The 57671-nt window shown below is 72.6% G+C and carries 41 protein-coding genes and 2 pseudogenes; 15 read left to right on the top strand and 28 right to left on the bottom strand.

Features of this window, described 5'->3' with window-relative positions; translation table 11 throughout:
* Positions 1–13: 13 nt before the first annotated feature.
* The 10 genes from ACIA8Q_RS30780 to ACIA8Q_RS30735 all read right to left on the bottom strand — a co-directional run bounded on the left by ACIA8Q_RS30780 (position 14) and on the right by ACIA8Q_RS30735 (position 13196).
* On the bottom strand, positions 14–2359 hold the full coding sequence (locus tag ACIA8Q_RS30780) for a Helicase associated domain protein (RefSeq protein WP_396318048.1): 2346 nt from the start codon (positions 2357–2359) through the stop codon (positions 14–16).
* A gap of 106 nt (positions 2360–2465) precedes the next feature.
* The gene (locus ACIA8Q_RS30775; protein WP_396318047.1) at positions 2466–3092 is read right to left on the bottom strand and encodes a hypothetical protein; all 627 of its coding nucleotides are present in this window, start codon (positions 3090–3092) and stop codon (positions 2466–2468) included.
* Positions 3089–5644: a tyrosine-type recombinase/integrase gene (locus tag ACIA8Q_RS30770; protein ID WP_396318046.1), complete on the bottom strand. Its 2556-nt coding sequence runs from the start codon at positions 5642–5644 to the stop codon at positions 3089–3091. Before ACIA8Q_RS30770 ends, ACIA8Q_RS30775 begins: the two co-directional genes overlap by 4 nt.
* Entirely contained in the window at positions 5641–6795 is a 1155-nt protein-coding gene (locus ACIA8Q_RS30765) for a tyrosine-type recombinase/integrase (protein ID WP_396318045.1), read from the bottom strand. Before ACIA8Q_RS30765 ends, ACIA8Q_RS30770 begins: the two co-directional genes overlap by 4 nt.
* Before the next feature lie 171 nt (positions 6796–6966).
* Positions 6967–8214, bottom strand: coding sequence for a DEAD/DEAH box helicase family protein (locus ACIA8Q_RS30760; RefSeq protein WP_396318044.1), 1248 nt, complete (start codon positions 8212–8214; stop codon positions 6967–6969).
* Positions 8215–8308: 94 nt separating this feature from the next.
* Positions 8309–8860: a hypothetical protein gene (locus ACIA8Q_RS30755; protein ID WP_396318043.1), complete on the bottom strand. Its 552-nt coding sequence runs from the start codon at positions 8858–8860 to the stop codon at positions 8309–8311.
* Between the two features lie 38 nt (positions 8861–8898).
* On the bottom strand, positions 8899–9600 hold the full coding sequence (locus ACIA8Q_RS30750; protein ID WP_387903180.1) for a helix-turn-helix domain containing protein: 702 nt from the start codon (positions 9598–9600) through the stop codon (positions 8899–8901).
* Entirely contained in the window at positions 9597–11846 is a 2250-nt protein-coding gene (locus tag ACIA8Q_RS30745) for a hypothetical protein (protein ID WP_396318042.1), read from the bottom strand. Before ACIA8Q_RS30745 ends, ACIA8Q_RS30750 begins: the two co-directional genes overlap by 4 nt.
* A gap of 7 nt (positions 11847–11853) precedes the next feature.
* Positions 11854–12183 (bottom strand): helix-turn-helix transcriptional regulator, encoded by a 330-nt coding sequence (locus ACIA8Q_RS30740; RefSeq protein ID WP_360213413.1) that lies wholly within the window; start codon positions 12181–12183, stop codon positions 11854–11856.
* 284 nt (positions 12184–12467) lie between these two features.
* Positions 12468–13196 carry a DUF6215 domain-containing protein gene (locus ACIA8Q_RS30735; RefSeq protein WP_396318041.1) on the bottom strand — a complete coding sequence of 243 codons (729 nt, stop codon included), beginning with the start codon at positions 13194–13196 and terminating at the stop codon, positions 12468–12470.
* A gap of 828 nt (positions 13197–14024) precedes the next feature.
* On the opposite strand from ACIA8Q_RS30735, the gene ACIA8Q_RS30730 reads away from it, so the two are divergent.
* Positions 14025–14558 (top strand): hypothetical protein, encoded by a 534-nt coding sequence (locus ACIA8Q_RS30730; protein WP_360213415.1) that lies wholly within the window; start codon positions 14025–14027, stop codon positions 14556–14558.
* Between the two features lie 17 nt (positions 14559–14575).
* On the opposite strand, the gene ACIA8Q_RS30725 is transcribed toward ACIA8Q_RS30730, so the two are convergent.
* Positions 14576–14803, bottom strand: a complete 228-nt coding sequence (locus ACIA8Q_RS30725; protein ID WP_396318040.1) for a hypothetical protein — start codon at positions 14801–14803, stop codon at positions 14576–14578.
* A gap of 1098 nt (positions 14804–15901) precedes the next feature.
* Here ACIA8Q_RS30725 and ACIA8Q_RS30720 point away from each other — a divergent pair.
* From ACIA8Q_RS30720 to ACIA8Q_RS30710, 3 genes are all read left to right on the top strand, one after another.
* Positions 15902–20572, top strand: coding sequence for a hypothetical protein (locus ACIA8Q_RS30720; protein WP_396318039.1), 4671 nt, complete (start codon positions 15902–15904; stop codon positions 20570–20572).
* A 64-nt stretch (positions 20573–20636) separates the two neighbouring features.
* Positions 20637–24323, top strand: a complete 3687-nt coding sequence (locus ACIA8Q_RS30715; RefSeq protein WP_396318038.1) for a hypothetical protein — start codon at positions 20637–20639, stop codon at positions 24321–24323.
* 277 nt (positions 24324–24600) lie between these two features.
* Complete coding sequence (locus ACIA8Q_RS30710) at positions 24601–25044, top strand: GNAT family N-acetyltransferase (RefSeq protein WP_360213423.1); 444 nt, start codon at positions 24601–24603, stop codon at positions 25042–25044.
* Positions 25045–25694: 650 nt separating this feature from the next.
* On the opposite strand, the gene ACIA8Q_RS30705 is transcribed toward ACIA8Q_RS30710, so the two are convergent.
* Positions 25695–26969, bottom strand: a complete 1275-nt coding sequence (locus ACIA8Q_RS30705; RefSeq protein ID WP_360213425.1) for a M23 family metallopeptidase — start codon at positions 26967–26969, stop codon at positions 25695–25697.
* Positions 26970–27267: 298 nt separating this feature from the next.
* Positions 27268–28224 carry a proline dehydrogenase family protein gene (locus tag ACIA8Q_RS30700; protein ID WP_360213427.1) on the bottom strand — a complete coding sequence of 319 codons (957 nt, stop codon included), beginning with the start codon at positions 28222–28224 and terminating at the stop codon, positions 27268–27270.
* A gap of 135 nt (positions 28225–28359) precedes the next feature.
* On the opposite strand from ACIA8Q_RS30700, the gene ACIA8Q_RS30695 reads away from it, so the two are divergent.
* Both ACIA8Q_RS30695 and ACIA8Q_RS30690 read left to right on the top strand, forming a co-directional pair.
* Positions 28360–29319: a helix-turn-helix domain-containing protein gene (locus ACIA8Q_RS30695; protein WP_360213429.1), complete on the top strand. Its 960-nt coding sequence runs from the start codon at positions 28360–28362 to the stop codon at positions 29317–29319.
* Positions 29320–29571: 252 nt separating this feature from the next.
* The gene (locus ACIA8Q_RS30690; RefSeq protein WP_396318037.1) at positions 29572–32688 is read left to right on the top strand and encodes a tetratricopeptide repeat protein; all 3117 of its coding nucleotides are present in this window, start codon (positions 29572–29574) and stop codon (positions 32686–32688) included.
* Between the two features lie 270 nt (positions 32689–32958).
* On the opposite strand, the gene ACIA8Q_RS30685 is transcribed toward ACIA8Q_RS30690, so the two are convergent.
* The 3 genes from ACIA8Q_RS30685 to ACIA8Q_RS30675 are packed head-to-tail and all read right to left on the bottom strand — an operon-like array spanning position 32959 to position 36649.
* Complete coding sequence (locus ACIA8Q_RS30685; RefSeq protein WP_396318036.1) at positions 32959–33933, bottom strand: hypothetical protein; 975 nt, start codon at positions 33931–33933, stop codon at positions 32959–32961.
* Positions 33930–35270, bottom strand: a complete 1341-nt coding sequence (locus ACIA8Q_RS30680) for an MFS transporter (protein WP_396318055.1) — start codon at positions 35268–35270, stop codon at positions 33930–33932. Before ACIA8Q_RS30680 ends, ACIA8Q_RS30685 begins: the two co-directional genes overlap by 4 nt.
* Before the next feature lie 2 nt (positions 35271–35272).
* Entirely contained in the window at positions 35273–36649 is a 1377-nt protein-coding gene (locus ACIA8Q_RS30675) for a discoidin domain-containing protein (RefSeq protein WP_396318035.1), read from the bottom strand.
* A gap of 375 nt (positions 36650–37024) precedes the next feature.
* On the opposite strand from ACIA8Q_RS30675, the gene ACIA8Q_RS30670 reads away from it, so the two are divergent.
* Positions 37025–37846, top strand: coding sequence for a sterol carrier family protein (locus ACIA8Q_RS30670; RefSeq protein WP_360213435.1), 822 nt, complete (start codon positions 37025–37027; stop codon positions 37844–37846).
* Positions 37847–38071: 225 nt separating this feature from the next.
* Here the strand turns inward: ACIA8Q_RS30670 and ACIA8Q_RS30665 are convergent, their stop codons facing one another.
* A complete protein-coding gene (locus ACIA8Q_RS30665) occupies positions 38072–38779 on the bottom strand; it encodes a peptidoglycan-binding protein (RefSeq protein ID WP_396318034.1) in 708 nt (235 codons plus the stop codon).
* A 62-nt stretch (positions 38780–38841) separates the two neighbouring features.
* On the opposite strand from ACIA8Q_RS30665, the gene ACIA8Q_RS30660 reads away from it, so the two are divergent.
* On the top strand, positions 38842–39423 hold the full coding sequence (locus ACIA8Q_RS30660; protein ID WP_396318033.1) for a TetR/AcrR family transcriptional regulator: 582 nt from the start codon (positions 38842–38844) through the stop codon (positions 39421–39423).
* A gap of 277 nt (positions 39424–39700) precedes the next feature.
* Here ACIA8Q_RS30660 and ACIA8Q_RS30655 read toward each other — a convergent pair whose 3' ends face one another.
* Complete coding sequence (locus tag ACIA8Q_RS30655; RefSeq protein ID WP_396318032.1) at positions 39701–40900, bottom strand: macrolide family glycosyltransferase; 1200 nt, start codon at positions 40898–40900, stop codon at positions 39701–39703.
* Between the two features lie 535 nt (positions 40901–41435).
* On the opposite strand from ACIA8Q_RS30655, the gene ACIA8Q_RS30650 reads away from it, so the two are divergent.
* Positions 41436–41813 (top strand): nuclear transport factor 2 family protein, encoded by a 378-nt coding sequence (locus ACIA8Q_RS30650; protein WP_396318031.1) that lies wholly within the window; start codon positions 41436–41438, stop codon positions 41811–41813.
* Between the two features lie 220 nt (positions 41814–42033).
* Complete coding sequence (locus ACIA8Q_RS30645) at positions 42034–43599, top strand: alpha/beta hydrolase (protein ID WP_396318030.1); 1566 nt, start codon at positions 42034–42036, stop codon at positions 43597–43599.
* A 151-nt stretch (positions 43600–43750) separates the two neighbouring features.
* Here ACIA8Q_RS30645 and ACIA8Q_RS30640 read toward each other — a convergent pair whose 3' ends face one another.
* The 3 genes from ACIA8Q_RS30640 to ACIA8Q_RS30630 form a co-directional block, all read right to left on the bottom strand.
* A complete protein-coding gene (locus tag ACIA8Q_RS30640) occupies positions 43751–45082 on the bottom strand; it encodes an RNA polymerase sigma factor (protein ID WP_396318029.1) in 1332 nt (443 codons plus the stop codon).
* Entirely contained in the window at positions 45055–45474 is a 420-nt protein-coding gene (locus ACIA8Q_RS30635) for a YciI family protein (RefSeq protein WP_360213449.1), read from the bottom strand. Before ACIA8Q_RS30635 ends, ACIA8Q_RS30640 begins: the two co-directional genes overlap by 28 nt.
* A 161-nt stretch (positions 45475–45635) precedes the next feature.
* On the bottom strand, positions 45636–46514 hold the full coding sequence (locus ACIA8Q_RS30630; RefSeq protein ID WP_360213451.1) for a helix-turn-helix transcriptional regulator: 879 nt from the start codon (positions 46512–46514) through the stop codon (positions 45636–45638).
* A gap of 102 nt (positions 46515–46616) precedes the next feature.
* Between ACIA8Q_RS30630 and ACIA8Q_RS30625 the strand changes: the two genes are divergently transcribed.
* Positions 46617–47312 carry an SDR family NAD(P)-dependent oxidoreductase gene (locus ACIA8Q_RS30625; protein ID WP_360213453.1) on the top strand — a complete coding sequence of 232 codons (696 nt, stop codon included), beginning with the start codon at positions 46617–46619 and terminating at the stop codon, positions 47310–47312.
* A 150-nt stretch (positions 47313–47462) separates the two neighbouring features.
* Here ACIA8Q_RS30625 and ACIA8Q_RS30620 read toward each other — a convergent pair whose 3' ends face one another.
* Positions 47463–48032 carry a ricin-type beta-trefoil lectin domain protein gene (locus tag ACIA8Q_RS30620; protein ID WP_387903243.1) on the bottom strand — a complete coding sequence of 190 codons (570 nt, stop codon included), beginning with the start codon at positions 48030–48032 and terminating at the stop codon, positions 47463–47465.
* A 209-nt stretch (positions 48033–48241) separates the two neighbouring features.
* Here ACIA8Q_RS30620 and ACIA8Q_RS30615 point away from each other — a divergent pair.
* The 3 genes and pseudogenes from ACIA8Q_RS30615 to ACIA8Q_RS30605 form a co-directional block, all read left to right on the top strand.
* A pseudogene (locus tag ACIA8Q_RS30615) lies at positions 48242–48460 on the top strand (helix-turn-helix domain-containing protein); the annotation flags it as partial.
* A 330-nt stretch (positions 48461–48790) separates the two neighbouring features.
* Complete coding sequence (locus tag ACIA8Q_RS30610) at positions 48791–49225, top strand: hypothetical protein (RefSeq protein WP_396318056.1); 435 nt, start codon at positions 48791–48793, stop codon at positions 49223–49225.
* A gap of 93 nt (positions 49226–49318) precedes the next feature.
* A pseudogene (locus ACIA8Q_RS30605) lies at positions 49319–49438 on the top strand (AraC family transcriptional regulator); the annotation flags it as partial.
* An 82-nt stretch (positions 49439–49520) separates the two neighbouring features.
* Here ACIA8Q_RS30605 and ACIA8Q_RS30600 read toward each other — a convergent pair.
* From ACIA8Q_RS30600 to ACIA8Q_RS30590, 3 genes are all read right to left on the bottom strand, one after another.
* On the bottom strand, positions 49521–50900 hold the full coding sequence (locus tag ACIA8Q_RS30600; protein WP_396318028.1) for an erythromycin esterase family protein: 1380 nt from the start codon (positions 50898–50900) through the stop codon (positions 49521–49523).
* 227 nt (positions 50901–51127) lie between these two features.
* The gene (locus tag ACIA8Q_RS30595; RefSeq protein ID WP_396318027.1) at positions 51128–52171 is read right to left on the bottom strand and encodes an FAD-dependent monooxygenase; all 1044 of its coding nucleotides are present in this window, start codon (positions 52169–52171) and stop codon (positions 51128–51130) included.
* A 136-nt stretch (positions 52172–52307) separates the two neighbouring features.
* The gene (locus ACIA8Q_RS30590) at positions 52308–52502 is read right to left on the bottom strand and encodes a hypothetical protein (protein WP_396318026.1); all 195 of its coding nucleotides are present in this window, start codon (positions 52500–52502) and stop codon (positions 52308–52310) included.
* 1027 nt (positions 52503–53529) lie between these two features.
* Here ACIA8Q_RS30590 and ACIA8Q_RS30585 point away from each other — a divergent pair.
* Positions 53530–54180: a DUF6215 domain-containing protein gene (locus ACIA8Q_RS30585; protein ID WP_396318025.1), complete on the top strand. Its 651-nt coding sequence runs from the start codon at positions 53530–53532 to the stop codon at positions 54178–54180.
* Between the two features lie 571 nt (positions 54181–54751).
* Here the strand turns inward: ACIA8Q_RS30585 and ACIA8Q_RS30580 are convergent.
* From ACIA8Q_RS30580 to ACIA8Q_RS30570, 3 genes are all read right to left on the bottom strand, one after another.
* Positions 54752–55504 (bottom strand): NAD-dependent epimerase/dehydratase family protein, encoded by a 753-nt coding sequence (locus ACIA8Q_RS30580; RefSeq protein WP_396318024.1) that lies wholly within the window; start codon positions 55502–55504, stop codon positions 54752–54754.
* A 217-nt stretch (positions 55505–55721) separates the two neighbouring features.
* Positions 55722–55898 carry a hypothetical protein gene (locus tag ACIA8Q_RS30575; protein WP_396318023.1) on the bottom strand — a complete coding sequence of 59 codons (177 nt, stop codon included), beginning with the start codon at positions 55896–55898 and terminating at the stop codon, positions 55722–55724.
* A 598-nt stretch (positions 55899–56496) separates the two neighbouring features.
* The gene (locus ACIA8Q_RS30570; protein WP_396318022.1) at positions 56497–57492 is read right to left on the bottom strand and encodes a hypothetical protein; all 996 of its coding nucleotides are present in this window, start codon (positions 57490–57492) and stop codon (positions 56497–56499) included.
* Positions 57493–57671 lie beyond the last annotated feature (179 nt).

Here is a 57671-nt window from a genome sequence, read left to right as displayed (position 1 = left end):
CGTACGGGGCGGGTCAGCCGGTGACGGTCTCGGCGTGCCGGTGGAGGGCGTCCAGGAGCGCGGTCTGCTGGTCGGTCAGCTTGCCCTCGATGCGGGCCTTGTCCCGCTTGCGCAGCCAGGTGCCAGGGCGGAAGGCCGGGTCGGCTTCGCCGCCGGTGCGGTTCGCCGGGCCGTCCAGGGTGCCGCCGGCGGCGAGGTAGGCGAGCAGGCGGCGGTAGGAGCGGTTCCAGTCCGGCTCCAGGCGCCACAGCTCGTCCAGCGCGTCGAGCTTGGCCACCTGGTCGGCGGTGAGGTTGTCGGCCTTGCGCTGGCGGCGCATCCACGCGCCCACCGCGTAGTCATCCAGCTTCGCGGTCGCCGGGATCGCCAGGTGGCCGTGCTGGTGGTGGAACGCGGCGGCGTAGGCGTAGCCGCGTTCCCAGGCGTTGGCGTTCTTCGACCAGATCATGCCGAGCGCGTCCAGCTCGCTGACTCGGGCAGGGTCGAGCAGGCCCTGGCCGTTGAGGTGGCGCTGGCGGGTGAGCCAGGAGATCAGGTCGGCGTGCTTGGTCTTGTCGGTGGGGTCGAGGTGGCCGTGCTGGAGGTGGAAGACCGCCGCGACCGCGTGCATCCGCTGCCACTCGACCGCGCGCGGGTTGAACGCCCGCAGCTTGACGGTCTGGAGGATCCGGCCGGCGTGCTGGCGGGCGTTGATCCGCAACCACTCGATCGGCGACTCCGCCGGGGCTAGCTGCTGTTCGCCCTCCGCGGCCTCGGCGGCCTCGCCCTCGGCGGGCCTGGCTGCGGTGGTGTGCGCGGTGCCCTGCGAACGGTGGGCTCGCAGTTCGGTGATCCGGCCGACCACCCGGGCGTCGTGCGCGGCCAGGGCACGCAGGACCCGCCAGATCGTGCGGAAGGAGGACGCTTCGATCTCGGCGTCGGCCTCGGCCTTCACTGCCTCGCCGGCGTCGTGGACCTCGGACGGGTCCGCGGCCGCCGTGTCGTCGCCCACCTCAGGGGTGGGGAGGTAGACCGGAATGATGATCCAGGAGACCTTGCCCTGGCGGTAGGACTGGCGTAGCGCCCGGCCGACGGCCTGGACGATGTCAATGACCGACGACTTCGGATCCGAAAAGACGATCGAGTCCACGCTTCTGACGTCGATGCCCTCAGACAGGAGGCGAGCGTTGGCGAGGATGCCGCACTCCTCCCCGTCCTCGCCGGTGTGGGCCTTGAACTCCGTGAACGCGGCCCGGCGGTCCTTGAGCCGGTCGGTACCGGCCACCGCCCTCGCCCAGATCCGCTCCGGCCGCTCCGCATCGGGCAGCAGCTCGGAGGCGTCCAGCAGGGTGCCCGCGAACTCCCGCGCTCCAGCCACCCGCGAGTGGAACGTGATGACCCGGCGCAGGCCGAGGTCCGCGATCGCGCGCAGCACTGCGACCTGCAGGGCGAGGCGCAGCAGTTCCTCGTTGCTTCGCTGGGAGCGCAGGTCGGCGACGGCGGGGAGGTTGAGCAGCTCGCGCAGGTCCTCGTCCGTCACCACCGGCACGAGCACCCGGTAGTCGGCGAGGTAGCCATGCTCGATCCCCTGCCCGAGCGTCCAGGTGAAACAGACCTTGCCGTAGATGCTCTCGTCCTCCATCGAGCAGAGGGCGGGCAGTTTCTCGGCGTTGTCGGCGTCGGCAAGGTCGGCCAGGCCCTCCTTCGCCCGCCGGTCGTCCGCGATCCGCGGGGTCGCGGTGAAGTACAGGCGGCGCGCGGCGGGGACCTGGTCGTCGGTGTGGATCGCGGCCCACGCCTTGCCCTCCGAACCGGCAGTGCGGTGCGCCTCGTCGATCACGACCAGGTCCCAAGTCGGCAGGCCGAAGTCGTGGTGGGCCTGGACGATCCGCTCCAGCGAGGCGTAGGTCGCGTACACGGTGACCGGCTTGCCCGCTTTCTCGGCGGCGACCAGGTCGGCGATCCGGGCTGCCTGCGTGGACACCTCGGCGTGGACGCGCCCGCCGGCCTCCGCACTCTCCAGCGCCTCCTCCCGCGAACAGGCCGCCACCGCCAGGCCACGGCGGCCGCCCCGCAGCGACCATGCCTCCGCGGTCTGCTCCAGCAGCTCAATCGTCGGCACCAGCACCAGCACCCGCCCCCGGGCGGCCAGGCGCCGGGCGCAGGCGGCCGCGATGAGGGTCTTGCCGGAGCCGGTCGCCGCGACGACGGTGGCGCGGCCGCCGTCCTTCACCTCCCGCACCGCGGCAGCGACGGCCTCCTTCTGGAACCCGTGCAGGGAAAGGACGCCATCGCGCGGCCGCGACGGGGCGGGCAGACCGGGCTCCGTCATGCGCGACGCCACCGCGACGGCGGCCAGCTCGGTGCTCGTGGTGTCCACGGTGGTGGGTTTCTCCTTGCTGAGGGCGAGGTCGGCGGCGAGAGCCCGTGGCGGAGGGGGGTCGGGTTGGTGGTGTTCTGTCGGAGCGCTCGCCTGGCCCGCCCTTTCAGACGTTATCGGACGGGGTGCGGCCGAGGTTTCGTCCGGTTGTGGTGGGAGGCGGGTTCGGGCTGAGGTTCTCGTTGCGGATCATGCGGCGCAGGCTGGTGCGGGCGGCGGCAAGGTCGTTTTCGAGGGTGGTGATCTGCTGCTGGAGGTCGTTGTTGTGGGTAGTGGCTTGCTGGAGTTGGTCGGCGAGTTGGTGGTTGTGGTGGGTGAGTTCGTCGATGCGGGTGGTGAGGTCGTGGGTGGTGAGGGCGTTGAGTTGGCGTCCGAGGTGGTGGCGGACGGCGGTTTGGGCCTGGTCGCGTTCGCGGCGTAGTTGCTTGATCTCTTGGCGGGCGAGTTCGAGTTCGGTGCGCAGGGTGGCTGCGGTGGTCGAGGAGTTGGTAGCCGGGGCGGCCGGGGTGGGGCGGGTGGTTTGGCGGTGCTGGGCGGCTTGGATGTGGGGGCGGATGGTGTCGGTGTAGGTGAGCCAGGTGGAGACGCCAGCGGTGCGGGCGACGGTGGTGTGGGTGACGGGGTGGCCGTCACGTTCCAGGGTGGCGATGGCGTCGAGGGCTCGCTGGCGTTTGTCGGCGCTGATGCGGGCGCGGGCGAGGGCGAGAGGGGCGGGGTTTCCGGTGCGGTTCACTGGCGGCCCGTGGGAGTGCGGTCGATGACGGTCAGGGGTAGGAGGGGGCGGGGGGCGCCTGCTCTGGCCCGGCGCAGAACGGTGCTGGCTTCCTCGAGTTCGGTGCGTTCGTGGGCGGGCATGTCGGCCAGGTATCGGTTCATGCGGGTGACGACCTGCTCGAACGCAGTGATTTGGGCGGTGAGGGCGGTGATGACGAAGTCGGCCGCGTCCATCGCGAGGGCGCTCTCGCGGTCGGCGCGCAGTTCATTGATGTGCTGTTCGATGGCGGGCAGGTAGGAGGGGTCGGGGCGGTAGAAGCCGCAGCCTGCGCACTGGAATCGGATCGGGCAGGAGGCGCCGCCAGCCTTCACGTTGGAGGGCTCGGTGCAGCCGCCGTAGGGGACGGCGACCTGGCGCAGCTCGTAGGCGGCGGTGGAGGTCGGGCTATGGCTGCTGTGTCGGTCGACGACGTGGGCGCTGAGGGTGGTGACGGCGGCCCGTTTCCGTTTGAGGGAAACCTGGTAGTAGCGCTGGGTCATGGCGATGGACTTGTGGTCCATGAGCTCGCGCAGAACGTCGACAGGGGTGCCGGCGTCTGCGTGGCGCTGGGCGTAGGAGTGGCGGAAGGCGTAGGGGTAGATGAGGGTGCGGTCGAAGGGCAGCGGGTTGCCGTGGACGTCGACGCCCTCACCGTGCAGTTGCGGGATGGCGGCGACCCAGGTGCGCAGGGTCTCGCTGATGTAGCCAGGGGACAGGTAGTCGGCGCTGCTCTGCTCGGTGAGGGCGGGGAAGAGGAACCGGTCACCCGACGGGGGCAGGACGAGGTGGTCGCGGCGTTGCTGCCACTCGCGGATGGCCTGGGCTGTCGAGGCGGTGATCGGCAGACGTCGGCGGTACCGGCGGCGTTTGTGGTTGTCCCAGATCAGGGAGGTCTGGCCGCGGTCGACCTCGAGGCAGTTGCGGGACAGTGAGGCGACCTCCAGCGGCCGGCGTCCGGTGTCACGCAGCACGGTGTAGACGGTGCGGTACAGCATGTGGAGGTCGGCGGCGGGGATGTCGCGCCGGCCCGCGACGTTGCCGTGGCCGATCGTGTCGAGGTGGGCGTCGAGCTGGCGGATGACCGACTCGGGGATGGCCTTTCCGATCTCGTCCTCGTTGTCGTCGTCGCGGCCGACGGTGTGGTGGACTGCGTCGCGGCTGAACGTGCCGGCGAGGTCGTCGAGTACGTCGCTGCGGCGGCCGTAGTCGATGAGCTGGAAGAAGCTGCCGGTAAGGGCGTTGCGGTAGCCAGAACTGTAGGGCGTGCCGTCGAGTTTGAGGGCGGTGCGGAAGCCGTCGATGACGGCGCTGACGTCGGCGAAGCGCAGCGCGGCCGGGTCATGGCCGGCTCCGGGTCGCTGCGCGAGAGCGCGGGAGGCGATGGTGGTGGCGCGCAGGGTGCGGTTGAACTCATCGGTGCGGGGCTGCTCGGTGCTGGCCCACAGGCGCAGGACACGGCGCAGCCAGGGCTGGTCGATGACCGGGGCGAGGTCGACAGTGGCGGGGAACTGGCGGCGGGTGCGGCCGTTGGTGGCGCGTAGGCCGATCGCGCGCAGGTCCAGGACGTCCTCGCCGCGGGTGGGGCGGCCGGTGAACTCCTCGAAGCCCGCCCGCAGGGCGGTATGGATTTCGTTGAGGGTGCGCCGGTAGGCGGCGTCCTTGGGTGCCGAGAGCTGGACGGGTTCGTCGGACAGCAGGGTGGCGGCGCCGGCGTGGTCACGGACGAGGGCGCGGATCCGCCCGGGCCCCAGGACCCGGGCCCATCGGTCGACCTGCTGCACCGCGTAGAGGACCTCCCGGCGCACCAGGTCGGCCAGGGGGCCGAGGCTGAACTGGTGGGCGGCGACGTACGGAACCTGGTCCGGCGCCCACGTGGCGATCGGAGTGGGGCGGGTGCGGTTGTCGCGGGTCCACGCCCGTGAATGGAAGCCGCACAGCCCGGAGGCGTTGAAGGACGGGTTGGGGCAGGCCGGCACCAGGCAGGGCACCTCGTCGGTGAACGGGACCGCGACGTGGCTCCACCACTGCTCCTCGTTGCCGCGGCGCCGATGGTAGTGCCAGGTTCCGTAGTGTGTGGAGCACAGGTCACGGCAATGCTTGGGCCGCACGCACCGCACCCCGTCGCGGGTGACGGCGCAGCGGGCGATCACCAGGCCGCGCGGTGCCCGGACGCGCTGGGGAACGTGGGTCGCGGCGAACTCCTGCGCGCCCAGGCCTGATGCCTTGAGGCGGTCCTCGCACATCGCGCAGAAGCTGTTGCGGGCATTGACCACCTGGTCGCAGGCTGCGGTGCGGCAGGTCGACGCGACGGTGCGGGGGTTGTCGAGGCGGCCGGTGAAGAGCCAGCGCTCCTGGTCCCACTCCCCCGCGCGCCACGTCGGGTCGGTGTGCTCGGCGAGCCACGCGGCCCAGGCAGCCGGGTCCGCTCCCTGGGGCAGGACGATCTCGCCCGGCTGCCGGCCAGGTTCCGGTGGCGTTGCGGTCCCTGGGGGCAGCAGGCGCAGGTTCCCGGCGCCGGGCGTCGGCGTCATCGGTTCTCCCGCAGGGCTTGGAGCCGTTCGACCGCGGCACGGGTTTCGGTGTCGTCCACGTGCCGGTAGCGCTCCATCGACAGCGGCGAGACGTGCCCGAGGAGGTACTGCACGACGTCGCGGTCCACGCCGTCGCGTAGCCAGGTGGTCGCGGCGGAGTGGCGCAGCATGTGCGGGCGGCAGGCGTGGCGGGCTGTCCGGGCGAGCCGGTCGAACATCTCCTTGGTGTTGGGGTAGGACATCGCCCGGCCCAGGGGCGGGCGGAGCAGGTTCACGAAGACCATGTCGCCGTCGGCGGCCGCGGCCACGGCGTCGCGTTCGTGTCGGTAGGCGGTGTAGAGCGCCACGAGGTCTGCGGTGACGGGGATGGTGCGGGGTTTGCGCGTCTTGGCCAGCGCGCGGTTGGGGTTGTCAGTACGCCGGTGGACGTGAATGTGGGGGCCTTCGGTGCTGCAGCCGAGCGCGCGGGAGGAGGCCAGCAGGTGCATGTCCTGGCGGCGCAGCCCGAGCGCCTCGCCAATCCGCACTCCCGTGCAGGCCAGCAGCGCGATCAGGAACCGGTCCCGCGCCCTGGGTGCAAGGCCCACCATGTGGGCGATCTGGTCGGGCGTCAGGTCCTCGTAACCGGGGTCGGTGAGCCGGAAGCGGAACGCGGCCGCGTCCACCGTGCGGAACTGGTTGTGCTCCCCCGCGTCGTAGCCGGCCGGGAGATGGACCAGGTACTTCGGCTGCGCGAGCAGAGCGGCGACGTTCGGGTCCGCCCAGCCGTTGGCCACGCAGAACCGCAAGAGTCCGGCAACGGCCGTCATCACCGCGTTCGCCGTGTTCCGCGAGCGCAGCACCGGCCCGTCCGGTCGGCGACGGCCGCGAGGCGGAAGCGGCTCGGTCACCAGCCACCGCTGGAAGCCCGACAGCGACAGGAAACTCGGCGCCCGCCAGTCCAGGCGCCGCTCGGTGCAGTGGTTCAGGTAGAGCGCGACACGGCCCGCATAGGCACGCTCGGTGTTCGGCGACAGCCCCCGCGAGCGCAACGACGCGATGAACGCCGTCGCCTCCACCTGCAGTTCCAGCGTGCCCGTGTCAGCGACCACCCACCTCACCGCCCTGGTGCCCGGATCGACCGCCCGCTCCGCCATGAACCCTGGATCCATGCGCCGCACCGTAGCCACAACAGCCCAACCAGAACGGATCGTTGACCCTGGCGTTCATCCCCGCAGGTGACACCCACAGCAAACGTGCCTCACACACCATCAGCACCCGCTACAGGAGCACATCACTGCAGGTCAGCACCACACCAAACGTCACCTACATCGACACCAGCCCTAGATAACGTCGATGCCTTCCGTCAGGAGTCGGGCGTTGGCGAGGATGCCGCACTCTTCGCCGTCCTCGCCGGTGTGGGCCTTGAACTCGGTGAAGGCGGCGCGGCGGTCGCGCAGGCGGTCGGTGCCGGCGACCGCCTTTGCCCAGATCCGCTCCGGGCGCTCCGCGTCCTCGAGCAGCTCCGCGGCCTCCAGCAGGGTGTTCGCGAACTCCCGCGCGGCGGACACCCGGGAGTGGAAGGTGATGACCCTTCGGAGGCCGAGGTCGGCGACGGCGCGCAGCACCGCGATCTGGAGGGCCAGGCGCAGCAGTTCCTCGTTGGTGCGCTGGGAGCGCAGGTCGGCGACGGCGGGGAGGTTGAGCAGTTCGCGCAGGTCCTCGTCGGTGACGACGGGGACCAGGACCCGGTAGTCGGCGAGGTAGCCGTGCTCGATGCCCTGGCCGAGGGTCCAGGTGAAGCAGGTCTTGCCGTAGATCTCCTCCGAGTCCATGGAGCAGAGCACGGGCAACTTCTCCGCGCCGTCGACGTCGGCGAGGTCGGCCAGGCCGTCCTTCGCGCGCCGGTCGTCCGCGATCCGCGGGGTGGCGGTGAAGTACAGCCGGCGCTTCGCCGGGACCTGGGCGTCGTCGTGGACCGCGGCCCACGCCTTCCCTTCGGCGCCGGCGGTGCGGTGGGCCTCGTCGATGACCACCAGATCCCACGGGGCCAGGCCGAAGTCGCGGTGGGCCTGGACGATGCGCTCCAGCGAGGCGTACGTGGCGTACACGGTGACCGGCTCGCCCGGCTCCCCCGGCTTCTCGGCGGCGACCAGGTCGGCGATCCGCAGGGCCTGCGTGGTGACCTGGGCGTGGACGCGGCCGCCGGCCTCCGCGCTCTCCAGCGCCTCCTCCCGCGAACACGCCGCGACCGCCAGCCCCCGGCGACCGCCCCGCAACGACCAGGCCTCGGCGGTCTGCTCCAGCAGCTCGATCGTCGGCACCAGCACCAGCACCCGGCCCTTCGCCGCCACGCGCCGGGCGCAGCCGGCCGCGATGAGCGTCTTGCCGGAGCCGGTCGCCGCGACCACCGTGGCACGGCCGCCGTCCTTCACCTCGCGCACCGCGGCCGCCACCGCGTCCTTCTGGAACCAGTGCAACGGCAGCGGGTTCACCGCGACGGTGCCGGACGGCTGCGTGGGGACCGGCTGCCCGGATGCGGCGCGGAACGCGGCCCGCGCGTCGGCCTCGGTGGCGGTGGTCGTCTCCACGGCGGTGCTTCTCCTGTTCTTCCTGGATTGGGTGCACGGGGTGGTGCGGGTTCCATCCGGCCGGGGCCGGGCGGTGGTGTGGCGGTCCGGGTCGTCAGGGGTTGTGGCCGTCCCGTACGACCTCTTCGGCTTCTTCCAACGCTTCGAGGACGGGCTTGCGGACACCGGGAGCCGGGTGGGTGGCGTGCCTGTGCAGGAAGTCGATGATCTGCGGTGCGGAGTCGGCGAGCTGGGGGACGAGGAAGCAGACGGCGTCGAACTGGTCGAGGTCGGCCGGGTCGGCGGTGCGCAGGATGTCGGGGACGACGCCCAGGATCCGATCCCGGCAGTACGCGGCGGTGTCGACCGTCCTCCCGTCGACCTCGACGGTCGAGCCGGAGTTCCTGGCGTTGAGGATCTCCTCCAGGATTCTCAGCGCGGCGCTGTTCAGTCGCCCGCCAGCGCGGACGTACCCGGTGATGAAGTCCACGCACGCCGCGGCCGCGGTGTAGAGGTGCCCCTGGTTGGCGACCTCGCAGTACAGGACCGACCGGGCACCGCGGCGTTCGTCGGGACCGCCGGACACCAGCCGCTCCAGATACCGGGGGAGCTCGGAGGCCGGCTGGCTCATGGTCTGCAGAGACGACCAGTCCCACGCCTGCGTCATCACGCGATCGACTCCTTCGTCGAGGCAGAGAGGTGTGCTCACGACTCGGGCACCCAGGCCCGGACTTCGAGGTACTGGATGTCGGCGTCCTCGATGGCGCGGCCGGTCTCCACCAGCCACTCGCGCATCGCGTGGGTGACGTCGCCGTGGTGCTCGGCGACCCGCCTCGACCACTCGGCGGCGTCGAAGCCCCCGGTGCTGGCGGAGCCGTAGGTGCGCTCCTCGGTGCCGTCCGAGCGGGGGATGAACCCGCGGCGGATGCCGCCGGAGTCCTGCTCCGAGCCCGCGCTGTAGACGTACTGGTCGGCCTTCATCCGCACCGTGAAGGCGAGGCGGCCGCCGGCCTGGCCGGTCTCGTGGACCACCGGCGCGAGGTGGGAGGCGCCGGAGCGGATGGCCTGCCTCCCGGCGCGGCCGGCCATCGACCCGCCCGCCTCGCCGACGGTGTCCTTGCCCCGCACCCGGGCCTTCTGGCCGGTCCTGGTCCGGCGGCGGCTGGTGTTCGCCTCGGCGATCCCGGCCAGCGCCTCCGGGTCCCGCTCGCCGCCCCGGACTGCCAGGACCAGCTGGCGCAGCGCGCCGACCATGCTCGCGCCCTTGCCCTTGGTGAAGAACTGCGACACCAGCGAGGTGTCACGGCCCAGCATCCTCGCGACCTTCCGCTTGCTGTAGCCCGCGTCCAGCAGTTCCTGGGTCAACCGGGCGGCCTCGTTCGGGTTCTGCGGATCGGCCGGGCTCACTGGTCAGCCCCCTTCTCGGCGGCGGCGAGCTCGACGCGGCCCAGACCGCGCAGCTTCAGGTACCGCTCCTGGTTGGTCGGGTGCTCCACCGGCCCTGCCAGGTGGCCCTTGAGGAGGTAGTCGCCGGGCTCGCCCCGGTAGGGCCAGGGCTGGCGCTCGGTCAGGGCGATGCCGTCCGTGCCGAAGTAGACGACCGTGCCGGGCTTCGCGTGGAGCGCCCCGGCGTGGCCGATGACGTCCTTGCCCTGGCGGTACTTCATGTCCAGCAGCGCCGCCCGCGCCCCCGACCACACGTAGGCCGCCCACTCCGGGTGGGCGTACGGGTCGCGGGAGAACCCGGCCTGCCGCTGCCAGGTCACCACCTCGTCGCCCTGGCCGAGGATCTCCACCCCGGCCGGGAGCGCCTCACCCAGCGGGGTGGTGCCGGAGACCAGGCGCGGGCGCTGCGCGAAACCGCCCAGGCCGAACAGCAGCACCGAGCGGACCGCGCGGGAGGCGAGGTAGGCCGCCTGCCGCTGGCGCTCGTCCCCGTGGACGCGGGAGAGGTTGGTCAGGTCCGCCCACGCGGCCTTGAGACGCTTGCCCCACTCGTCGAGCGGCTTGCCGTCCTCGAACAGCAGGCCGCCCAGGACCTCGATCCGCCACGGCATCAGGTGGTTGGACAGCGCCAGGTGGACCTCCGCGCCGCCCGCCCACGTCACGAAGGTGGCGCCGGGCGTCGAAGGGTAGACCCAGGCGCGGTCACCGGTGACGGGGGCCGGGAGCAAGCCGACGTGGTTCCACCCGGCCGGGACCGTGACCCGCACATTCCAGTGCGAGCAGGACATCATGGCCTTGACCTGCTCGGCCTCGGTCATCGCGGCGAACGCGGCGGCGGTGATCCGGCGCGGGGTGCCGACCGGGCTCTTCCACAGGTGCTTGGCGTAGGCGAACGTGCGGTCGTACTCCACCAAGGCGGGCAGCCGCTCGGGGACGCGGGGCGGCAGGATCAGCTCGGTACGGCCCTGCCCGCCGGTCGCGTGCAGCAGGCCCCGCAGCTCCTCGGACAGCACCGGGTAACCGCCCGCCCACTTGCCGGTGGTCGGGATGGTGCGCGACCACAGGTCCCGGCCCGTCTGCGACGGCGAACCCATCAGGACCGCGTCGTCCCAGTGCCGGCGCAGCGCCTGCCACAGCAGCGTGAACGCCTGGCGGCAGGTGACGACATCGGCGCCGTCCGGGTCGAACCACTCCCCCATGGAGCGGATCTCGGTGCTGCCGCTGTCCGGCGCGGTGGCGGGCGCGTAGCGGCCGACCGGCTGGCGCTGGTGGACGAAGTGCCCGGCGAGCTTGTCCCGACCCGAGCCCACGGCGGTGGTCCACCGCTCGCTCGGAGTGTTGAGCCAGGCCGCGACCGCGTCCTTGAGCGTGGAGTACCGCTCGGCGCCGTCGTGCCACGGGGCGCCGGCGGTGATGTAGACCCGCTCCGTGCCCGGCGCGGTCGCCAGCACCGCGTCCAGGATCTCCCCGGGCGTGCGGGCACCGAGGTCGAGCCGCACGGTACGGTCGCGCACCGCCAGGTCGCCGGTCGCGGCGTCCAGGAACACCGTGGCGCGGGCCTGCTGGACGAAGTTCGGGCGCTTGGAGACCAGGCCCGTGGTGACAGCCTCGAACCGGGCACCGGCCAGGCCCTCCGGGAGGGTGGGCAGCTCACGCGGCCCGGCCTCGACCACCGGACGCGCCGCGGCAGCAACCGGAGCGACCGAAGCGGCCGGGACGACCGGCGCAGCGGCGGCGGCGGGAGCAGCAGGGGCGGGCTGCTCGACGACGGCCTGGTCCTCGGCCTCGGTCGGCACCTCGGTCACCGGGGCAGCCGGGGCCGGCTGCTCGACGACGCCGGCCGGGCGGGTCAGCGCCGGAGCGACCGCAGCTGCGGGCTCGGCGACCGGCTCGGCCACGGACGCCGGGGCGGGCGCGGCGACGGCGGCGGCCTGGTCGGCGGCCTTGGCGGCGCGGACGGCGGCCGGGGTCGGGTCCAGCAGCGGGGCGATCCGCACGACGTCGCCGACCGACAGCCCGGAGGCCTTCGCGACCGCCGGCGCCTGGGCGCCCTCGTACCCCGCCAGCCCGGCCACCCGACGCGCACGCTGCTGGTTGAGCTTGTCCAGCTCCTTCTGCGCGGCAGCGACCGCCTTCTCCGCGGCCGTGATCTCGGTGCGCAGCTCACGCAGACCGGCGAGCTCGGCGGTGTACGTCTTGCGGTCCATCAGGGTGTCACTTCCCTTCCGTGGTCTCGGTGCCGGCCTCGAGGGGACGGGCCTGACGGGCGAGGGTGAGCCAGCCGTCCGGGCCCTGGACGCCGTGGATCTCGGCCAGGCCCGCGAGCAGGAAGGCGTACGCGCCCCGCCTCGGCGCCCGCGGCTGTGCCGTCCCGGCCTCCCACTTCGCGAACGTCTCCCGCCGGGTATCCAGGGCCGCGGCCACCTCGACCTGCGTCAGGCCCGCGGCCTTGCGCAGCCGCTCCCGCTCGACCGGCTCCGGCAGGTCACCGCCGTCCCGGGCCTTGGCCAGCAGCGCGTCCACCGCCGCGAAAATCTCAGACATCACATACCTCCCAGCAAAGAAGATATCGCAGAAGCACTCTCTAAATGCAACATTATTCATCACATAAACGTCGCATTTGTGACCACACAACGAGCTCACAGTGCCCGGCCGGGCAGGACCATGACCACTGGCTTCGGCGCCGTTGTCCTCTGACAGGTGACCTTGACCGATTGCCACATGATCTTGACCGCCGGTCGGTGACTGGGCGGCGGTGCGCCATGGTGGCGTGATGGCGCATCTGCAACGCGATGGTCACTGCCCGAAGGATGCCCGGGGGCTGGTGTTCACTGCGATGCGGCGGAGGCCGAACGTGACGGGTCCGAGGGTGTGGCGACCCAGCCCGGGAGGGTGGGCATCACGGCTTCGGCGACCTGGTGCAGGAGCGCGTCGTCGACGGGCTCGCCGTTGGTGCGGAAGATGGCGATCTCGAAGGCCCGGCCGCCCGGGCCCTTGGGGTCCTGCGCGACGACGAGGCGCCGGACCGGGGCGCCTGAGCCGGGGCTGGTCTTGTCGTCCTCGCTGGCCGGAGAGGGCGTGGCACCGGGGAGGTCATGCACGAAGAGGGTTTGCGGGCTGCCGCCTGCCCCGAGGGTCACGGTGCTGGTGGTGTAGGTCAGGGCGCCGTGGCCGAGCACGGTGGTGGGCCGGGGATGGAACTCCGGCATGCCCGCGATGTCCTCGACGGTGACGGAACTGTCCGTCAGGGCAACGACGCTCAGGCCTACGTGCACCTCTGCCACGGCGTCGGGGCCGAAGGCGAGCGGAGCCGGACCCGCGGCCGAAACCTGGCCCTGCGGCGTGCCGAGCAAGGCCGGCAGATCGGGGCGGTTGAGGGCGGCGCACAGTGCAGCGTAGCTGGGCGGGTCCGCGGGCCGGGCTGCGGCACATGCGGCCGACGGCTGGTCCTGCCCGGGTCGGTCGGCCATTGCCCATATGCCGATTCCGATGGCGGCCAGCAGCATTGCACCCGCCTTGGCGGCGTTGTTCCTGCTGGACTTGCGTGCTGCCGGCAACGGCACTCCTCTTCGATGCGGCTCGAACGCCGAGGCAGGAGCACGGCACGCCGAGAAGATCATAAGACTCCCCTCCGTGGGCGTCGCCTGCGTCCACACAGGCTCACCCCTCGCCCCCGCCCCGGGAAGCCAACACCACCAGTCAAGATCACCTGTCAACCGGTCAAGATCGCGTGGCACAGGACAGCCGTTCCCGTGTCCGGGCGGGGCGGCATTCGCAGGGCGTGACGACGACCGCCCCCACCTCCGCACCGGGCCCGACGGCCGCTATCCCGCGTACCGCGGGCGCACCTGCCAGCCCCCTAGACAAGGGCTGGGATGACCGCCGCTGGTCGCGCGACGGACCGGAGGACGAGCCCGAGTTCCGCCGGCCCCTTCAAGACCAACCCCTGCTGCTGGTCACCGAAGCTCGGGTTCCACCGCGCCCGCACCCCACACATCCCGGAGCGTCTGACCAGGCTGACCAACGGCACGTTCGACCACGCAGGCCCGCTCGGCGGCCGTCCCGGGCGCGGCAGCGCAGCACCAGGGCAGCCGACGCGGCAGAGCCGGATGACGGCAGGACGGACGGAGCGGGTGCAGGCCAGGATGCGGCCTGGGCGGGAGACCGGCCGACCTGGGCGGTACTCCCAGGTGGTCTCCTCCTTCGGGACCTGGCCGCAGTCGGCCCGGGCCAGGGTCCGCATCGGCTCCCGGTGTCCTGGCGCGCCTTCGTCTCGCGGGCCCTCCGGCACAGGTCGTAGGCGTCCCATCCGGGGCTGCCGCATCGCGTTTGTGCCGGGTTCGGTGTCCCCGCCATGATGTGCCCTCGCGAACAAAGGAACGAACGTGAACGTCCAGGTGGAGTACGACGCAGCACCTGAGGAGCTCGCCGCCGCGGTGAGAGCCAACTTCCCCGCACCGGCTGTGCGCTGGGCGGTCGCCGGCGCCTGGTTGCTGCTCTCGCTGCTCTGCCTCGCAGCGGGCGGTGTCCTCTTCGCGGTCGCCGCGCTCATCGCCTGCCTGATCCAGGTCCAGAACATCGCAGTGGTTGCCAAGAAGCTCGCTGCTCGTGCCGCCCAGCGCCAGGCGGGTCCCACATCGGTCGCGATGACCGATCAGGAGGCCGTCATCCGTACGGCGTCCGGGGAGCTGAGGTTCCCGTGGACGTCGGTCACCCGAGCCACGGACACTCCCCTGGCCTGGTCGGTCCTGGTGAAGAGGCCGAGCGGAGCCCCCGTGTCCGCGACCATCCTCAAGACGGCCTTCACCGACGCTCAGGCCGCCGACGTCACGGCCGCGCTCACGCGGCTGACCAAGACCAAGGTCAAGGTGCGCAGGTCGAGTGCCCCCGGCGTCGCCCCCGGAGTCCCGGCCCGGTAGCAGGAAGCCCTTCCCTGTCAGGTCACACCCGCCGCCCCTTCGCCGAGTAGAGCGTCGCGTGCAGCGTCCGGTCCCACGGCGGAGTGCCCTGGCAGCCGTGTGGTGACGGGCCGGGGGCGGCGTACCTCCTGGGTGTACTCCCCCAGCTTGCGCAGCCGCTCCCGCTCCGCCGGCACGGGCAGGTCGTCCACCGGACGCGGCCGCGCCGGCAACGCGTCGACCGACGCGAACAGGTCGTCAGTCACAACCTCACCCCCACGCTGCACACCACAGCTCGAAAGTCACCCTGGATCGCACATTGCAGCGCACATTCGGGGATCGGGGTGCGCGAGCTGCCGAGCGGCGCCGGCTGCGCGGCAGGCGACGCCGGGACGGGTTCTCCGTCGTGGGTGTCGCCTGCCGCGGGTCGCGTCAGTGGGCCGGTGCGCACTCCAGGGCCCTGATGGTCGAGCCGTTCTCGTGCTTGCGCACGTGCATCTGTGTGGGAATGCGGCGGCGCAGGTCCGCGACGTGGCTGACAACTCCGACAGCCCGGCTGTGGGAGCGCAGTTCCCTGCACGGTTGTTACGAGGCGCGGTTGTCGCGAGGCGCGGTTGTCGCGAGGTCGGTCGCAGCGACATTGCCGCAGGTGGCGAGCGGTCGTCCCCGCCGCGCGGTGAAGCCTTCGGTGTGGGTCAGTACGCCTGACCGATCGGACGGGGGTGCTGCGCGTCCCCGCTGTCCACGGTGTCATCGCGGTATCCGCCCGTACAGGTGGTGCAGGGGTTGCCGGTGGTGAGCACGGTGGCGCCCGGGGCGCGGGAAGCGAGACCATGCTCTTGCCCGGCGGACGGCCGAGAGGACGCGGTGCCGGGCTGCCGGGGAAAGGGCCTTCGCGCAGATCAGGGCCGTATGCGAGACCTCCGAGAGGAACCGCTGGGGGTGCGGCCCGGAGCGCACCACAGCCGGAGAAGATCATCTGTTCTATTTCTGCGGGCCTCGGACCCCGCGAAATGTCAGTGCCGGCGTGTAGGTACCGGCGCGACGTACCGGGTCCGGGGAGGGCCGACTGCTGCCATCGGCACCCCGGCCGCCCGCCTGACGCGTCCGTTGGCGGTCCGCGCGTCATCGCGGGACGCTGGAACTGCGGCCCTGTGCCGCGACGACTCCAGCCGGACCGGCGGCCGTTCAGGAGTCTGCGGGCTCCACCGTACGGTCGCGGCCCGACACGGCCCCGAAGGGGCAGCTGCCGCAGGAGGCCCGGCACCACCTGCGTAGCCGCGCGGAGACCGGCCCCGGAACTGCTGCGCGCGGACGCCACCACCTCCGACACGCACTGCAGCGCGCGTAGAGGGGCTACCGTCATGCCCGACACCGACCTGCTCAGCCTGCTGATCGCGCACACCGGGGATCTGCGGCCCGGCCCGGACACCACGCCCGCAGAACTGACGGACCTGCGGCGCGCCCTGCTCGACGGCGCGCCCGGCGGCCCGTCTCCGGCCTCCGGAACCGCTCCGACCGTGGACGGCGCCCTCCGCGCCGAACTGGACTACCTGATCGCCCGGCACGCCTCGGCGCCACGGCCGCCCGGCCCCGCGCCCCGCCTGATCCGCCGCGAGACGTTCGCCCCGGGCCTGGACCCGTCCGCCCCGGGCAGGGCGGTGGCCCAGCGGCCGGCCCGCACCTTCGGCCCCTTCCTCGACGGCGCGGACCGCCGGGTCTGGTTCGACCTGTTCCAGCCGCACTCCTGGCTGACCGTCCACCGGGGTGCGGCCGGCCCGCCGATCCTCGCGCTGCCGCCGGCGAGCGAGGGGGTGCCCGGCCTGGGGCAGTTCGACCTGCCGGGCGGCACGGTCTGGATCGCCGTCGACCAGCTCGTCGGCTCGGCCCCGGGCGACGGCTGGGCGGGCCTGCGGATCAAGAGCGGCACCCTCCACGTCGGCGCCGCGCCGCAGCTCTCCGACGGGCGGCTGACGGTGCCGCCCTCCGTGGACCTGCGGCTGACCCTCACGCCCGATCCCCCGGCCGGGTCCGGACCAGGCACCGGGCCGGGCGCCGAGGCCGCAGGCACCACGGCGGGCTTCCCCGTGGAGGTGGTCCTCCTGCTCCAGCCGTCCGCCGGGTCCGTCAGCAGCCCCGATGCCTCCCTCACCGTCTACGGCAGCTCCTTCGCCCTGCGGGCGAACGCGCAGCCACCCGCCTACGACCAGGGCTCCAGCCGGTTGCTGATCCCGTTCACCCCCACGCCCGACCGGCTCACCATCACCCGGACCCGGGCCGACCTGTTCACTCCGTCCGGCACGGCGGCGGTCGCCCGCGCGGCCTGGGCACTGCCCGTGGTCAGATCGGCCCCCGAGGGACTCGGCGAGGCGGCCGGCACCGGCGCGCTGCTGCTCTCCGTGAGCGACGGGCTGACCGCGAGGTGGCCCGGCCTCGACGGGGGGCCGGCCGTCCTGGGCCCCGTCGACGTCCTGGCCCACGGGCAGTCGCTGTCCGTGGTCTGCACACGGGCCGCCGCCTGCCGGGCCCGCCAGGAGTTCCGGCTGTGGCGGGAGTCCGAACCCGACGTCCGCTCCTCGGTCGAGATCCGCTTCCCCCACGAGTTCCCCCTGGACTACGAGAGCGTGCTCCCCGCCGGAGACCTGCTGATGACCGCGGGCACCGCCCGTACCCGGCTGGACCGGCCGCGTACTGCCGCGGGCGAGCCCATCGACACTCCGCTGAAGGCGGCGTGCATGCTGGGCCAACAGCCCGGCAGAGTCGGGCTCCTACTCACCGCGGTACCCGACCGACCCCGGCCTGCGGACCGGACGGCGCTGTCCCTGGCGAACGTGCTGCTGTCCACCACCCCGCCGTCCCGCCTGACCGTCGCCGGGCCGCTGGCCGCACCCGACCGGCTGGACTCCGGCACACTCACGCTGGACTTCGGGCTGCTCCACGTCCTGCCCATGCTCCCCGACCCCTACGCCGCGAACTTCACCGTCCTCACGGACCGTGAACCGCCCGCCGAAGCGGTGACGGTGCAGGCCAGGGTCGCCTGGTCCGACCCGGCGACCCCCGACCTGACGATCGGCCTCGGCACCGACGACGCCTTGCCGCCCGACCTGGTCCCGCCACCGGGACCGGTGTTCGGCTTCCGTCCCTCCGACCATCCCGCCCAGCCCCCCACGCCCGCGCAGCAGGCACTGGACTGGCTCCTCACCGTCTTCGACGAGCTCGGCCCGTCCACCGGCCTGACCCTGCTCGACCTCTCCTCGAACTCCGACCAACTGGGCGTCAGCATCCCGCTGAGCGCCGCCGCCCGGCTCCCGGTCACGGTCAAGGACCTGATGCTCAACACCGCCGCCGGCAACGCCCGGATCTTCCTGCTGCCCCAGTTCCACTGGGAGACGGTGCACAACCTGACCAACCCCATGACCGGCGACGTCGACGGGCCGCTGCGCTCCGGCGACGACGGCCTCCCCGCCCTGGTCCTGGCCGACTCCGTCGCGCTCGTCCCGTTCGTGCCGGTCCCGCTGGCCGAGGAGGTCGTCCGCGGCTACCGGCAGGACGCCGCCGGCGTGAGCGCGCTGTTCACACTGCCCTTCGGCCTGATCGCCCTGGCCATGCTCGATCCACACGACCGCCGGTACCGCAAGCCGCCCGAACTCGACCTGCGGAGCCCCGATTTCACCGCACCGAGCGGCCAGCCGGCCGACCGGATGACCGGCGCGCGCCAGCTGAGCCTGCGGGCCGGAGTGAGCGCCGGCACCGACGACGCTCCCGCGGTGGTCCCCCCGGTCCCCCTGCTGGGCGGCGCCACCAGGCAACTGGAGAACCTCACGCCCGGGTCGTCCGTCGGCTCCGTCCTCGGCCTGCTCGCCGGCGACTTCGACGCGCTCTTCCGGACCGAGGTACCGCTGAACCGGATCGAACTCGGCGGCTACGGCGCCAACGTGTTCAGCCGCTGGGTGAACGACTCCACGTCCGCCGTGACGATCACGCAGGTCGCCTTCGACGCCTTCCACGGCCGGACGGCCTTCGAGCGCGTGCAGTTCACCACGGTCCTCTGGCCCTGCCAGGCGACGCTGGTACGCACCATCACGCTCGAACGCCGCGGCAGCGCGGCCGTGGTCCGCTTCGACAGCGGCTGGCTGGCCAGCACACCCGGGCTCTTCCACCACCCCAAGGCTCCCGGCATCACCTTCCACCCGGGCGTCGTACGGGGCCTGTTCGACATCCGCGAGATCCGGGACACCTCGCTGTACGTGGACCTCGACGGCGCCGCCGGCGCGCCCGGTCCCCGCCTCCAGGCGGTCTACTTCGACGCCGACGTCGAGATCGACGGTCTCACGGCCGGGGGCGCGAACGGCCGGATCCCGGCCCACCGCCACCTGGGCTTCGTCCAGCGGATCCCGCTCTCCGAGCAGGTCTCCAGCAGTGGCGTCGGCGCACTGACGCCCGGCCAGCTCCAGCAGCTGTTCACCCTGCAGGGACCGCTCGGCGGCCCGGTGGACTGCACCATCCGGATCGGCGACTCGCTGCACCTGATGCGCGTCACCGGAGTCCACGCCGACAGCGCCGACCCCGCCTCCCGGCAGTTCGCCGTCGCCGTCCACGGCACGCCCGCGCTCCCCGCGCCCGGCCAGTGGAGCGTGGTGCGGGTCGAACCGGACCAGACCGTCGCCCCGGTGGACGCCCAGCGGGGTGTGCCGCTGATCCGCCGGGGCGAGGCCACGGCCACCGGAGCCGACCCGTACCCCTTCCGGTTCGCCGACCCCGCCCATCTCTTCAACGACCACCCGGACGACTACTACGCCCTGCTGTTCGCGAGCGAGACCCAGCGGATCCTCTACCCACGGCCGAAGATCGACACCGGAACGGCGGAGATCACCAGCGTCGACACACCCCGGCTGGCCGATCCGTACGCCCTGCTGCGCACCGGCGGGCTCTTCCCACCGCCGACGACGGACGCCGTCCCCTTCGACCCGAACGACCCTCCGCAGGCGTTCCCACTCACGCTGGACGCCGGACGGCTGCGGTTCACCGGGGGCACGGTCTCCTTCCCCGCCGCGGTGGACCAACTCCTGGTGAACGCCGACTCGTGGACGGCGCGCACGCAGTACGCCTCGTCCACGGTGCGGGTCGAGTCCGACAAGGACTGGCGGATCGTGCAGCAGCAGGTCGAACAGCACCTACGGTTCGAGCCGCTCGGCGAGATCCTCACCATCGTCCACGACATCGACTCGCCGACCGCCGGCTCGACGGACTTCCCCACGCCCGCAGTCGAGCTGGCCGGCCCGCTGCAGCCGGTGGCCGAAGTGATGAACCTGCTCAACAGCCTGGTGCCGAGCCACGGAACACCGGGACTGCCCGGCCCGCTGCAGGTCTCGCTCACCCGCGACGGCACCGCCGTACGCCTCACCGCCGTCGCGGACTTCGCGGTGGCCGACCCGGACGGACAGCCGGTCGAGTGCGGGTTCGGCAAGCTGCTCGGCCACCTCAAGGTCGGCGCCGACATCGCCGCCGACCTGGTGGCCGCGAAGAGCGGAGGATCGGTCTTCCTGGAGATCACCGGCAGCTACCAGCAACAGATCTTCCCCGCGGTCTACGGCGGCGGGCTGCTGCGCTTCAAGATCGGCGCGGATCAGACCGGCGCCACCACCGTCGAGTTGGACGCCTGCGCAGTCGGCTCGGTCGGCGGCACGCTCATCCCCGGCCTGATCGACCTCGAAGCCGGCGTCAAGTACGGCTACTTCATCGGACGGGCCGGCGACCGCTTCCAGCCGGGCATCGTGCTCGGCATGGACGGCCGCGCCACGCTGCTGTCCGGGCTGCTCGGGTTCAGCTTCTCCGTGGACGGCCACCTCGACGTCGACCGCGTCGACGTCCGGGAGATCTCGGTCAGGCTGCACGGCGACATCCTGGTCGCCGGCACCGTCACCGCGGCGTGGTTGGTGAAGGCCCGCAAGTCCTTCCACACCGCCTTCGACGTCACCGTCGACTGGCAACTCGTCGCGGGCGCCGCCAAGGCCGGGCTGATCCCCGTGCCCTGAGACCAGCTGCCCCTCGTGCGCCGGGACCGCCTGCCCCGTGCCGCCCGATCGTGGAGGTGCCCCGATGCCCATCAACAGCGCACCGCTGAACATCCTTCTGCTGCCCGGGCGTTGGCAGCCTCCCACGCTGACCCTGACCCTGCTCGTCCTGCCCCAGGGCGACCCGCGAGCGGCCCTGCCCGGCACCGGCACCGCGTTCGCCGACGCCGACCTCACCTTCGACGCGATGTTCGTGCCCACCCTCACCGACCTGCCGACCCCCGCGAGCGCCCGCCGCACCGCGCTCACCACCACCCGGCCCGCACGCCGTCGCGCCTTCTTCGACGAACTGGCCGCACTCTTCCGGATCCGCCCCTCGGGCCTGCCGCCCGAAGGCCCGCCCTCCGCCGTCCGCAAGTTCCTCCCGCCCAGCTTCCGCGCCGCGAACGGCTACACCACGCCGCGTTCGCGCTTCCTGGTCACCGACCGCTCCTACGACTGCGTACTCAAGGAGACCAAGCCCCACGTCCCGCCGCCCGACCGGCCCGACACACGGCTCGAATGGGAGGAGGTGCTCACCTTCGTCCTGCGCCAGCCCCGACTCGCCCGCGAACTGGGCCTGCTGTACGACACGACACTCACCCCGGGCACGACCGACCCGGTCGACCAGGGCGGCTACCTCTTCGCCGACCCGGCCGCGGGCAGCGCCTACCGGGCCGAGGCGAACACGAATCCGGCCCTGCTCGCACGCTACGCCGCCCGGATCCCGCCACTGACCACCGCGCGTCCGGTCTTCGCGGCCGTGCTCTTCCCGGTCACCGGCACCGGCGACTTCGACCAGGTCTTCGTCGAGGCCGACGCCTACGACCACGGCTTCGCGCGCGTGGTGCACGGAGCGCAGTCGCGCAGCGCCGCACAGGTCGAGCACGACGTCGAACCGCCCGAAGGAGCACTGCCCCCGGTCAAGGACACCGGCATCCGGCTCGGCTGGGACGACGACCAGGTGACCGTCTGGCTCAACCGCCAGTTCGGCGTCAACGCCCACGACACCCAGCCGTCGCCCGACTCACCGCTCGGCGTCGCCGGGTACCGCGTGGACGTCCGCGAGGACGGCGCCCCGGACGCGCCCTGGCACTCACTGACCCACGTCGCCGGCGACCTCACGCTCGGCCCGCTCGGGTTCGGCCACTTCGACGGCGAACTGGCCGTCGAGACCACGCCCGTCAACCACACCCTGCAGGCGAAGGACGAGTTCTGGCTGCCGGCCTACTTCACCGCCTGGCGCGGCGGGTCACTGGTGCTGGCCGATCCGAGTGCCATCAAGGTCTCGGGGCGCAAGGGCGCCAACGCCGACACGGTCTACCGAGCGGTGGACGCCGACGCCGTCCCGCTGCGCTACGGACACACCTACCAGTTCCGCGTCCGGCTGACGGACCTGGCCGGCGGCGGTCCGCTCGTCACCGACCAGCACGACCCGAGCGCGCCCGCGCCGGTCGCCGTCGTCCCGTTCCGCCGCTTCGTCCCGCCGCGAGCCGTCCGGGTCGACCACAGCGGGCTCGGGGCGGACGGCCGCAGCGCCGGCTACACCGTCCACCGGCCACTGCTCGGCTACCCCGACCTGGTGTACACCGGCTTCCCGGACGCCATGGACGCGCTGCTCGCCGACCTGCCCGCAGCCCAGAGCGAGTACCGCGAGGCCGTCCGGCCCGATCCGGACGTCACGCAGCTGCGCATCGACGTGTCGGTGCGCACGCTCCAGGGGGACCCTGCGGCCGACACCGACTCCGGCACCGACTCCGACACCGCCCAGCCGTTCCGCCCGCTGTACACGGCGGTCAAGGCCTTCCCTCCCGCGCCCGACCAGCCGCTGACGCTGCGCGCCGTCTTCGAGGACCTCCCCACGACCGACCGGCTCACGGACCTCACCCTGACCGGCCCCACCCCCCTGCCCGACCCCGACCCGCTGCGACTGCCGACGGCCCGCGACGTCCGCCTCGTCCTGACCGCCCTCGGACGCGAGGACCAGGAGCTCGGCTACTGGGGCAGCGACCGCGCGCGCACCGGCGCGGCGCCCGTGAGCGTGTACCTCCGGGCACCGTCCGCCGACGAGCGGCAGCTGTTGCAGTCCCCACCCGAAGGACCCCAGGTCCAGGCCGTCTTCCTGCAGCCCGACCCGGAGGACAACCCCGCCTCCGCGGCGCAGCGGGCGGTCTCGGGGCAACGGGTCGACGCGCCGTCGGACCTGGTGGACCGGCTGGCCCGCCAGCTCGGCCTCACCCGCTCCGCGCTCACCCTCTCCGCACGCGCCGGGCGCCGGCTGGTCCTCGGCGCGGCGGCCGGGCTGCGGCACACGCTCAGCCCGGAACGGGACGCGATCACCTTCGCGACCAGGACCGAGCTCACCCACCGCTGGCTGGTCTGCCTGCACCTGAGCCTGGAGCGGGACTGGAGCTGGGACGCGCTGCAGCCCGCCGCCTTCGAGGTACTCCGCGACGGCACCCCCGTCGGCACCCTCACGCTGCCGCGCACCCTCGCCCGTGGCGCCACGGGCCGGCCGGACGGGACAGGCCCGGCGGACGGGGACGGCGACCCGCAGGCGCGGGACCGCACCGAGCTCCTCTTCCTCGACGCCTACGACGACCAACCGCCCGTCGACAAGCCCCCGAGCGAGACCCGGCTGACCTACAGCCTGGTGCCCGCCTTCCGCCCGCCGCCGGCCCAGCAGGACCCGGTCCGGCAGGACCCGGTCCAGCAATGGCCGCTACGGCTGCCGATCACCACACCGCCCGGCCAGGTCCCCCGGCTTCGGTCCGCCGGCATCGCCGCCACCCCCTACCAGCGTGACCAGGACCGCTACACCGCGACCGGGGAGCGGCGCCGCCTGCTCTACCTCGAACTCGCCGAACCGCCGAAGGACCCGGCCGACCGCTACTTCGCCCGCGTCCTGGCCGGCGCCCCCGACCCGATGCTGCTGCGCGGGGCCCCGGAGCGGCCCGATCCCGCCGAACCGCCGCTCGACGTCGCCGAGCCCATCCGGGTCGTCACCCCGAGCAGCTCCGCCGACTGCGCCGGCCACGCGCTCATGCAGGAGCTGATCCCCGCCGCGGACGGCCTGCACTACCTGCTACCACTGCCCGAAGGCCTCGGCCCCGACGCGCCGGAGCTCTTCGGCTTCTACGTCTACGAGCTGAGGGTCGGTCACGACTGCTCGCGCTGGAGCACGGCAGCCGGGCGCTTCGGGCTCCCACTGCGGGTGGCCGGGGTACAGCACCCCGCACCGCAGCTGCGATGCACGGTCACCCGCACCGACGAGGAGGTCACCGTCACCGCCCTGCACGCAGCCTCGGTGGCCGACGGCACCGGAGTGCGCCCGTACCCGCCGGCCACCACGATCAGCGCGCTGCTCTACGCCCAGGTGCAGCAGGCCGACGGCCGGGACTGGCGCAACGTGCTGCTGGACTCCCGCCCGCACGCCGGCGGCCCTCCGGCCTGGAAGCACGAACCGTTCGATCCCCAGGTCCCGTCGAGCGTGCTGTCCTTCCCGAACGGCGAGATCCTCGCCAAGCTCGCCTTCCTCGGCCTGCCCCTGGACGCCTCGCTCAGCGTGGTCGCCGTCGAGGCCCTCCCGGAACCAGGCGGGCGGAACGAACTTCCGCCGCTTTCGCAGGGGTTGGGAAGCGTCCGGGTCCTGCGCACCTCGCCGCTCACCCCGGTGCCGGCCATCTGCCCCCCGCCGGTCGCACCGGTACCCGGGATCGAGGAGGGGCGATGACCTCGGCGTTCGGGAAGGACAGCCCGCTCACACCACCCTTCCCTGCCACCGGTACCCGATCGAACCCGGCGGCCATGTCCCACGCCCGCCGAGGTCGGCGACCGCGCGCAGCGTCGTCGACGAGCTGCTCGACGTTCCAGTCGGCGACGTCCAGCAGGAGGCCGTCGAGCGGGTCGCCGGCCGGCCGGGCACTGTCTGGATCAGGCCCCACCCGGTCTGCTCCTGTGACTGGGTTATCCAGTTGACGCCTCGCGGGGTGAACGGCTCTCCTGCTTCAATGCCTCAGCTCAGCTTCACAGAACCGGTAGGCGACGCCATGCTCGCCGACTGGCAACGCGTCCATAACGTGATCATCCCGACCGACGTCCTGTCACTCGACGAGGTGCGCGAGCGGGCCGGGCGCAACCACTTGGAGGTCGCGTACCTCGACGGCGAGCCGGTGGGCTGCACGACCGTACGCCCACCCGCCGGCGACAGCCCGTCCACCGCCACCGTCATTGCCCGGGTCCTCCCCGGACACCGCCGCCAGGGCTTCGGCGAGCAGCTCTACCAGCGCGCACTGGAGCATGCCCGCGCTCTGGGCGCCACCACCATCGAAACCGTCGTCCTGGCCTCCAACGAGGACGGCCTGCGGTTCGCCGAGGCTCACGGCTTCGGCGAGATCGACCGCTACGTCCTCCCGGGCGACACCATCGCCTACGTCGACCTGCGCCTCACCTGAAGAAGCCGGCAGAGCAGCGGCCCGGGTGACCAGTCGGCGGATTCCTGCTCGGCCTGCCGACGGTCGGCGAGCTCCCGCTTCCATCCCTTGGACGGCGGCCACGGCACGCCCCGGAGCGCGGGCGGCCTGGGCGGGCGCCGTGGTGGTCCCCCGGTGGGCCGGGCCGTGGGCGGTGGCCCGGCCCCGGCCGCCACGGGGTCGGGCTCGGCGAGGCCGTCCAGCGCGGCGGCCAGGACGGAACGGCGAGGGCAGCGCGGCGCCGGAGCGGGCACCGGCCGAGCAGCAGCCCGGCGGCCAGGTCGTGGTGCACCGGGCGGCGCCGGGTTCGGCCGCCTTCGCGTGACGGTGCGGGGTGCGGCGGTGTGTCGGCACGGGATCCGGCCGTCGCCGGATTCCATCCGCAGCAACGCCAAGTCCCCTTCGGGAACGAACTTCCTCCGTTGCCGGCCGGCGGCCCCGGCCGGCCAGAACGGTGCCGGGGATCAGGGGGTGTCGCCGGTCCGATCGTGCCGGCCGGTCGAGGGCGCCTGCGAGCGCCCGCCCCGATGCGTCCCGACAGGATGCGTCCCGACCCGGATGCGTCCCGACCGGATGCGTCCGGGCGGGCGCCGTGTCGTCGGCGCCCGCCCGGGGGACGTGCCGGAGTCGGGTCAGAACTCCAGCACCTCGCGGTCGAGCGGGTACTGCGCTCGGTGGGGGCCGTCGTACGGCGAGGGCGTGATCGGCAGGACGCCGGTCGGTTGCAGGCCCAGGTTGTCGTCCCAGATCCGGGGTTCGACCTGTCCGAGGACGCGGAACCGCCGGAAGGTGAACGGCGGGCTGTCGGTCGGGAAGAACTCGGCCGTGGTCATCACCTGGAAGTGCAGGTGCGGGGTGGTGGAGTTGCCGCTGTTGCCGATCAGCGCGAGGACCTGGCCGGGTTCGACGCAGTCGCCCTCCCGGACGTTGAGCGAGCCGGGCTCCAGGTGGCCGTAGAGCAGGTAGCGGCCCGGTGCGACTTCCAGGGTGATGTGGTTGCCGACGGTGTCCTCGATCGGTGGGATGGGCGGCGTGTGGGGCGGCGGGTTGTCCGGGATTCCGTCCTGGACCTCCACGACCCGGCCGCGGGCCGCGGCCGCGACCGGCTGGCGGTAGCTCAGGTAGCTGGTGAGCTGGGCCGGGTCGCCCTCCCAGGCCTGCCCCTGCTCGCCGACCCGGTACCAGTCGATCGCGAAGCGCTGCGGCACGTCGAAGCGGCCGTTGATCGGGGCGAGGCCGCGCCGGTGGTGGGTGTTGCCGCAGCACGACTCGCTCGCGTACCAGGTGCCGGGGAGGACCGGCGGGTTCAGGTCCAAGGGCGCGGTGCGGGCGGTCGGGGTGGCCTGCACCGTCTCCTCGAAAGCGGAGGGGCCGGAGGCGGTCAGGATGGCACCCGAGAGATGGTGTTCGAGGACCTCGGGTACCGCCCGGCCGTGGTCGAGGGTCAGGTCGAGCCAGATGATCCACTGCTGGGAGCCCTGGATGACGGTCGGCGTCGGCGCCGGGGGCGGCGGGGTGTACGCGTCCGCACCGGGCAGGGGGTCACCCACCGGATTGGCGGCCTCGGCCAGCGCCTGCCCGCTCAGCGAGCCGATGACCTGCTGGGTGCGGGCGTCCTTGACGTCGACACGGTCGAGCCGCACCGGCGCGCTGCTGGACAGTGCGCTCGTGGTGAGCAGTTCGTACGAGAGGTGCGTCTTGCCGTCCGTGGCGTCGAACGGCGCCGGTTCGGTCATCACTGCCGCCGTCAGCGGCGTGAACTGCGTGCCGGGCGCCAGAGCGGCCGCGCCGGCCCCGTGTCCTGGTCCCGCCGAGGCCACCAGCATGCCGCCCGCGAGCACGGCTGCGGCGAGCCCGCGCAGTAGAGGGCCGCGACCGGTGCGGCGACGAGGGTCGTGCTCTGCCATCGTGCTCTTTCATTCGTCGGGTCCGGGGCCGTGAAGGCCCCGGCACGCCCCGCGCCGAGGCGCAGGCCCATGCAACCCGGAGGCGCACCGCTTCGGGCGGAGGCCACCGGAGCCAGGTGTCGAACTACACCCGTCCAGCCGCACGCGGGTTTGCGCCGCCGACCGGACCGAAGGCGCCCGCCACTGCGCCATCTGACGTCGTGTCGGAACCATGGGCACGGGCGGGCCCGAAAGACCCGGAACGCCGGCGGGCCGGCCGAACCCGCACGAGTGGGGCCGGAACCGGCGCGGGGTGGGGTCATCCGGCCGCGTCGAGGAGGGCCTGGAGCAGGCGCTGGGGGTCCTCGGCGAGTCGGTTGCAGACGTAGAGCCACCATTCCGTGCCGAAGACGACGTACTCGCGGGTGGGATGGCCACGCTCGGCCATGGCGTCGAGGCGGTCGGGCCCGAGGCCGAGGAGGGTTTCGAACTCCCAGGGGGCGCAGTCGTGGCCCTTCCCGCCGAGGTGGTGGTCGATGCGGTCGATCAGCTCCCGGTCGTGGGTGGCGAAGGAGCACAGGTGGCCCGAGTCGGCCAGCTGTTGCGCGTACTCCAGGTAGGCGGTGGTCAGGGCCGGGGCCTCACGCGGGTGGGCGATGGTCCCGGGTTCGAGGAAGGCGCCCTTGACCAGGCGGATGCGGCCGGGACGGGTGAGCAGTTCCGGCAGGTCGTCCGCGGTGCGGTGCAGGCGCGCCTGGACGGTGATGCCCACGTGGTCGAACTGCTCGCACAGCTCGCGGTGCAGGGCCAGCACCGCGTCGGTGCGGTCGGAGCCTTCGGCCGAGATCATCATCTCGCGCCCGGTGGCGGCGGTGGCCCGGGCGATCAGGGAGGCGTTGGCCAGGGCGAGCTCCGCGTCGACGGCGAGGCCGATGTGCGACAGGTCGAGGGAGATCGAGCACTCGGGCGGCAGCAGCCGGGCGGCGGCGAGGAACGTGTCGGTCTCCTCGACGGCGCGCTGCGGGTCGCGGCAGCTCTCGCCCATGTACTCGACGTTCACCCGGTGGCCGGCGGTCAGGATCAGCTGCGCGCGCTCCAGGGCGTCGGCGAGGGTTTCGCCGGCCACGTACCGCCGGGCGACCTTGCGGGCCAAGGAGCCCAGCACGGGGTCGCCGGGGATGCGCCACTTCAGGTCCTCGTCGAGCGCGAGTGCGCGCAGGACCTGCGCCGCCTGCGACGAGAGGGCGGCGCCTGAGGCGGGGGTGTGCGTGGTCATGGGGTGCCTCGCTGTTCGCGCGGTTGGAGGGGGGAACGTCTGCGAGCCTTCCAGGACGGAGCACCCGCCGGCAGTGGCAGAAACGACGGGTAGGCTGAAATTCCTGCCACCGTCGTGAGGGGAGAACGGGAGCCGATGCTCCGCGATGTCGCCGTCCTGGCCCTCCAGGGCGCCCACGCCTTCGAGCTGGGCGTGTTCTGCGAGGTCTTCGGCATCGACCGCAGCGACGATGCGCTCCCCGTCTACGACTTCGCCCTCGTCTCGGGAACCGGCAACAGCGTGCCGACGCGGCACGGCTTCGAGGTGCGGACCCGGCACGGCCTGGAACGGCTGGCCTCGGCGGACCTCATCTGCGTTCCGGCCTACGACCCGCACGTGCGGCAACCGGACGACCTGGTCGAGGAACTGCGGGCCGCCGTGGAGCGCGGCGCCCGCGTCCTGAGCATCTGCACCGGGGCCTTCCTGCTCGGCGATGCCGGGCTGCTGGACGGGCGGCGCTGCACCACCCACTGGCGGTACGCCGACGAACTCGCCCGCCGCCACCCGCGCGCCCGGGTCGAGTCGGACGTGCTCTACGTCGACGAGGACCCGGTCATCACCGGTGCCGGCACCGCCGCCGGCGTCGACACCTGCCTCCACCTCGTCCGCAAGGAACACGGCAGCACCGTCGCCAACGCGATCGCCCGCCGCATGGTCGCGCCCCCGCACCGCGACGGCGGCCAGCGCCAGTACCGCGAACGCCCCCTCCCCCAGGACGGGACCGGATCCCTCGCCCCCGTCCTGACCTGGATCGAAGCCAACCTCGACCAGGACCTGACGGTCGAGGCCATGGCCCGCCACGCCCATCTCTCCCCGCGGACCTTCGCCCGGCACTTCCAACGGGAGACCGGGACGACCCCGCTGCAATGGCTCACCGGGCAGCGCGTCCTGCTCGCCCGGCACCGCCTGGAGACCACGGACGAGCCGGTGGCCGTCGTCGCCCACCGCACGGGCTTCGGCAGCGTCGACAACCTCCGCCACCATTTCGCCCGCCGCCTCGGCACGACGCCGCAGGCCTACCGGCGCACCTTCGGAGGCCCGCCCGGCAGCGGATGACCCACCCGGGTCCACGGCTCCACAGGGGCCGCGGAGTGCTGTCGCCAGCGCGGTGCGCGGGGTGCCGGAGTACTGTCGCCAGCGCGGTGCGCGGGGTGTCGGAGTACTGTCGCCAGCGCGGTGCGCGGGGTGTCGCGGCCGGGAGACGGCTGTTCGGCGTTCGCCCCCGCGGGCAGGGCGGCGGGTGGGACAATCCCTCCCCTGGGAGAAGAGCCTCTGCGGGAGGCGGCGTCGTAGGCGGGGCGGACGCGGATGCATCGAGAGACGCGGCGGGCGGCAGCCGAGCCGCACACGGGAGCCGGAACGGGCGAGCCCTCCGGGGTCTCGAACCTGGTCGACGGCGGCACCGTCCACGGGGACGTGTTCCAAGCCGGCCGGGACCTCATCATCGACAACAGGACCACCGCGCCCGCTGTCGAGGTCCGGTGGCCGGTGCTCGTCGGCCGGATCCCCAACCTCGCCGGGTACTTCCAGCACCGCCCCGAGAGCGAGATGCTGCGGACCGCTCTCGAAGATGGCGGGAGGACGGCGGTGCTGGGCCAGGTCGTCACGGGCACCGGCGGCGTCGGCAAGACCCAGCTCGCCGCCCACTACGCCCACCAGGTCCTGCAGGCATCCCTCACCGCCGCAGCCGGGCCGGCCGCAGCGGTCCCCGGACCGGCGACGCCCGGCGCCACCGGCGCGGACACGGGCCCGGACGGCGACGGGGCCGGCGGGGCCACCCCGGCGGCTTCGGTGCGGCGGACGGCACCGGTGGACCTGGTGATGTGGGTGAACGCCGCCACGACGAACGCCATCACCACCGCCTACGCCCAGGCGGCCCGCGCCGTCGCCCCCGGCCAGTACGACGGACAGGACGCCGAGGAAGCCGCCCTCGACTTCCTCACCTGGCTCCAGGTCTCCGGCCGGCGGTGGCTGATCGTCCTCGACAACGTCCCCGACCCGGCGGCGCTGACCGTCCTGCGTCCGCCCGACACCGGGAACGGGCGGACGGTGGTGACCACCCGCAGCCGCCACGGCGCCTGGACCACCACGACCCGCACCCTGCTCCCGGTCGACCTCTACTCCCCCGAAGAAGCCCTCGCCTACCTGCGCTCCGCCCTCGACAACCCCGGACGCGCCGCATTACGCGGCGCGGACACCGACGAGCAGCTCACCGCTTTGGCGCAGGACCTCGGGCACCTTCCCATCGCGCTGGCCCAGGCCGCCGCCTACCTCAACGACACCGCCCGCGCCATCCCCCGCTACCGCGCCCTGCTCGCCGACCGCGCCCGCCGGCTGGAAGAGAGCCTGCCCGACCGCACCGGTCTGCCCGACCAGCAGCAGCACACCATCGCCGCCCTGTGGGACATCTCCATCGAGCAGGCCGACCGCACCCGCCCCCAAGGCCTCGCCCGGCCCCTGCTCGAACTCGCCTGCGTCCTCGACCCCGACGCCGTCCCCGACACCGTCCTCACCACCGAAGCCGCCCGCGCCTACCTCGCCCGGGCCCGGAGTACGTCGACCGGCGAAGCCACCGGACCGTCAGCGGCCGACGGCGACAACGCCCCCGTGACAGCGGGCCCGGGCCGGACCGACCACGAGATCCACCCCCTCGTGCCCGTCGACCAGGAGGACGCCGAGGACGTCCTGCGCGTCCTGCACCGCCTCAACCTCCTCGACCACACCCCCGCACCGGCCCGGACGGGTGCCATCGGGGAAGCGAGTACCGCCGACGACCCGCCCGACGGCGGGTGGGGGGCGGTGCGTGTCCACCGCCTGGTCCAGCACGCGGTCCGCGACAGCGCCCCCGCCCGGGAACGCCGCGCCCGCCTCGTGCGGGCGGCCGCCGACGCCGTCGAGCAGGCCTGGCCCGACGAGGACCATCACGACCGGAACCTCGCCGCCGTCCTGCGGGCCAATACCGCCACCCTCACCGCCCACGCCGGCGACCACCTCTGGAACCCCGACGGGCACCCCGTCCTCTTCAGGGCCGGCGACAGCCTCCTGAACGCAGGCCTCCACGCCACCGCCCACTGGCAGCACCTCGCCGCCGCCGCCCAACATGCCCTCGGACCCCACCACCCCCAGACCCTCACCGCCCGCAGCAACCTCGCCACCTCCCACCAGCAGGCCGGACGCACCCAGGAAGCCATCGACCTCCTGCAACAGGTCCTCACCGACTACGAACGCGTCGTCGGCCCCCACCACCCCCACACCCTCACTGCCCGCAACAACCTCGCCTCCTCCTACCGGCAGGCCGGACGCACCCAGGAAGCCATCGACCTCCTGCAGCAGGTCCTCACCGACCGCGAACGCGTCCTCGGCGCACACCACCCCCACACCCTCAACACCCGGGGCAACCTCGCCCATGCCTACTGGCAGGCCGGACGCACCGACGAAGCCATCACCATCGAGGAACAGGTCCTCACCGACTATGAACGCGTCGTCGGCGCACACCACCCCCAAACCCTCACCGCCCGCAACAACCTCGCCTCCTCCTACCAGCAGGCCGGACGCACCCAGGAAGCCATCGACCTCCTGCAGCAGGTCCTCACCGACCGCGAAAACGTCCTGGGACCCCATCACCCCCAGACCCTGTCCGCCCGCAGCAACCTCGCTTCCTCGTACCGTCAGGCCGGACGCACCGACGAAGCCATCGACCTCCAGGAGCAGGTCCTCACCGACTATGAACGCGTCGTCGGCCCCCACCACCCCCAAACCCTCACCACCCGCAACAACCTGGCCCACTCCTACCGTCAGGCCGGACGCACCGACGAGGCCATCGACCTCCAGGAGCAGGTCCTCACCGACTGCGAACGCACCCTCGGCGCACACCACCCCCAAACCCTCACCGCCCGCAGCAACCTCGCTTCCTCCTACCGGCAAGCCGGACGCACCGACGAAGCCATCGACCTCCAGGAACAGGTCCTCACCGACTGCGAACGCACCCTCGGCGCACACCACCCCCGAACCCTCACCATCCGCGGCAACCTCGCCACCTCCTACCGGCAAGCCGGACGCACCGACGAAGCCGTCGACATACTGCGATCCGTGGTGGGAGGGCGGGTGCGGGCTCTGGGGTCCGGTCATCAGGGCACGGCGGGCTCGCGGGTGTCGCTGGCGGTGACGCTGACCGGACGGGGTCGCTCTCTGCTGCCCGGTGACACGGCGGGCGCGTGGCGGGACGCCGCCGAGGCGGTCCAGGCCGTCGGCCCCCACTTCGCCGAGGACCCCGGCGTGTACGGCCCCGCCCTCGGCCGCGCCTACCGACTCGCCGCCGACGTCCTCGACGCGGACGGGCAGTCCGACGCCGCCGCCGAGTACCGCCTGCGTGCCTTCTACACCGCGGGAGCGGCGGCGTCCCAGCGCGCCGGGGACCACAGCTGAGTCGCGGGCCAGCCGTACACGGGCCCGCACCAGCCGCGCAGCTGTGGGCCTCGGTAGGCGGTCATGCGGTCGGCACCTGGCTTTCCTACGTGCGGGCCGCTCCTGCTCGGCCTGGCCGGCTCCGGCGTCGCGGGCCGCGTAGCGCCGCCGGGCCACCGAGCCGAGCGTCTTCCGGGTGATCGTGCGCCATCGTGGAGACTCCCTCGTCCACGTCCACGTCCACGGGCGGCGCTGCCCACCGTCCCGGGCCGGTGCGGCGGGCGGCAGGCGTCAGGCCGGCGGGGGCGGGACGGCGACCGGGGAGAAGGCGCCGGGGAGGAGGAGGCGGGGCGTGCCGGTGCCGTCGGCGGGGGTGGCCCAGACGTCGGTGGCCTTGCCCGCCCGGGCCGGGAGGGCGTAGGCGAGGGTGGCGTCGTCGAGCCAGGCGGCCTGGTCGTCGACGCTGCGGGTCTCGGCCAGCGGGTGTTCGTGGAGGTCGGCCAGGTCGAGGACGTGGAGGCGCCAGGGCGCGGCGGGATCGGCGGAGACCTTCTTCTTGAAGGCGATCCGGGTGCCGTCCGGGGAGAGCGAGGGGCATTCCACGTTCTCCCGCAGGGTGCGGGCCGACCAGGCCTTGAGGTCGCCCTCGACCAGGTGGGTGCGGCCGGCGGTGGAGACGGTGGCGTAGAAGCGGTTGTCGTCGGCGGCGAAGTTGACGCCCCAGTAGTTGACGTCGGCGGCGTGGTGGCGGGTGCCACCGATCGTCAGCGGGATCTCCTCGACGGACTTGATCAGGTAGCCGGTGCGCAGGTCGAGGATCGACGTGCGGGTGGAGAAGCGGTCCGCCGCGTAGGAGTCGCCGACGGCGAAGGTGGTCCAGGAGAGCACCTGGCCGGAGGGCGAGACCCGGGCCCGGTTGGGGATCCCGGGGACGATCACCGACCGGAGCTCGGTGAACCGCCGGTCGTAGACCACCGCCTGGGTCCGGGCGGGGGTGCCCGGGAGGGCGCGCAGGCACAGGGCGCGGTCCCCCGCGGCGTAGAAGCGGGCGCAGGACGGGCCGCCGGGCTCGCCGCCCGGGCTGCGGGCGACGCGGCCGGTGGCGGTGTCACGGTAGTAGAGACCGGGCTGATCGAGCGTGAACGAGGCTTCCGCGGCCGCGAGTTGTGGTACGCCGTCGCGTTGGCGGGCGTGCACCACGTAGCCGAGGGAGCCGCCCAGGAGGACGAGGGCGGCGAGGACGAGCAGGACCGTTCGCGACTTCATCGGCGCGCCTTCCTTCCCGGGAGGATCCGCCAGGCGGCGGTGAGTGCGGTGGCCAGGGCGAGGGCGGCCGCGACGAGGGCCGGGCGCGGCCCCCACCACGTCCAGGCCGCGCCGAACCCGGCCGCGCCGACCAGGCGGGCCAGGGCCTGTCCGGTCTGCAGGACGGCGAGGCCGCTCGCCCGCCCGGCAGCCGGGAGCGCGGGCGCCGCCAGCGCCATCAGCACGCCGTCGGTGGCGGCGTAGAAGACGCCGAGGAGGACCAGGACCAGCACGGCGGCCGGCAGGCCCGACGGGGCCAGGAGCGTCAGGTAGGCGGCGAGCAGCGCGCCGTGGCCGAGGAGGAACGGGATCCGGCGTCCGGCGCGGTCCGCGATCCGCCCGGCGGGGACGGCGAGCAGCAGGTAGCAGGCCGCCGCGCCGAGGGGCAGCAGGGGGAAGAGCGCGGCCGACAGGTCGAGGCCGCGTTGGAGCAGGAGGTAGAGGAAGGAGTCGCCGACGGTCGCGGCGCCCAGCAGCGCGGCGGCCGCGACCACCCGCCGGAAGGCGGGGTCTGCAGTCGGCCGGGCGGCCGTGCCGGTCGGACCGGGTGCGGCGTTCGGGCCGGTCAGGCCGGGTCCGGCGTTCGGGCCGGGTGCGGCCTTCGGCCCCGCGGCCGGGACCGGGGACGGGACCGGGCGGGTCGATGCGGCCCGTGGCGGCGGCGCCGAGGGGTCGGCCGGGACGAAGAGGCCCAGCACCACGACACCGAGCAGGCCAGTGGCGAAGCTGACCACGAACACCGCGTCGTACGCGTCCGCGGTCGCCCACAGCACCACGAAGGCGACCAGCGGGCCGAGCAGTGCCCCGGTCGTGTCCATCGCCCGGTGCACGCCGAACGCCCGGCCGAGGGTCTCCGGCGGTGCGCTGAGCATGATCATCGCGTCCCGGGGTGCGGTGCGCACACCCTTGCCGAGCCGGTCCGCGGCCAGCGCGGCGGCGATGCCGCCGGCGGCCCCGCCGGCCATCAGCAGCCCCAGCCGGGAGAGTGCCGACAGCAGGTAGCCGGCCCCGGCGACGGTCCGGTGCCGGCCGGAGCCGCGATCGGCGAGCCGCCCGCCGAGGAGCCGGACCAGTGCCGTGGCTCCGTTGAACAGTCCGTCGAGGAAGCCGAACTGGAGGGGTGAGAGGCCGAGGCCCAGGACCAGGTAGAGCGGCAGCACGGCGGTGACCATCTCCGAGGAGACGTCCGTGACCAGGCTGACCGCACCGAGCGCGACGACCGTGCCCGGGATGCGCCGCCCCACCCCGGCCGGGCGGGGCGGCGCGTCCGGACGACGGCCCGTGGTGGCCAGGTACATCATCAGTGACAGCTGTAGGTCGGGCTGGTGTCCTTGGCCTTGCCGTCCGTCCCGACGAAGCTCCAGCCGTACCCGGAGTCGGTGAGGTCCAGCTTCAGCACGCCGTAGTCGCCGCTGATCCGCTTCTGGCTGTTCGGCTGGACCTGTTCGATCGGGTACGGCTCGGCGCCGCCCATCCCGCCGACGATCTCGACGATCCCGTCGGCGGTGGCCTTCCCGTCCGGGTCCTGCGGGGCGAACCGCTCGTAGTGGTGGTCGTGCCCGTTGAGCACCAGGTCCGCCCGGGCGTCGTAGAGGATCCGCCACACCGGCCGGGAGACCGGGTCGTTGCCGTGCCCGCCGGAGGAGTACAGCGGGTGGTGCCAGTAGGCGGCGACGCACTTGCGGGTGTTGGCCGCGAGGTCGGCCTTGAGCCAGTCGATCTGGGCGCTCTGGTCGAAGGCGTTGGAGTCGAGGGCGACGAAGTGCCAGTTCCCCTCGTCGAAGCTGTACCAGCTCTTGCCCTGCGGGTAGGCGATGCTGCCGAAGTACGCCTTGTACCCGGAGAGCGAGCCGGCCGGGTCGTAGGTCTCGTGGTTGCCGGGGACGGGGTGGGTCTTCGCCTTGAACGCGCCCCAGCTCTTGTCGTAGTAGGCGCGGAAGTCCGACAGCCGGGCGTCGTCGTACTGGTTGTCACCCATCGTCAGGTAGAACTTCGGGTCGATCTTCCGGGCGAGGGCGGCGGTCTTCGGGTGCGCGCAGGCGCTGTCCGAGGCGGTGCACTGCGCCGCGATGTCACCGGCCGCGACGACGGTGAACGCCCCGCCCGGGGCGGTCCCGGTCGGCGACGGCGTGGCGGTCGGTGACGGCGTGGCGGTCGGCGAGGGCGTGGTGCCCGTGACGCCGTAGACCTCCAGCTCGAACAGCGAGTACCCGTAGGACGTGCCGCGGGCCGTGCCGTACATCCGGACGTACCGGCCCTTGCCGGTCAGCCCGGTCCAGTCGTCCGTGCCGCCGTCGCCGGCCGCCTCCTCGGCGACGGCGGTCCAGGCCGCCCCGTCCGCCGACACCTCCAGCCGGTACGCCTTCGCGTACGCGGCCTCCCAGGAGAGCTTGATCCGCGAGACGGTGGCGTTCGCCCCGAGGTCGACCCGCAGCCACTGCGGGTCCTTCCCCTCCGCGCTCGCCCACCGGGTACCGGTGTCCCCGTCGAACGCCTTGCCCGCCGCGTAGGACGAGCCCTCCGTGGACGAGGCCGTGGCGGCCTTGCCCCGCGAGAGCAGCGGATCGGCCGCCGCTCCCGCCCGCCCGGACCAGCCGAGCAACAGTCCGCCGACCAGCACGAGCACCGCGGCGAAGACTCCGATGTGAACAGGCCTTACCGAGACTTGGGGACGCATCCCTGAACTCCCTGACCTCGAACGACGGCGAGAGCTGGACTCCGGCGGGGCCCGCACGCGATCCCCGCCGGTCGAGCGGTGGTTCCCTCACCACCGCGGCGGCCGGGTCAGAGCTCTCGCTGAGCGCGTCACGCCCCGATCGAGGGGGCGCCGCGCCAAGCCGCCGCCGAGAGCCTAGTAAAAAGTAAAGTTTCCTGACAATAGTCCGGGGGTGCCGAATCCCGCGCGGATCGACGGGCACCGGCCTACGGGCATCCCGGGGCGGCGACCCGTAAATACCCCCAGGGGTACAGTGGCGACAGATGCACGAGGTCGACCGGCGCACCCGCGGCCCGACCTGTCCCGTCGGCCGGGGAGGGCGGATACGCTGCCGTCATGGCCGAGCCGCGAACGTACGATCCCGCCGAGGTCCGGGCAGCGCTGGCCGGGCAGACCGAGCTGCTGCGCGACACGGTGCGCGCGTTGTGCGCGGCGCCCGGTGCGGAGCGAGCGCTCGCCGGGCCGACCCGGCTGGGGGGCTGGACGGTACGGGAGTTGGTGGCGCACCTCGCGATCGTGCTGGAGTGGCTGCCACAGCACCTGGACCAGCCGGTGCCGGAGGGCCGGCCGGTGAGCCTGGTGGAGTGGACCGAAGGGACGCGGCGGTTGAGCGCCACCGTCGACACGGTGGCGCGCGAGCACGCCGCGGGCGCGTTCGCCGGCACCCCGCAGGAGGTGGCGAGCGCCTTCGACCGGGCGGCCGACGCGCTGCTGGCCGCCCTGGATCGGCCGGAACCCGGCGAGCCGAAGCGGCTGTTCGCCATGCGGTTCGGCCCGATGCTGTTGAGCGACTTCCTGGTGACCCGACTGGTGGAGACCGTCGTGCACGGCGACGACCTGGCGGTGGCGCTCGGGCTGGACCTGCCGCACGGGCGGCAGGCGGTGGCCGCGGTGGTGGGCCTGCTGGCCGACGCCTTCGCGGCGCAGGTGCCGGGCAGCTCGGTGGAGTTGCGGATCCCGCCGTACGCCGTGGTGCAGGCCGTGCCGGGGCCGAGGCACACCCGTGGGGCGGCGCCGCACGTGGTGGAGACCGACCCGCTGACCTGGATCCGCCTGGCGACCGGCCGGACCGACTGGGCCTCGGCCGTCGAAGCCGCGACGGTCCGGGCGAGCGGGGAGCGCAGCGACCTGGCGGCGTACCTGCCGCTGCTCGGATGAACACCCTGGAGCGGACGGCGGTGGCCGCCTTGGCGGACGGGTGCCGCCCACGGCGCGCCGGCAGGCCGCGCTGAGCCCACAAGGTTGCGGGTGGGAGTGCGACGCGATGCGTTGCACCCCTGAGCTGCACCGGCCGGTGGGCCGGCCGGCGTGGACTCCGCATCGTGCCGGGCCCACCGGCGACAGGTCGCCCTACGCTCCGGAGCAGATCCGGTCGGCCTGCCCTCAGCAGCCGCTCATCGAGTTGTAGTACCCCTCGATGTACTTCCCGTTCACATAGATCCCGTAGAGGCCGGACGTCGTGTCGCGATGGAAGACCGAGGACGTCCTGGCGTCGCCGTTGTACCGGACGAAGTACGCCCAGGGCCCGGTGTCCTCGACGGAGGAGAGCCAAGTGGAGGCCTTGCCGAACGTCTTGTTACCGACGACACCGTCAGCCTCCGACGCTCCCAGATACTTCGTCTGCCACTGCCGGGTTGCCTCCGCCGTCTTGGGCCCGAACCTGCAGTCGATGTCCGACTCGTCGAGGAACCCGTCCATGTAGAGCACGGCCTGCCAGATGCCCGTCGCACCGCTGTTGGCGTGCTGGCTCATGGAGAGGAGACCTTCGTCGGACCAGTCGTCGGTGACGTCTCCGAAGCCGTTGATGTAGCCCTGAGTGGTGGCGGCTCGCGCGGTCGTGGTGGTCGTGACGATGCTTCCCAGCACCAGCGCGGCAGCAGCGACCGCCACCGCCTTGCGCTTGAACCCCTTCATGACCTTCTCGGCTCTCTCGGTGTCAGTCCGTCTGGCGTCGACGGCGGATGCGCCGATGGACGGCCCCCGCCGGTGAGTTGTCGAGGCGATCCCCCGCGACGGAAACGGCTTCCCCCGTACGGCAACCCGCACCGTCTCGCCTCGTGACGCACCGTCTCGTCTCGCCTCGCGGACCATGTTCCTCGAGCGAGACGATCACGTCAAGACGGTACGTGACGTCTCGTGGAATAATCCGGACCATGCCACCAGCCCCGAATCCGGACCTCCGCAACCAGCGCGCCCACCGCGCCATCCTCGACGCCGCCCTCGAGATCGCCGTCCGCGACGGCTACGCCCGGGTCACCGTCGAGGGCATCGCCCACACCGCCGGAGTCGGGAAACAGACCATCTACCGCTGGTGGCCCAGCAGGGCCGCCGTCGTCCTCGAAGCCCTCAACGACCGCACCGGGCCCTTCTCCGGCGTCCCGGACACCGGCGACATCACCGCCGACATCACCGCCGCCGCACAAGGAGTCATCCAGGCCCTCGGCACCGAACTCGGAGTCATCTGGCGCGGCCTGGTCGCCGACGCCCAGAGCGACCCCCGACTCGCCGAAGACCTCCTCACCGACTTCCTCGAACCCCGCAACAAGGCCTGGCAGGACCGCCTCGACCAAGCCGTCAGAGCCGGCGAACTGCGCACCGACGTCCCGACCCGAACCATGGTCGAACTCCTCTTCGGCCCCGTCTACTACCGCCTCCTGCTCGGCACCGGCCCACTCGACCCGGACGACACCGCCGCCCGCATCGACTACCTCCTCAACGGCCTCAGGCAGCGCTGACACGGGAACAGGGCAACGGCGACGGCTCCCTCACCAGTGACGACCTGCCTGCCTCAGGGGTCGCCTTCTTCACCGACCCCGACCCCCGCCCCGACACGGACCGGGTCCTCACCGTCCTCCGACGGCCCACGCACACCCGCGGTCGGGCCGCCGGCCGCCCTCCTGGTCCGATCCCCCTCGGAGTCGTTCGGGCAGGAGGACGGGTGCCGGTGCTACGACCGGCACCCGAAGTGACGCAGGACCGGGCGGGTCACGGGCCGCTCGGGCCGTGGTCGGGTCAGGCCAGTGCGGCCTCGACCAGGTCGGCCGCCCTGGCTGCGCCGCCACCCGCACGGACCTGCGCGGAGAGCTCCGCCAGGCGGTCCGCCACCTTCTGGTCGGCGGTCAGCTCCAGCACGGCGGTGCGCAGCGCGGCGGGTGTGGCGTCGGCGGTGTCCAGGCGGCGGGCGACGCCGAGTTCGACCAGTCGGTCGGCGTTCTCGAACTGGTCCGCGGCCTGCGGCACCGCGATCATGGGCACCCCGCAGTAGAGGCCCTCGCTGCATCCGCCCATCCCGGCGTGGGTGACGAACGCGTCGGCCTGCTGCAGCACCGCGAACTGCGGCACCCACGGGTGGACCTCGACGTTGGCCGGAATCGGCCCCAGCTCCGCCGGGTCGGTCGCCTTGCCGACCTGGAGCACGACGTGCCAGCCGGGCAGGCCGCCGAAGGCCTCCACGCAGGCGCGGTAGAACTCGGGTTGGTGCGTGAAGGCGGAGCCGAGGGAGACCAGCAGCACCTTCTCGGCGCCCTCCGGGCGGGTCCAACCCCCCTGCTGTGCGCGGTCGTCGAGGCAGGGGCCGGCGAACGAGTAGACCTCGGGATCGATCTGCTCGATGCTCGGCTGGAGGGCCTGGGGGACGAGGACGAGGGCGCGGTCCGGCTTGAGCATGAAGGAGAACAGGTCGCGGGGCGGCACCCCGTTGTCGGCCAGCCACCGGGTGAACCGCTCCGGGATGCCCTCGGCCTTGATGACTTCCGCGGCCGCCCGGAACGGCTCCGCCGGTTCGCCCCCGGGGGCGACCCTGGACGGTGAGATCAGCATCGACGGAACGCCCCAGCCGTCGGCCAGGGCCCGTCCCGCGTACGCCATGAAGTCGTACAGGACGAGGTCGGGCCGGTCGTCGTGGAACGCCTCCCGCATCCGGGGCAGCATCGCCTGTGCCTCCCCGAAGATCATGCCGTGCACGCGGTCCTGGATGGCGGGGTCGACCGCCCCCTGGAGCGCGGTCATGCCCGTCTCGTGGGGGACGAATCGAGCACCCGTCGACTCGATCTGTTCGGCGAACGACGGATCGTTGACGTAACTGACCCGGTGGCCGCGGGCGACCAGCTCCCGGATCACCTCCAGGCTGGGGTTCACGTGGCCGTGCGCCGGGACGTTCACCATGGCGATGTGTGCTGGGCGGGACATGTCAGGCCTCTCGTCGTATGCCATCGAGGGTGCTACACGAACTGATCTGATTCTTCGTCAAATTACCTTGTGCGGTGAAATATGAAGGGTGGAGGGCGAACCTTCAGGCCAGTGGGTGACCGCACGTACGCCGTGGTCTCGCTGACCGGCTCGATCCCGCGGTTTGCCGGCGGCCTCGAATCCTTCGCGGGTGCTGCCTGGGGCGTCCGTTGTCGCGGTCCACAGCGGGCCGGGGGCACTCAGTCCCCCGCCGGTGTCCAGTCCCCCGCCGGTGTCCAGTGCCCCGCGAGGTGGGCGGTGGTGCGATGGGCGGTGGTGGTGAGGAGGGCGGCTGCCGCGAGGCCGCTTCGTCCGGTCCTCGCGCGGTTGGTGCCGGGGGCGGGCCTCGGCGGCGGGCAGCTGTGCGCGTGGAACTGCCCGGAGATCGACGTCTGGTCAGATCCGCAACGCGGCGCCGCCGTTGCCCCCACCGCGGCACCGCGTCGCGCCCCGTGGTCCAGCGTGACCGGAAAGCGGCCCGCGGGACGGGCGCACGCGCAACGGCTGGTATGACTGAGGCATGCAGGAAGAGACGGCACGATCCGCGATCGACACGTTCATCTCCGCGTTCAACGCCTCGAACGACGACTATGTGACGGCCCTGCTCTCCCAGGCCCTGACCTCGGACGTGGTCTTCTGGGGGCCGTTGGGTCGCAGCGAAGGGATCGCGGCGGTCGAGCGGTTCGTGCTGGACATCCGGCGCCACCCGGCGGGGACCGGCACGATGGCACGCTGCTCGGCGGTGGACATGCCGGACGAGTGGGCCCGGTACCGGTGGGTCTTCACCACGCCGGACGGAGGCCCCCGCCTGGGGGGAACGGACGTCGTCCATCTCCGGCGCAGCCTCATCGACCAGATCATCGTCTTCGCGGGCGAGCTCGAGCCCTCGACCTCCTGAGTCGTCCCCGGCTGCCGTCCCCCACGGGACGGCGGCCGCGACACCCCACCACCACGGGCCTGGCCGACTGCACACCTCCATCCAGAGGAACTGTCACCGGGCACGTCACGCGAACTGCCGCATGAGGGTAGGGCTCGACAAGGGCTCAGGCGCGGGCAGCGCGCGGGCACAACGGTCGGAGGGCATCAGCATGGGGTCCGTCTTCGCCACACGGCAGCCAATGCAGCGCATCACCGTGGCGTTCACCGCCCTGGCGCTCTGGGCCGGGTGTCCTGGCATCACGGCTGCCGCCCCGGCCCCGGCCCAGCAAGTCCCGCCGGTGGTATGGGAAGACTGCCCACAGGACGCCCTCACGGGCCTGCCGAAGGACGTCGACCCCGCTCTGATGCGCTGCGCGACCTACGCCGTCCCGCTGGACCACGCTCACCCCGAAGGCGACACGGTGCCATTGGCCCTGATGAAGCGCAGCGCCAGCGATCCGGGGAAGAGGATCGGTTCGATCCTCACGAACTTCGGCGGTCCGGGCGCCGCCGGCTGGGGCGCTCCCGTCGTCGCGGAGTTCTTCCTCTCCCCCGCCGTCCTGGAGCGCTTCGACATGGTGGCGTTCGACCCGCGCGGGGTCGGCCGCAGCATGCCGCTGCGCTGCTACACCTCCCAGCAGCAGTTCGACGCGGTCGACGCCAAGCTGATGCGCGACCCGGTCACCCCGCAGCAGCTCACGGACGAGGCCGACGCCCTGCGCACCCAGGGCGAGCTGTGCCGCGACAACGCCGGGCCGCTGCTCTCCCACATGTCCACGGCCGTCGTGGCGCGGGACCTGGACCTGCTGCGCCAGGCGGTCGGCGACGAGAAGCTGACCTACTTCGGAGTCTCCTACGGGACGTTCCTCGGCGACACCTACGCGAACATGTTCCCGGACAGGGTCCGCGCGATCGTCAACACCGGCAACGCCGACCCCGCCCTGCGCTCCTCGGACGGAACGCGCTACGAGCACGACCGCGCGCTCAACTACGAGGAGGTGCTGGGCGCGGTGCTCCAGCGCTGCAAGGACGCCGGCTCGTCGGCCTGCCCCTTCGGGGACGGGGATCCCCGGGGCAAGTTCGACGCGATCCGCGACTACCTGCGCAGCCATGCCGATTCGGCCGTCACGACCGCCGACGGCCTGAGCGTGACGCTCAACTCCTTCGTCAACGACCTCTACGCGAGCCTGCCCGACGCCGGCAGCTACGGTGCGCTCGCCAAGCGCTGGCAGTCCCTCTACGACGCCCTACCCGCCGTCGGCGGTGCCGGCCCCGCCCGCCCGCGCACCGCCGACACCCCGTTCACCGGCAACAACGCCAACCCCGCGGTCAACTGCAGCGACATGCCCTATCCCCGCGACGTGGAGCGTCTCCCCGACCTGGCCTCGCAGTGGGAGCAGGAGGCCCCGACCTTCGGCCGCCCCCAGGTCTTCAACGGCCTCAACCAGTGTTCCACCTGGCCCTACACACCCGGCGAGGGCGACGACGTCTTCCGCGGTCCCTGGGACCGCTACACCGGCGCCGCACCGATCCTGCTGGTCAACGCCCTCCACGACCCCGCCACCCCGTACTCCTACGCGCAGGCCGCGGTCCGCGAACTCGGTCCCGCCGCCCGCCTGCTCGCTGTCGACGCCTTCGGACACGGCTCCGTCTCCCCTGCGGAGAGCGCCTGCGTCACCGGCCACATCACCACCTACCTCCTCAGCACCACCCCGCCCGACGACGGCACCACCTGCACCGACCTGCGCCAGCCCTTCACCCCCTGAAACGAAGTCGCCCGGTCCGTGGCCATGCGTGGCCGTCCTGAGCGCCTCGCCTGACGCCGGCTGAGTTGGCCCCAGGGCGGCCGCCGCGGCGTCGGTCGCCCGGCTGACCGGCCGGTGCGCGAGCGGGGCGGCTGCACGGCTCGGACGGGCGTCAGTGCAGGGCGGCCGCCTTGCGCAGCAGCACCGCCCGCTCGCGGGCGTTGCGGCACAGGCGGGCGGCGAGTTCCAGTTCGGCCCGGGCCTCGGTGGTGCGGCCGAGGCGGACCAGCAGCTCGCCGCGCACGCTCGGGAGCAGGTGCGAGCCTGCCAGACGGCCGGAGGCGAGCAGGTCGTCGACCAGGGACAGTGCCTCGTCCGGTCCGCTCGCCATCGCGACGGCCACGGCCCGGTTGAGCTCGACGACGGGTGACGGGGCCACGCGGCCGAGCGCCTCGTACAGGAGGACGATGCGTTCCCAGTCGGTCTCCTGCACCGAGGGCGCCGTCGCGTGGCACGCGGCGATGGCCGCCTGCAGACCGTACGGTCCGAGGCCCCGCCCCAGGGTGGAGGCCCGGCCGAGCACGGCCAGGCCGCGACGGATGGCGGAGCGGTCCCACCGGCGGCGGTCCTGGTCCTCCAGCAGTACCGCCTCGCCGTCGGGCCCGGTGCGCGCCGGGAAGCGCGCGGCGGTGAGCTCGAACAGCGCGAGCTGGCCGTGCACCTCCGGCTCGCCCGGCAGCAGGGCGGCCAGCGTCCGGGCCAACCGCACGGCCTCGTACGCGAGGTCCGGGCGCAGCAGGTGGTCTCCGGCGGTCGCCGTGGAGCCTTCGGTGAAGATCACGTACAGGACGCTGAGGACCGCGCCGAGGCGTGCCGGTCGTTCCTCGGGCGGCGGGAGTTCGAACGGCACGTGGGCGGCGGCGATCGTCTTCTTCGCGCGGGTGATCCTGGCCTGGACGGTCGGGGTGGGCAGGAGGAACGCGCGGGCGATCTCCTCGCTGGACAGGCCGCCCACCACGCGGAGCGTGAGGGCCACCCGGGCCTCGGGCGAGAGCACCGGGTGGCAGGCGGTGAACATGAGGGCGAGGACGTCGTCGTCGACGCGGTCGGGGTCCCAGGGCGGGTCGTCCGGCCGGCCGGGTGCGGTCTGCGCGCCGGAGCTGAACTCGCCCTCGGCCAGTGGCCCTGCGAGCAGGGCGTACCGTTCCTCGAGTGCCGATCCGCGGCGGAAGGCGTCGATGGCCCGCCGCCGGGCGGTCGCGAGGAGCCAGCCCACCGGGCTGGCCGGCGCACCGTTTGCCGACCAGGAGACGAGTGCCTCGGCCAGCGCCTCCTGGGCGACGTCCTCGGCGAGCGCGAAGTCCCCGGTGTAGCGGGCCAGGGCGGCGACGATCCGCGCGGACTCGATCCGCCAGACGGCCTCGACGGCCCGCCGAGCCGACTCGGGGCTCGGCGGGCCGGCGGGGGCCGGGGTCGTCACAGCTGGCCGGTCCGCTCGCGCCACGCCCGCTCCTTGACGATCCACTCGTTGTCCTGCGGGAACTCGTCGATGCCCGGGACGCGGCGCACCTCGCACTTGGAGCCGGCGACGGCCGGGAGGCGCTTGGCCCACTCGACCGCTTCCTCCTTCGAGGCGACGTCGATCAGGTAGAAGCCGCCAAAGAGCTCCTTGGTCTCGCCGTACGGGCCGTCGGTGACGACGGGGGTCTCGCCGCTGTAGTCGACGACCACGCCCTGGGAGGGGTCGTCGAGTCCTTCCGCGGCGACGAGGACCCCCGCCCGGATCAGCTCCTCGTTGAAGCGGCCGACCGTCTCCAGCATCTCCTCGAACGGCGTGGTCATCATCTTCGCGACGGACTCGTCCGTGCCCCGCATGATCAGCATGTACTTCGCCATCGTCCATCTCCTTGGTCAGGGGTCGTCTCCTCGACCCTCTCAGTCCTAGGTCGAACGGCGCGGCCGCCGATCGACGCGGCGGAGGGAAATCTTTTCAGGCCGCACCGGGTGCGGGCCGGGCGGCTCGCCTACCGCTCGGCTTCGTCCGATCGGTCCGGTCGTCACGGTGCCGAGATCAGTCCGGGCCCCGGAGGCGGGGAGCCGCCGACGCGAACGCCGCTCGTGACCCGCAGGAACTCCAGCTTCTCCGCGTCGGCGGAACCCGCGGCCACGGTGTAGACGACGAGACGGACGTCGCTGCCCGGGACGGTGAGCACGTCGCAGTCGCACGTCACGTCGCCGACCTGGGGGTGCACGACGGTCTTGCGGGCCGAGATGTGCCGACCGACCGCGCCCTCGTCCCACAGGCGGGCGAACTCCGCACTGGTGGAACGCAGTTCCTCCACGAGGTCGACCAGTCCACGGCTGTGGGGATACGTGACCAGGGCCGCACGCAGATCGGCGACGAGGGCGGAGCGCAGGGTGTCGCCGTCCTGCTGCACGGGCCAGGCGGCGAGCCTTCCGGGCCCCGACGCGAAGACCGCCCGCACCAGGTTCCGCTCGGTGTGCGTCCGTCCGCTGGGGTCGCCCAACAGCGCCGCCCATGCGGGAGTCCAGGACAGCAGGGTCCAGTCGGCGCTGAACACCCCCACGGGGAACTCCCCGAGGCGGGCCAGCATCCGCTGGACCCCCGCCGGGACGTGCGTGGAGATCGTCCCCTCGTGCGGGGGCAGGAGGCCGGCCAGCCGGTAGGCGTGATCGCGCTCCTCGGGTTCCAACTGCAGGGCCCTGGCCAGGCTTGCGACGACCTGCGCCGAAGGGTTCGTGGCGCGCCCCTGTTCCAGGCGCACCACGTAGTCGACCGAGAGCCCGGCGAGCTCGGCCAGCTCCTCGCGCCGCAGCCCCGCCGCGCGCCGTCCGGGCCGCGCGGTCCGCCCGATGTCCACGGGAGAAAGGCGGTCGCGCCAGCGGCGCAGTGCCGTGCCAAGTGTCTCGTCCACCCGGCCATTGTGTCCGCCGGCCGGCCCCTGTGCCTGGTACCGGCAGTCCTACTGTCGCGGAGGGCACTGGCTCTCCTCCCGCCGTCGGCCGAGAGTGGACGCATGACGACCACATTCATCACAGGTGCCAACAAGTCCCTCGGGTACGAGACCGCCCGCCGACTGGTCGAAGCGGGCCACACCGTCATCGTCGGTGCGCGCGATCCCCGGCGCGGCCGGGCGGCCGCCGACGCGCTCGGTGCCCGGTTCGTGCAGATCGACGTGACCGACGACGCGTCCGTGGCCGCGGCCGTCGCCGACGTCAGGGCTCACGAGGGAAGCATCGACGTCCTGATCAACAACGCGGGAATCCTCGGCACCTCCAACGCCGCCGACCAGATCACGGCCGCGGACGCCAGCGCGGTGTTCGAGGTCAATGTCGTGGGGATCGTCCGCGTCACCCACGCGTTCCTGCCCCTCCTGCGGATGTCCGCGAACCCGGTCATCGTCAACGTGTCGAGCGGCATGGGCTCCTTCGCGGCCACCCATGACACCGAGCGTGTCGAGGGCCGGTTCGTCGCGCCGCTCTATACGGCGTCGAAGGCCGCGGTGACCATGCTGACCACGCAGTACGCGAAGTCCTGGCCGGACGTGAAGGTGAACGCGGCCGACCCGGGCTACACGGCGACCGACTTCAACGGTCACAGCGGCCCGCAGACGGTGACCGAGGGGACCGACGCGATCGTCGAACTCGCCACCCTCGGAACGGACGGGCCGACCGGGACCTTCCGTGACCGGCACGGCGCGATGGCCTGGTGAAGCCCTCGGGCAGTCCCGGGAACACGGCCGGTCCGTCCCGCCTCCCCGACGGTGGCGCCCGCGTGGCAGTGGTCGGCGCGGGCGCCACGGAAGGCGGGGCACCCTGTGGCGGGCGCCCCGGCCCCGCGGTCGCGACGCCCCGTGCGTCGTCTAGATGTTGGGGAAGACCGGGCGGTCGCTGTCGGAGTGGTGCCAGTCGAATTCCTGGGTGATGCCCGCGCTCGCGTTGCGGCCCAGGGTCCACAGGCCGTAGGAGGAGCGCGGGCCGGGGTTGCCGACGTAGGTCAGGCAGGCGCCGCCGGCGTTGCACACGCTGCGGTCGGTGTTGAACGTCCAGCGCTGGTTCGCGTCGTTCGCGTTGCAGCCCACCGCCTGGGCGCCCGGGTTGTCGGACGGGCTGTCCGGGAAGTGGCCCCACAGACACCGGCCGTCGTTGGTGCTGTGGATCAGGCCGTCCGGGGAGACGAACCAGAACTGGTTCCAGGAACCGTCGCACGGGCGCAGCAGGACCGGGCGGCCGTCGCCGTTGACCTGCCGGTACTCGTCCATGCAGTAGTAGGTGCCGTCGGGGCCCCCGCTGGCCGGTCGGGCGAGCGCCGCGAGGAAGCCGTACGCGTAGGGCTGCGGGTTCATCGGGTCGGCCTGTGCGGTGGCGGGCAGGGCGAGGGCCCCGGCCAGGGCGAGCAGAACGGTGGACAGGGCGGTGAGGGTTCGTCGCATCGGCGTGTTCCTTGACCTTCCGGTGGGTGATGGCCGCAGCGGGCGCCCGGCCCGGCTGCGCGCCACCCACAGTGAAGGACTGCTTCGCCGCCGGTCAGCACCGGTCGGGTCCGGACAATCAATCCCGGAGAACGCCGCCGCCGCAGGCACCCGGTGCGTCAGAGTACGGACAAACAATCCCGTGGCTCTGACCAGAGGGAGGAACGGAAGTGGGCCGCAAACAACGTGCGTTGGACCCGTCGGCCGGACCGGTGGCCGGGTTCGCCGCCCAGTTGCGCGAGTTGCGACAGTCGGCCGGGAACCCCACCTTCGCCACGATGAGCCGGCGGGTTCATCGTTCCGTGTCGGTGCTCTCGGAGGCGGCCGGCGGGGTGGAGCTGCCCACCTGGCCGACGGTCGAGGCGTTCGTGCGGGCCTGTGGGCAGAGTGAGCCGGCCTTGTGGCGGGAGCGGTGGGAGCGGGTCCAGGAGGAGGTTGCGCGGGACGCGCCCGTGTCCGCGCCGTCCTCGGTACCGTCCGGGGGCGGGGCCGTGGCGCGGGTGGACGGGCCGGTCGGGCCTGCTGTCCCGACCGGCCCGGTACTGGGGGCGGGTGGGCGCCGGCGGTGGGTTCCGGCCCGTTTCCGGGCGCTCGCCGCGCTGGCCGCGGGTCTGACGGCCGGTTGGGCGGTCGGCTGGTCCGCCGGCTGGTCGGCCGGCCAGGATGCGGCTACGGCACCCGGCCCCGCCGCTGCGGCCGCCGCGGACACGCCGGCCCCGATGCCCTCCGTCGTGGTCGTGCCCCCGCCCTCCCCGCTGCCCTGGCCGTCCGCCGGTTCCGGATGCGAGGTCCGCACCCACTGGGTGTACCAGTTCACGCAGTCCTACCGGGGGCAGGTGTACGCCCTGCTGTCGACGCCCACCGGCCGGAGCGCCGACGTGGCCACCACCGTCACCTGGGGTGTTTGGGCCTGGCACCACGACGTGACCGTCACCTCGGGCGTGCCGGCTCAGGGCCTCGGCGGCACGCTCCTGTTGTTCGACAAGCTCGACACCAACGTGCGCAACCCCCTGGTGGAGGTCGACACCGCCGTCCCGACCTGTGCCGCTTTCGGGACCGCGGGCGGCACCTCCGTCGCGCCGCTGGCCGTCGTCGACGCCGACCAGGGGTGGGTCGGCGTCACCTCCTCACCGGCACCGGTCGACGACCGGTAGGCGCGGTTGGGGCGGTAGGGGCGGCAGGCGGCGGGGGCAGCAGGCCAGGAGTTCCTCTCGGCGCGGGCGGTCCGGGCCCCCGACGAAGTCGGGCAGAGCACAGACCTCCCCGTCGAGGAGATCGCCCGCCCCGTCGGGTGCGGGAGCGCGGCCGTCCTACGAGAGCAGTCCGTGCGGCGCCGCGCAGTGCCGCCCCGCTCCGGGATCCGTTCGGAGCGGGGCCGGTGTCGGTTCCTCGCGAAGGCGGATGCCCCTCCCCCGCCCCGTGTCCGGGCCGGGAGGGGAGGGCGCGGGGTCAGAACTTGCGGGCCTGGGTGACCTGGTTGAGGTGGATGAGGATGTCGTAGGCCTGGCCGATCGCGAGGCGCGGCATCGGGTCGCTGACGTAGATCGAGCCCGCGTCGTAGCTGGGGCGGCTGACGGCCAGCCAGTCGCGGGCCGCCCGGGGCGCGGTGCGCAGGTCGACGTAGTAGTCCCGGTGGCGGACCTGGTCGAGGGTGTACTCGTTCATGTCCGGCGTGGCCGCCGGGACGGTGACGGTCTTCCAGTCATCGGTCAGGACAGCGCCGTTGGTGAGGAAGGAGCCGCTGTCGAAGGTGAAGCCGATGGCCACGTAGTCGCGGCCGTAGGTGTCGCGCAGGTGGGAGCCCTGCGGCTTGGGGTACAGGAAGGTGTCGGTGGCCAGGTAGCCGACGTGTCCGTTGTGGGCCGACAGCAGGACCTTGCCGCCGGTGCGGCGCTGCCACCAGGCGGTGTTGTCCGCCATCGCGCGGTCGCGCAGCTGTTCCGAGGCGGCCACCGAGGCCGGGTCGGTGATGTCCAGGGTGGTGAAGGCGAAGGTCTGGGCGATGTTCCGGGCGTGCTGCACGGCCCAGGCGTGGGCGTCGTCGTCGGGGGCGCCGGCGCCGCTGGCGATGACGAGGTCGAGCGCCTGCTGGGCCTTGGCGGCGTCGTCGCGGCGCTCGGCGGCCGGCTTGCGCAGGTAGGCGAAGGTGTCGTCGAACGGCCTCAGGTCCTTGTAGAGCCCTTCGAGCTGCGGGAGGAGGTCGGGGCGGGCGCCGCGCACGTAGGACGTGACCCGTTCGAACATCCGGTCGCCGAGCCTGGGGAGGCCGAGGTCGTCGCCCACGAAGTGGACCGGGTTCCGCGGGTGGCTCCGGTTGTGGGCGCGCATCCAGGCGATCAGGTCGGCGAACTCCTCGCGGTCCCACGGACTGCCGCCCAGGGCCTCCTTGACGATCTGCCGCGCGTCGCCCGGACCGCCCTGGACGTACTCGTCGATCTGCAGGCCGCTGCTCCAGCTCGTCTCCAGGGCGAAGGTGGTGAAGCCCTTCTCCTCGACGAGGTAGCGGAACAGCCGCTGCTTCATCGCGAAGAACTCGTGCGAGCCGTGGGTGGCCTCGCCGAGGCCGACGACCTCGGCGTCGCCGATCATCGAGCCCATGGCGCGCAGGTCGGCGTTGCCGCCGCCGGGTTCGGTCGTCCGCAGCGGCCGGGCGACGCTCTCCAACGCGCTCACCACGCCGGAGCGTTGCGCCGCCGCGCCCGTGGCGGTTCCCGTGCCCGTGCCGCCCGGGGACACCGGCGCGGCGACCGCCGCCACCGGGACGAGCACCGCCGCGGCGACCACCGCCGCCAGGAGTCCACGCCGTGCGATCCTCTTGTCGTCTGCCATCGTCTCGACCACCTCAACTCGACGGGACGCCGATGACCTCGGCGTTCGATGAGTTGATCTTCGTGTGGGCAGGGCCCGCCGCGCACTGGGGAGCACCGCCGTCATCACCGGGGGTAATCCCCCGCACGGATCCACCGGCCGGCACCCGCCGGCGCGCGGTGGGGTGCGCGGCGGGGCGCGGCGGGTCCATGGTCGTCGCCAGGTGACGGACGTGGTGCCGGCCGGTGTCAGGCGGCGCCGGTCGGTGCCGGGTCCTCGGGGAGCTGCCAGCTTCCGCCGCGGTCCTCCTTCGAGAAGCGGGCGGCGAGTTCGGGGACGCGCAGGAAGCAGGCCAGGGCGGTGGCGGCCTGGAAGGCGTCGATCGCGCGCCGGGTCGTCGGCATGCCCAGGCGCAGGAGACGCGGGTTCACCCGGCTCTGGATCCGGTCGACGAAGGGTCGCAGCACGCGGTCGTAGTTCGCCAGGGCGGTGGGCAGGTCGCCGGGGTGCCGGTTGATCTCGCCGGCCAGGACGTGGGCGCCGACCAGGGCGCCGGAGATGCCCATGCCGCTGTACGGGGAGGCGCAGTGGGCGGCGTCGCCGGCGAGGACGACGCGGCCCTTGGACCAGGTGTCGGTCCGGACCTGGACGGCCTCCTGGGAGTGGAAGAAGGGGCTGGTCGGCATGCCGTCGACGAAGCGCTCGGTCTGCCAGCCCGCGCCGCGGAACCTGCCGGCCCAGAACTCCCTCTGGCGCTCGACGGGTTGCCGGTGGGTCGCCGAGGCCTCCTCGGACTCCTCGCGCAGCATGAAGTACACCTGGGTCTCGGTCGGATGGTGGCTGCGGCGCATGACCAGGCGGCCGCCCGGGGCCAGGTAGGTGTCCCGGACGTTGCTGTCGGAGGCCGTGCGCGGGATGAACCAGTAGGCCGTGTGGATGCCGATCCGCCGGTACGGGTCGCGGTCCGCGGGGAGGATCGCCCGGCGGATGCGCGATCCCTGCCCGTCGGCGCCGACCAGGAGGTCGAAGTCGCCGCAGGAGCCGTCGGAGAAGTGCGCGGTGACCTTCCGTCCGTCCTGTTCGAAGCCGTCCACGCTCACGCCGAAGACGTACTCGGTGTCGTCCCTGGTGGCGTCGTGCAGGATGCGCAGCAGGTCACCGCGCATGATCTCGTACTCGGACGTGAGGCTCTGCCGGCCACGGCCGGAGGTGTTGGCCGTGATCGTCGCCCTGGCCCGGCCGCGCGCGTCGACGAAGGCGACACCCGCCTCGGGAACACCTGCCCAGAACAAGCAGAAGCGGCCCGCCAGCCGAGCTGGCGGGCCGCTATGCGGGATCGGGAGTGCCGGAAGATCTCAGGTGACACCCCAAAAGGTTAGGACCCGATGACTACGTCAAAGGCTGTCGACTGGGGCCCTCATTATCGGGTCATCGCCCCATGGTTGCCCGGACACATTCCATCCAGTCCGTCCATGCGGCTGGATCGGCGGGCATCCCGTCGGCCTCCAGTGATACATCTCCCAAGAGGGTGAGCAAGTCACCTCCTGCACGATTGGCAAATTGCCAGAGAAATTTCGACATTACCTCAAATGCCTCGCGCTCATTCATCGAATATTCACTCATGGTGGTCTCCTATCGAGGGGTCGAGTTCAGTCCGCCGTTGGTAATCGTGGTCCCGTTTCTCACTTCCACCCAGGCCTGAGTACCGTCCGGGAGTGTACGAAGGTACCTCTCCAGCGTGCCGCCGTCATTGGAAAGTTTGATTACCGCGCGAAGATTCTCAGGCCGGATCGCACTTTGGATAATTGCACGATTCGCGGGCGTGCCCTCCTTCAGGTGCTCCGCTCGGCGAGGATCTTCGCGGCGTCCGGGTAGGAGAAATCCTCCACAGCCACCGGAGCCGCGGCCTCAGCCGCGGCCGCCGCCACCGGTATCGAACCGGCCACCAAAGGTGCCGCCAGTACTGCACCAAGCGGCCAGGCCAATCTACGGACCATACGCACAGAAACTCACAACAGAAAAAGGGGCATGCTGGGAGACACCAACGCCCCCCGGGCTGGCAATGAACAGACAAGCGGACGCTATCTATCACCATCAGCGCACGTCAAAGCATGCATCGCACCACTGACAATCCCGTGACCCGCCGTCAAAACCCTTGGCTTCGAGGCGCGCAAGAGAGACTGGAGGACGTTCCCAATCTGGACATATATGGCGATAGACATTGTTCGACTCGGCTATTGCAGTTCGGTCACGTTTCACTCGCCGCAGGCCCTTTGACAGGTGCTCCGCTCAGCCAATACGTGCTCGGGCGCTTGGTGCGCGAATCTCCGCTCGCAGGAGCCTCCGACCAGGGCGTGGGTAGCGGGTACCGGCCTCGGGACGCGGCCACGTGGTCAGTCCCTCACCGCTAGGTGGACGCTGTCCACCCGCACCACGATCCGACGGCCGACCGCCCGCGCCGGCGTCCGGCACGGCGAACTCACCCTCATCGAGGCGGATCCCGACGAAGCTGGTTCATTCGCCGCCCGGGACTTGCCGCGGAACCTCTGGCGCCCGCTCCAGCCCGGTCCCAGCCGAGGAAACCCGCAGGCAGCGGGCCGTACACGACCGCTACGATCATGGTCGAGTTTCGTATGGAGAGGGTTCAGGGGTGGAAACCGAGGTCGTCGTCGAGCAGGACGGTGAGAAGAGCGCCGAGCAGGTCAAGGACCGGACGGGCATCAAGGTGGGGGCCGTGGCGGCACTGGTCGCCGTGGTCATGACCGGGCTGTGGGGGGCGGGCGTGTTCGAGCCGGAGCGGGGGCCGAAGGCCTGCGGCCGCCCCGGGCCCACGGACCCGCCGAAGTATCTGGACCTGTGCGCCGCGCTCAACCGCCCTGACCTGCCGGCCCTGCTCGGCACACCGGGCGACCACGTATCGAGCGCAGGACCCGGCTTCTTCTCGGACGGGGTCGCGGTGGCGGAGGTACGCCTGGAGCGCAGCGTCGTCGCCGTCACGGACAGCCAGTCGTCGGTCTGGACGATGACCGGCAGCCAGCAGTTCCACACCGAACGGGCCACCGTTCTCGGCCACCCCGCGGTCACCTACTCGAACCACGCGATGGTGATCATCGGAAAGCACGACCAGCCGGGCCCGGTCACACGCAACCTGATCGTCGCCACCGACCCCAAGGACCCCGGCGGCCCGGCCTACCAGTTCGCCGTCTTCCGACAGGACAACCACACGCCGGAGGACGCCGACCTGCGCCGAGTCGCCGAAGCGGTGCTGCCGACCCTCCCCGGCTGGAATCCCGCCCAGTAAGGCCGGCTCGGGAGCGGACGAACCGGTTCGGGCAACACCGCCAGGTCAAGCCCCAGCCCGTCGAGCGGCCCCCGGCCTGGTCGAGGGCGGCCGGGTCCCGACGATGGCGCTGCGCCGGGGTTGCCAGCACCCCGCCGATGTAGAGCTCGCGCCGGCCCCTGCCCCGGGCGGGGCACTGCCGTCGGGGGACGGTGGGTCGGACGGCGGCGTCCACGGGGCCCTCACCCTCGTGGCCGGATCCACCTCCGCCCTGGCCTCCGTCGATGTCCATGCCGGCTTCCTCGTCGCCGTGACGGCACCCGGAGCCCGGGGGGAAGTGGATGGGCGCCCGGGCACACCGGGCGCTACGTCGGATCGGCAAGGCCCAGGCACAGGGTGGGCCTCTGGCAAGGAGCACTCGCATCGGTCTCGTGTCACGGTCGCCTCCGCTGACGATCGGCGCGGCACTCTGACCACCTCTTCCTCGGTCATCGCGAGGAAGAGGTGTCGTTTGGGCACACCCGGTTGCCCATGGGCGCTGACCTGCCCATACACTCCCCTCCCCCGAGCACGCCGGTCAGGGGGCCGGCCGTCAGGGACCGGTCTGGGTGAAGTGGCCGCCGAGGTAGTGGAACTCCGGTTCGTCGGGGGGAAGTTCGCCGTGTTTCGCGATCAGGTCGGCGGCGAAGGCCTCGGCGTCGTCCTGCGGCCGGTAGCCGAGCGCCCGGGCGGAGGCGAGATCCCACCAGGCCCGGGTGTTGGCGGAGATGCCGTAGGCCACGACGTGCCCGGCCACCGGCCCGGTGAGCGCGGCGTGCACCAGGCGGGCGCAGTCGCCCGGGCTGAGCCAGGTGGCGAGCATCCGGATGCTGTGCGGCTCGTCCGCGAAGGAGCCGATCCGCAGCGAGACCGTCTCGGTCCCGTGCCGGTCGGCGTACAGCGAGGCGAGGTTCTCGCCGAAACACTTGGAGAGGCCGTAGTAGGTGTCGGGCCGCTGCGGGGTGTCCACCGGCACGGTGGCGCCGTCGGCGGGCCGTTCGGTGAAGCCCACCGCGTGGTTGCTGCTGGCGTGGACGATCCGCCGCACGCCCGCCGCCCTGGCGGCCTCGTAGAGCCGGTGGGTGCCGTCGATGTTGGCGGCCAGGATGTCGGCGAACGGGGCCTCGCCCGGGATGCCCGCCAGGTGCACCACGGCGTCGACGCCGCGCGTGGCCGCCGCCAGCGCCTCGGCGTCCCCCAGGTCGGCGGTGATCGCGTCCGGTTCGCCGGGCACCGGGAGCCGGTCGAAGCAGCGCAGCCGGTAGCCGTAGGCCGGCAGCAGCTCCCGCAGCCCACTAACCCACAAGCCAGCCCAGGGCCTACCCAGCACATACAGGGCTATCAACCAGACAGCGGAAATCCCCACCACTTCTCACGCGACCCGCAAATTCTCAGCCAAGCACCAAAACACGCAGGTCAAACCACACCGCTACCCAGCCGGCAACACCCCCGCAGAATCGACCCCACCACAGCCCGGACCTTCTCAACCAACCCATCAACCCCCAGCCCGGAAACAACACCGCTCAGCCGATCACCGACCCGCCACACCTGGCGTCCACCGACCCACGCGCGATGCGGGCGCGGCCGTCGGGCGGCAGGACGACGAGGTACTGCCGGTCGGCGTCCTCGACGCGGGCCAGCGTGATGAAGGCACCGGCCGCCGCGAGCGCCTCGGCGGCCAGGCCGGCCTCCTCCGTCATCCGGTCGATCCGCGAGTGGAAACGGGCGAGGTCTTTCGCCGGGCCGGTGATCCAGATCGCGATCCGCGCGCGCCGGCGCAGCGCGGCGAGCAGGTCCGTGCGCAGCGGCCCGTCGTCGGCCTCCTGGAGGATCAGGTTGTGCAGGCGTTCCTGCCCGCATGGCCGGGACGGCGCCCCCCTCGGCCAGCGCCCGGCACTTGCGGCACGAGGCCAGAGCCCGCGGCTGGACGTGGTGCAGGAAGAGCTTTAGGTACCGACCGCGGATCCCGCACAGGGTACGGCCGCTGCCCTTGGCGTGCTCGACGCCGGGCACGCCTTCGACCTCGACCGCGGGGAACTCAGCCGGCACGCGCGCGGTCGCGAACGAGCACGTCCCGCCCAGGGCGTCGGAACCGGGAGTGTCGATCACGCCAGGCAGCATGCCACTGCGGGAACCCACCAGCCTGGGCCGGCCGCCGAAGCTGAGCTCGTGTCCGTCACACAAGCGCTCGTCGGCGACGTGGCGTCCGGCCTGACCCGAGACGGCCCGCCTCGCCCCCAACCACGACTCCGAACCGTCGGACGAGCGGCGGGGCCCGATGCTCACGGCGAGCGGCCGTTACTGCATGACTTCCCGGCATGGGTGCTCGAAGGAGAGCGGGCAGTAGTAGAGCTGCATGTTGTAGCTCCGCCCGATCTGGATGCCGATGTCGCCGTTCGCGTCTCGGTCCTCGACGGGGTCCCAGCCACTGCCGTCCAGAACGCCGGAATCGATCGTCAGCAGCGGCATCATGACGGATTCGCAAGCGGTGCACCGAATCACCGACGGATCGCGGAAGCTCCACGGCCCCCAGCCGCCGACCTTCCACCCAGGGGCGACCGACAGCTCGTACTGGTAGTAGGCACGGAACTCCTCGGCGTACAGGTACCTCGGATCGGTGCCGGTGAACTCCCGCTCGCACCAGTCCCCGATGCGCTGTGCCAAAGCCCTCTCCAACTCGAAGGGGGACGGGTACTCCGTCACCACCTCGGGGTGCAGGACGCACGGCTCGGGCACGTAATCGCCGTGATGCGACACGTCAGCGGGCAGCGGAGGGTCGGTCAGCAGCGCCGCGACCCCCGCGGAGGAGCGCCACACCACCCTGGCCTCAGGCATCCACGACGGTTCGTGGTTCAGCGGGCACCACAGCACCTGCAGCAGGTCCTGACCCTCGGGGCACGGCAGCGCGGGGATGTCGCGCGCGTAGAGCTGGGCCACCGGCAGCAAGGCGTTCGGCGTCCGGGTCCACGGATGCCCCTCGTACGTCGCGTCCAACGCCGCCCGCTCCCGGTCGTCGGGATGGGGCCCGGCCCAGCCCTTCTTGTAGAGCTCCCGGCGTAGCCGGACGTCGGCCAGCGACACCGGCAGGTCGCCCTCGCTCTCCTCCGGGTGCGGGCCCACGCAAACCGGCCACGGCTCACCGGCCGGCCACAGCAACGGGCCGCCGACCGAGCTGTCGTGGACGGTCGGCTCTCCCCGGCGCGGGTGCAGGCGCACCGTCTGGCGCGCCAACGACACCAGCTCAGGGAAGACCGCAGCGATATCCACCCGACGAGGCGGCGTGACACGAACCATCAAGGCATCTCTTTCGAACCGGGACCGGCACACGGACCCTAGCCGCCACCACCGTCAAAGCAGCCACTCGAAACATGGCTACGAGGGTGTGTCCAGCCAACGGTGTAACTCGGTTGGGTTAAGTTAGCGGCGGCCGATGGAGAGTCGGCCGTCGAAGGTGATCTCGAAGGCGTTCAGTG

The sequence above is a fragment of the Kitasatospora sp. NPDC051705 genome (assembly GCF_044453265.1).
Lineage (GTDB): Bacteria > Actinomycetota > Actinomycetes > Streptomycetales > Streptomycetaceae > Kitasatospora.
The sequence above is the reverse complement of the archived record's forward strand: the minus strand, read 5'-3'. Positions and strand labels throughout refer to the sequence as shown.

Bases quoted from the DNA above. Each gene is read 5' to 3' on its own strand.
- ACIA8Q_RS30695 (WP_360213429.1), top strand. From the start codon at position 28,360: ATGCTCCGCGATGTCGCCGTCCTGGCCCTCCAGGGCGCCCACGCCTTC.
- ACIA8Q_RS30660 (WP_396318033.1), top strand. From the start codon at position 38,842: ATGCCACCAGCCCCGAATCCGGACCTCCGCAACCAGCGCGCCCACCGC.
- ACIA8Q_RS30620 (WP_387903243.1), bottom strand. From the start codon at position 48,032: ATGCGACGAACCCTCACCGCCCTGTCCACCGTTCTGCTCGCCCTGGCC.
- ACIA8Q_RS30590 (WP_396318026.1), bottom strand. From the start codon at position 52,502: ATGAGTGAATATTCGATGAATGAGCGCGAGGCATTTGAGGTAATGTCG.
- ACIA8Q_RS30675 (WP_396318035.1), bottom strand. From the start codon at position 36,649: ATGCGTCCCCAAGTCTCGGTAAGGCCTGTTCACATCGGAGTCTTCGCC.
- ACIA8Q_RS30705 (WP_360213425.1), bottom strand. From the start codon at position 26,969: ATGGCAGAGCACGACCCTCGTCGCCGCACCGGTCGCGGCCCTCTACTG.
- ACIA8Q_RS30710 (WP_360213423.1), top strand. From the start codon at position 24,601: ATGCCTCAGCTCAGCTTCACAGAACCGGTAGGCGACGCCATGCTCGCC.
- ACIA8Q_RS30670 (WP_360213435.1), top strand. From the start codon at position 37,025: ATGGCCGAGCCGCGAACGTACGATCCCGCCGAGGTCCGGGCAGCGCTG.
- ACIA8Q_RS30745 (WP_396318042.1), bottom strand. From the start codon at position 11,846: ATGGACCGCAAGACGTACACCGCCGAGCTCGCCGGTCTGCGTGAGCTG.
- ACIA8Q_RS30755 (WP_396318043.1), bottom strand. From the start codon at position 8,860: ATGACGCAGGCGTGGGACTGGTCGTCTCTGCAGACCATGAGCCAGCCG.
- ACIA8Q_RS30575 (WP_396318023.1), bottom strand. From the start codon at position 55,898: ATGACGGAGGAGGCCGGCCTGGCCGCCGAGGCGCTCGCGGCGGCCGGT.
- ACIA8Q_RS30655 (WP_396318032.1), bottom strand. From the start codon at position 40,900: ATGGCATACGACGAGAGGCCTGACATGTCCCGCCCAGCACACATCGCC.
- ACIA8Q_RS30685 (WP_396318036.1), bottom strand. From the start codon at position 33,933: ATGAAGTCGCGAACGGTCCTGCTCGTCCTCGCCGCCCTCGTCCTCCTG.
- ACIA8Q_RS30690 (WP_396318037.1), top strand. From the start codon at position 29,572: ATGCATCGAGAGACGCGGCGGGCGGCAGCCGAGCCGCACACGGGAGCC.
- ACIA8Q_RS30610 (WP_396318056.1), top strand. From the start codon at position 48,791: ATGCCCTCCGTCGTGGTCGTGCCCCCGCCCTCCCCGCTGCCCTGGCCG.
- ACIA8Q_RS30665 (WP_396318034.1), bottom strand. From the start codon at position 38,779: ATGGTCCGCGAGGCGAGACGAGACGGTGCGTCACGAGGCGAGACGGTG.
- ACIA8Q_RS30625 (WP_360213453.1), top strand. From the start codon at position 46,617: ATGACGACCACATTCATCACAGGTGCCAACAAGTCCCTCGGGTACGAG.
- ACIA8Q_RS30645 (WP_396318030.1), top strand. From the start codon at position 42,034: ATGCAGCGCATCACCGTGGCGTTCACCGCCCTGGCGCTCTGGGCCGGG.
- ACIA8Q_RS30700 (WP_360213427.1), bottom strand. From the start codon at position 28,224: ATGACCACGCACACCCCCGCCTCAGGCGCCGCCCTCTCGTCGCAGGCG.
- ACIA8Q_RS30570 (WP_396318022.1), bottom strand. From the start codon at position 57,492: ATGGTTCGTGTCACGCCGCCTCGTCGGGTGGATATCGCTGCGGTCTTC.
- ACIA8Q_RS30740 (WP_360213413.1), bottom strand. From the start codon at position 12,183: ATGTCTGAGATTTTCGCGGCGGTGGACGCGCTGCTGGCCAAGGCCCGG.
- ACIA8Q_RS30770 (WP_396318046.1), bottom strand. From the start codon at position 5,644: ATGACGCCGACGCCCGGCGCCGGGAACCTGCGCCTGCTGCCCCCAGGG.
- ACIA8Q_RS30650 (WP_396318031.1), top strand. From the start codon at position 41,436: ATGCAGGAAGAGACGGCACGATCCGCGATCGACACGTTCATCTCCGCG.
- ACIA8Q_RS30635 (WP_360213449.1), bottom strand. From the start codon at position 45,474: ATGGCGAAGTACATGCTGATCATGCGGGGCACGGACGAGTCCGTCGCG.
- ACIA8Q_RS30720 (WP_396318039.1), top strand. From the start codon at position 15,902: ATGCCCGACACCGACCTGCTCAGCCTGCTGATCGCGCACACCGGGGAT.
- ACIA8Q_RS30765 (WP_396318045.1), bottom strand. From the start codon at position 6,795: ATGGATCCAGGGTTCATGGCGGAGCGGGCGGTCGATCCGGGCACCAGG.
- ACIA8Q_RS30600 (WP_396318028.1), bottom strand. From the start codon at position 50,900: ATGGCAGACGACAAGAGGATCGCACGGCGTGGACTCCTGGCGGCGGTG.
- ACIA8Q_RS30715 (WP_396318038.1), top strand. From the start codon at position 20,637: ATGCCCATCAACAGCGCACCGCTGAACATCCTTCTGCTGCCCGGGCGT.
- ACIA8Q_RS30680 (WP_396318055.1), bottom strand. From the start codon at position 35,270: ATGTACCTGGCCACCACGGGCCGTCGTCCGGACGCGCCGCCCCGCCCG.